The sequence below is a fragment of the Thalassospira sp. genome, assembly GCF_048059015.1.
Classification (GTDB): Bacteria; Pseudomonadota; Alphaproteobacteria; order Rhodospirillales; family Thalassospiraceae; genus Thalassospira.
Genome location: NZ_JBLLNT010000014.1, coordinates 1 through 57,671 on the forward strand (window position 1 = coordinate 1; position 57,671 = coordinate 57,671).

A 57,671-nucleotide genomic window follows, 5' to 3' on the forward strand; every position below is an offset into this window, starting at 1 on the left:
CCCACCAGGTGGTCATTTCATCGATGAAGGAAAGCTTGTGGGCAAACTTCTCGTTAATTGCCGGATCGGGTTCATCCCCGCCTGCCGGAATATAGAAGTTATGCAGTTCGACACCGTTTTCGAATTTCGCCATGCAGTGACGACGATCTTCTTTGCCGCAGAAATGCTTGATGTCGGTTTCGACAAACGGCAGGCGCGATACAATCGCCACACCGTTATAGCTTTTCATGCCGTGGTTATGGCGATGGACATATCCCGCCGCCTCAAAGGCATCATGCGGGAAATGCTCGTCCGGGCATTTCAGTTCCTGCAAGCACAATGCATCGGGCTGCTGATCTTCCAGGAACTTGACGACCTGCTCTATCCGGAGGCGAACGGAATTGATGTTCCAGCTTACAATCTTCAAAACGGGCTCCGTTTTCATTTCATTGGGGATGGGCTCCTGACCCGCAACCCCTTCGTTATTTCAACGTCACCGACAGTTCCGCGACATCAGCGATTTCAAGATCCATGCGATCACCACGCACCACCTGACCAACACCTTCGGGCGTTCCGGTAAACAGAAGATCACCGGCTTTAAGCTCAATCAGGGTGGATAGATGCACCAGCGCATCAATGACCGGCCAGATCATCTTGGCGGTCGTGTCATTTTGGCGTGCAGTACCATTGACCGACAGCTTCAGGTTGGTCGCATGCGGGTTGCCTGCATCGGCCTTGACCTTGATCGGAGAAATAACCGCACAACCGTCAAAGGACTTCGCCATATCCCATGGCAGACGGCGTTCTTTCAGGTCGGCCTGAACATCGCGGCGTGTCATATCAAGACCGGCGGCATAGCCAAAGATGGCGTCTTCAACCGCGGCACGATCCAGATCCTTGCCGCCCTTGGACAGGGCGACGACAAGCTCACCCTCGTAATGAAGGTCTTCAGTCGCGGACGGATACGGCAAATCGCCATTACCAACAATCAGGCAATCGGTTGGCTTCATGAATACGCATGGCGGCGTATCAGACGGATCAGAACCCATTTCGCGAACATGATCGGCATAGTTCTTGCCGATGCAGAAAATGCGGTTAACCGGGAAAACATCATCGGAATTTTGAACCGGAATGGTCGTCGGTTCGGGCGCGGCGAAGATCAAACTCATCATGACCCCTTGTTCGTCATTCATGCTGTGCAACAGTCATACCCAAGCATTGGGCGAATTGAAACGCCCAATGCTCGTTTACGCTGCTCTACTGTCAGGAATTGTCAGGAGGTCGTCGGGAGGTTAAAAGCCTGAAACAGCACACTAGGCTTAATACAGGATCATCCGCTTGAAGCTGGCTTTGGCACTTTCGACCTTGTCCGCGTCCAGAAACGCCGGGACCATTGCGGTCAGAATTTTTGCTTTACCAGATGACGTAACATGCAGGTGATACCGTTGGCCCTGTTCGATCGTGACATAGTCGTCGCGAAAATCGACGCGCTGCCCATCGACTTCAAAGATGTCGACGGTCCCGTTCCGGACAAAAACAAGCTCTTCGGCATGCAGGTTCTGAATGCCCGAGACAACGCACGGGCCACAAAGAACCATTTCGCGCACCTTCACCAATGATGCACTGTCACCATCGATGGACTTGTTGACAATATTTACCGCACGGGACGCGGATTTACGGGCAGTCATGGCTGGTTCTCTCCACACAAGCCAACATCACTTGTGCTGGAAAATGCCCGTAAGCCCGAACTCCCGCCATCCGCATATGGGGAGTATAAAATGGCGGGTAAAACAAAGGGCGACACATGATGTGCCGCCCTGTGATGCTTCTTCTCTCTAAAAGGCCCCGAAGACCTAGAGCAAACCTTCGATCACGCGATCTGGCGGGGTATGCCCGTCAACAAAGGTCTTGATATTGATCAGGACCTTTTCGCCCATATCAACGCGGCCTTCAATGGTTGCCGATCCCATATGCGGCAGCAAAACAGCGTTTTGCAGCTCCAACAGTTTCGGGTTCACGGCAGGTTCATGTTCAAACACGTCAAGACCCGCACCGGCGATCTCGCCATCGGCCAGCATGCGTGTCAGGGCCGGTTCATCAACAATCTCGCCACGTGCGGTGTTCACCAGAATGGCGTGCGGCTGCATCAGCTTCAGACGACGGGCCGACAGCAGATGATAGGTCGCAGGCGTATGCGGGCAGTTCACCGAAACCACATCCACATGGGCCAGCATCTGATCAAGGCTTTCCCAATAAGTGGCATCCAGTTCTTCTTCGATCTCGGGATGCACGCGGCGACGGTTATGGTAATGCACCGACAGGCCAAAGCCCTTTGCACGGCGCGCAAGCGCACGACCAATGCGGCCCATACCGACGATGCCAAGACGCTTGCCCCAGATGCGATGACCCAACATCAATGTTGGGCCCCAACCGGCCCAGTCACCTTTACGGATCAGGCGTTCACCTTCGGCCAGGCGGCGTGAAACTGACAGAATCAGCGCCATAGTCATATCGGCGGTGTCTTCGGTCAGGACATCGGGGGTGTTGGTGACCGTGATGCCACGCGACCGCGCGGTTTGCAGGTCCACATGGTCAACACCAGTGCCAAAGTTGGCAATCAGACGCAGGTTCGGACCGGCATGGGCCAATACAGCCGCGTCGATCTTGTCCGTCACGGTGGGCACAAGAACGTCGGCTTCCTTGACCGCATCAATCAGCTCCGACTTGCTCATGGCCGCATCGTCGATATTCAGACGTGCGTCGAACAGTTCCATCATGCGGGTTTCAATCGCTTCCGGCAATTTCCGGGTCACGACGACAAGCGGTTTTTTCTTGGTCATGTGCCGTTCCTATGCGGTCTTTTAACTCTTTTTCTGACAAAATATGGCGGCACAGGTTTTTGTGCCCTGCCGCAATGCAGTGATGCCACGCCGAAAGGTACAAAAGCAAGGATTTTGACGCAGTTTTTGTAATTTTATTTCGCATGCGCGAATTATTATAAAGGCAGCTCAGACGGAATAATCGAAGGAATACCAATAAGATGCCGCAGATTTTGCGCACATTTCTGTACCGCTTCGTGGCTTTGGCCATTCTTGGCAGCCTGACGACCCCGATTGTCGCCAGCGCACAAGAATCCGGCCTGCCAATTCCGCGCTTTGTCGCACTGCGGTCAGATAAGGTCTTTTTGCGCTCTGGCCCTGGCCTTCGATATCCCAAAGTCTGGATCTATCACCGCCGCAATATGCCGATGGAAGTCGTGTCAGAATTTGATACCTGGCGCAAAGTACGCGACTGGGAAGGCAGCGAAGGTTGGGTTCACCAGAGTTTTTTGGTCGGCTCACGCCATGTGATTGTCACGGACGACACCATCACGCTTTATTCCGCCGCCGATGAAAACGCGCGCAAGATCGCCATGGTATCGGCCAGTGTGATTGGCCGCATTGAAGATTGCCCGGTCAATATCAACTGGTGCCAATTGCAGTTTGGTGATTTCGAAGGCTGGGCGCCCCGACATGGTTTCTGGGGTGTCTATGAGGGCGAAAATATTGAGGGCTAAGCGCCTTCGCCTTAAACCCCGCCCACAATCACACAACCACCCTGCACAGCCCGTGCATCGCTATCCGTAAAACTAAAATCTACCTTCGGGAAATCAGGCGGCGGCCTTAGGCTTCCACGGAAACGCGGGTTGCCTGTCGGTCTGCCCCGCCGCCACCGTTACTGCCGCCAGACGTGCCGTTACCACCACTGTCATAGCCACCAAAGGACGGGGTGCTGAATGGCTGGCCACTACCGCCGGTGCCGCTGCCAATCGTCGTGCCAAAGAAGTCATCGCCATAGCTTGAACCGTATCCGTCATCTTCGTCCGCATTCGGATCAAAGACAGGCCTGTCATTCTGCTCAAGAAACGGATCAGGCCGCGGTTCAGGCAGGCTAAAGCCACCGACCGAAACAGTCTGACTGGCAAGTTGGGACGAAATATCGCCAAGATAAGCCTGCAGATTTTCGGTAATGCTGGCTTGTGTCGCCTCGCGGCTTGAGCTTTCCGACGCGGCCAGTTGCGCCTGCAGGATGTTTTCACCTGCAACCTGGGAAACGCGGTTCTGTTCACTTGCGGTGCTGAGGCTACCCTGATTGGCGGCAAGTGCGATTTCACGATCGCGGAGCGCACCTTGCGCCTCGTCAACCAATGCACGGGCATCTGCCACACCGGCGTCATCAGAAAGATCAATCGATGAAAGCCCGGTCGCAAGATCCTCGGACGAGGAAGCATAAAGATCGACATCAAGTCGGTTGGATGACGATGTTCCCGACCCGACTTGCAGCGTAATCGTTTGATCCTGATCGAGCAGGTTTTGGCCATCAAAGGTACTGTTGGCAGCGATATCGTCGATCTCGGTCAGGAAATCTTCAATCTGCGCATTTAGTTGCGCACGCTGCTGACGGGAGAGGTCGGTGGTGTTTTCCGCAGTTTCGACCAGCGCATCGATTTCATCAAGCGCATCACCGATGCGCGAAAGGTCACTGGACGCTTGGCTAAGAAGATCACTGGCACTGCCAAGCGAACCACGAAGCTGTTCGCTGGTGTAACTTGCCGCGCGAAGCGAGTTGGTACTGCGGTCATTTGCCTGTGCATCGGTGGAAAACTGGCTGGAATCAGACGCAATCAACCTGTTCTGCGGTGCGATTGCACGCGCAGTGTTGGTGTAGATTGTTAGCTGACTGGCCAGAGGCTCCATGTCTTTTCCGCACAAACAAGCCGGCTAACAGCTACATGCTGAACAGGCAAAGAGTTTGGAATCATTCAAAATCTTTGCCGACCTGACCATCCTGGTGTCCGGCGGAAATACCAGACAGTAGTATAGTTTACTGAATTAGAAATATTAAGCCCAAATACGCAATCAGGGCGCGATATCACGCAAATGTGCCCAATCTGGGCGCAAATTATGCTTTCATCATCTTCAAAAACGGTAAAACCCGTTTCGAATTCGGGATGTTACGATTTGGTGGTTCGCCGCAGTACCGCAAACAATTCCAGATGCGATGACCACAGGAATTGATCGACCGGGATGACCTTTTCGATCTCATAACCGCCGTTGCGCAAGACTTGCATATCACGGGTAAAGGTCGCCGGATTACATGACACAGCCAAAATCCATTCCGGACCATCCACCGCAAGGGCTTCGGACTGTGCCAGCGCGCCTGCGCGCGGCGGATCGAATACGACCAGATCAAAACCGGAAAGCTCAGATCCGCCAAGTGGCTGACGGAACAGGTCGCGCTTGATCACTTTGATCGGGCTGCCCGACTGACCAACTGCATATTGCAAAAGCTCAACCGCGCGCGGATCACTTTCCGCAGCAGTCACTGACCGGCGTTTACCCGACAGAGCCAAGGCAAAGGTGAAGCTTCCAACACCACAAAACAGATCAGCCACATGCTTTGGCGCGATTTCGGCCAGTGCATCCTTAACCGCATTGACCAGCGCCTGTTCGCCTTCATGCGTTGCCTGCAGGAACCCCCCCGGTGCGACCGGCACATCAATGCCCTCAAAGCTGACAAGCGGTGTATGGCGCGCCGCGACCGGTTCATCGGCGCGGTCCCCGGTTTTCCAGCTAAGCCGCGCGATGTTATTGGCATCGGCGAAAACTGCCAGATCCTGACGCATATCAAGATCGGGGTCCTGACTTGCATGGATCACGACATCAAGACCGTTATTGGCAAGGGTAACGAAGACTTCCTTGATATTGCGCGCATGATCTGCCGGACAGGCCGTCAGGAACACAACGAATGCCGCGCGGAACGTCATCAGTTCCGGGCGCAACACCGCACAATCGGGCACGTTCAAAACCGTATGGCTGAAACGGCCGTTGAAGCCAACAAACACGCCCGTTGCCCCGACATGCACTGAAAATCCAGCGCGACGGCGGCTTGCCGGTGGCGAGATTTCAACATCCCCCACCAGATGTTCGGCGTCTTCGGGATCAATCCCGGCACGCTGTACCGCGACCTTGGCCTTGTCACGTTTCCAGTTGCGGTAATCCTGATCATCCATGTGCTGAAGCGCGCAACCGCCACATTCCTTGAAATGTGAACAGCGCGGCGGGTTAAACGCACCGCTGCGTTCGATTTCTTCAATCACTTCTGCGCCATAGCCATCGCCGCGCTTTTGGCGAAGGGCAACGCGAACCGTATCACCGGGCAAAACGCAATCCACATAGATCAGCACGGATTTGCCATCGGGCGCATCCACATGTGCGATCCCATCGCCACGCGCACCAATCTGTTCGATGGTTACGTCTGCTTCAAAGCCAATCAGCGGGTCACGCCGGGATGGTTGACGCTTACGTCCCCCACGGGCGCGGGGATTGCGGTGATGGTGTTTCATGAACTCTCTCTTGGGGGTGATCTTGGTCACACGAGTCCCGGCTTTTTGTTCGCGGGTGCCGGATGTCAGCCTCAGATACACCAGTTCCCGGTTTCAGAACAGGGGCCAACAAAGATTTATATGGCAACGCGCGCGCCAAATTCCGTCATTGCAATGGCTTTGCAAACCTTGGGGATGAAAATTTATGCGTAAATGAACGCGACCAACCCCTTAAAGTCGTGTAAGAATAACACCATAAAAGACCATGGGGGGTCTTTTGCGGCTGCAGAGCGCATCTAGAATTCCAATATATCCATCGGCGCACATGTGACCGATTGACGCTCGTGACGCCGAACTTGCCGACGCAGACAGGACGGGGAGACCTGAATGCGGAGTGTTTTTTGGGGGAGACATGGAAGAAGAAAATAAACCGGCCGAAGAAAACACGACCACACAGACATCCCGTCTTAAGAAGCGGGCACTGGTGGCTGGTTTTCTGACAGCTATTTTCTTTGCTTCTGTCACTTATTTCTTCTGGCAGACGGTTGAAAATAACCGTAGATCCATGCTGCTTTCGGCAGGCCAAATCACCGCAAGCGCCGTTGCCCAGCAGGTCAAACAGATCGTTTCAAGCAATCTGGCCGTGCTTGAAAGCTTTGCCGATAATTGGCAGGACGGCGCCCCCGTGGATGAGCGCGACTATCTATCTGTCGCGACCCCGCTGCAAAGCCGCTTCCCAGCCCTTCAGGCGATCAACTGGATTTCGCCAAACTACATCATTCTTTATGTCGCCCCGATCAAGGGTAACGTGCCTGCCATGGGGGCGGACCTTAAACGCCATCCGGTTGCCGGTCCTGTTCTTGATATCGCGCTTGATCAACGCCGCACGCAGATCACACCGACGCTTGAGCTTCTTCAGGGCGGACGCGGATTTGCCGCCTATAGCCCGGTTCTGGGCCGTGACGGACAAATCATTGGCGTGATCAATGGGGCGTTTCGCATCCGCTCCATGCTGGCGGCCGTCATCAATACTGAACAGGTCGAAGACTACACCGTGCGTGTTCGCGAAGGTGACACCGTTCTGTTTGAAATCCGCGGCGAAGGCGATGACGAAGAACTTCAACGCACAGTCTCGGTCGAAATCGTTGGCCGCCAATGGCAGGTCGATGTTATCGCCGACCCGAAACTGGCAACCCAGGCCACGATTAATCCTGAGCTGATCTTGCTGTTTGGGGCAGTTGCCACCGTCTTCTTCACGGTATTGGTCTTTATGCTGGCGAACCGGCAAAAGCTGTCCGCGCGCCGATCGCTGCACCACATCAATGCTGGCGACGATATCAACGATCTGGCTTTGTCGATCACAAAACTTGATGGTCATTTGAAATCGATGTCGCCGGAAACCGCAGAATTCTTTGATCTGCGCGAAGAAGATTACGGCTTCATCCGGTTTTATAATCTTGCCCCGGAATTCCAGTCAGATGGCACCGCATCACGCAGATCACAGGAAAAGATGTTGCTGGCGATCAATCGCGGTGATGAAGAACTGCGTCGCGAATGGATTGTGCGTAGTGCCGAAGGCGTTCATGTGGTGTGCAATCTGTCGATGAAACCATCGACCACCAATCCTGAATGCGTTGACATTACCCTTCATCACAACCCGGCGGCAAACGCATCGGTTAATCGTCTGCGCTATCTTGCGACCCATGATCCGCTGACCGGGCTTCCGAACCATGCCCTGTTTGAGGATCGCCTTAATCAGGCCGTGGCACACGCCAAACGCTATGAAAAGCTTCTGTCGGTGCTTGTCGTCGATATCGATAACTTCCGGGCGATCAATGATCGCTTTGGCGCTGATATCGGCGATGAGACCCTTCGCACCATATCAGGTCGCCTGCGCGCCACCGTGCGCGAAAAGGACACCTGTGCGCGGTTCTCGGGCGATATGTTTGCCATCATCGCAACCGACCTGTCGGAGGCTGAGGGTGCTGCCCTTGTCGCCGAACGTGTGGTCGAAGCCATGTCCCAACCGATCCAGACAGCAACCGGCGAAGAAATCCGCCTGCATGTCAGTGTCGGTGTTGCCCTTTATCCAAACGATGCGCGCGCGCCATCCCAGCTTCTGGCAAACGCCGATGCGGCCATGTATCGCGCGCAAAAATCAGCTGAGTTGTCTTATTGCTTCTTCGTTGAGACGATGAACAACGTGATGCATGCGCGTCTTTCGATGGAAACGCAGCTGCGCCGTGCGGTCGATGAAAAACGCTTTGTTCTGGAATATCAGCCGCGCTATCGCACCTCTGATCGCACGCTTACCGGGTTTGAAGCGCTTCTGCGCTGGATCGATGACAGCGGCAAACGCCGCCTGCCGCCGGACTTCATCGCGGTTGCCGATCGTACCGGCCTTCTTTCCCCGCTTGGCCACTGGATCATTGAAACGGTCTGTAAGCAGGTCGCGGAATGGCGTCGTCAGGGATACGTTCCGGTTCCAATCGCACTCAACGTTTCAAGCCGCCAGTTCATTCAGGCCGATCTGATCAAGAACATCATCGATCTGACCGCCGAACATGAAATTGACGCGGCCATGATCGAAATCGAAGTGTCCGAGGAAATCGCCATGCGCGAACCTGAACGTGCACTTGGTCAATTCTATCGCTTCTCGGAAGCTGGCATTGGCTTGACGCTTGATCACTTTGCTGCGGGCAATACATCGCTTCGTTACCTGAAACGCTTCCCGGTTCAGCGCATCAAGATGTCGAAATCGCTGTTTAACGTCGCACTCGATGAACAGCCGGAAAACAGCATCCTGCAGCCCGCCATCCGGCTATGCAAAAGCTTGAACCGCAAAGTGGTTGCTGTGGGTGTTGAAACAGAAGAACAACTTGCCGCCCTTCAGGCCGCAGATTGCGATGAAATTCAGGGCTTCTTGCTGTCCCCACCGCGTGACGCGATGGATACCTACGAATTGCTGCTTCAGCAGTCCGGCAATGATCGCAAGAAGGTCACGAAAAGCAAATCGGAAGACCAGAAATCCGGTTAAGTTCCAAGCAACACCGATCAAAAACAAAGCCCCGACCATCTTATGGTTCGGGGCTTTTCATTTGGATGAATGGATCGCTAAAGCAAGAAGGCCGCGGCCAATCCAAGGAAGGCAAAGAAGCCAACAACATCCGTGATCGTGGTCAGGAAGACGGATGACGAGACAGCCGGGTCAATGCCCGCACGCTCAAGCCCAAGCGGGATCAGCGCGCCAAACAACCCGGCAAACAGCAAGTTAATGATCATGGCAATGCCTATGACGCTGCCCAGCATCAGATCATCAAACCAGAACCAGGTCACAGCCCCCGACAAAATGGCAAACGCCAACCCGTTAAGGCCACACACCGCAACTTCCTTGCGGATAACGCGCCAAGCATTGGCACTGGTCAGCTCACGCGTGGCAATCGCGCGCACGGCAACGGTCAGGGTCTGTGTGCCCGCATTCCCGCCCATGGAGGCAACAATTGGCATCAGGACTGCCAAGGCAACCAGCTTTTCAATTGTGCCTTCAAACAGTCCGATCACCATGGATGCCATGATCGCGGTGCCAAGATTGACCAGAAGCCACGTAAAGCGCGATCGCGTGGTATCAAGGATGGCACTTGAAAGGTCATCCTCCTCGCCAACACCGGCAAGGCGCATCATGTCTTCTTCATATTCCTCATCGATAACGTCAACGACGTCATCGACCGTGATCACACCAACCAGTCGGCCGCTATCATCAACAACCGGTGCGGAAATAAGGTCGCGCTGACGGAAAATATGCGCGACATTTTCCTGCTCCTCGGTCACGACGACCGTGCGCATTTCATCAGATTCCATCACGTCACGCACCAGAACCGGGCGGTTGGTGCGGATCACACGTGACAGTGGCACTATGCCGACCGGGCTATAGCGCGGATCAACGACAATGATGTCATAGAAATCATCCGGCAGGCTCTTGGCCGAACGCAGGAAATCAATTGTCTGACCAACCGACCAGTAATCCGGGATCGCCACCAGCTCGCGCTGCATGATACGACCGGCGGTATATTCCGGATAGGAAAGTGCTTCTTCAACACGCGCACGTTCAATATCGGAAAGTGCACCCAGAAGTTCGCGTTGTTCTTCCTCGTCAAAATCTTCAATGACTTCGACAACGTCATCCGAATCAAGTTCCGTGATCGCCTCGGCAACGACTTCGGTGCCCAGAAGGCCAATGACCTCTTCGCGAAGTTCGTCATCAAGTTCGGTCAGGAATTCCGGATCAAAGTCCGGACGGATCAGTTCGACAAGCTGTTCACGCTGATTGGAACTTGCCCAACCCAGCAAGTCGGCGATATCGGCAAAGTGCAGCTCGCCCAGCAATTCCGATGCGGTATTACTGTCGTCTTCGCCCAGCGCGTCAAAGATTTCGCGGGCATATTCAGGTGTCAGATCGACATATTCATCGCCGGAGGATGTTTCCGCCGGACGGTCGAGTTCTTCAACCTGACCTGTCATCTGCCGCTCCCTGAATTGTGTGCCGTATTTAATGCCCTGACTCGAAAACGCCGTGCCGGGAATTTCGTGATCCATCCCCGGCACGGCTGTTTCTGCGCTATCGCATTGCCCCGGTCAAGGGCGCGATAGAAAATTGGTCTACTGACCTTCCTGGCTACGCGTTACCGCATCGACAACGGCAATTGCCGTCATATTGACGATACCGCGCACGGTGATGGACGGGCTGACCACGTGGGCCGACTTCGCCGCACCAACCAGAATCGGACCAACCGGCAAACCATCACCCAACATCTTTACAAGGTTGTAGGAAATGTTGGCTGCATCAAGGGTCGGCATCACCAGAAGGTTGGCCGAACCATTGAGCATTGAATGCGGGAAAATACGATCACGGATCGGCTGCGAAATCGCTGCATCGGCATGCATTTCACCCTCGACCTCAAGATCAGGTGCCTGCGTTCTGATGAGCTGAAGCGCGTCACGCATTTTGCAGGCCGACTTGTTTTCGTGGCTGCCGAAGTTCGAATGCGAAATCAGCGCAGCCTTTGGCGTGATACCAAAACGCTTCACAACGTCGGCTGCCATGATCGCGGTTTCCGCAACATGTTCCGGGGTCGGGTCGACTGACACATAGGTATCGGTCAGGAAGAACGTTCCCTGCTTCATGATCATCATGTTGACCGTCGAGAAGTCGGTCACACCTTTGCGCAGGCCCACTAGGTTACGGACATAGCGCAGATGACGCAGGAAACCACCCTGGCAACCACACAGCATCGCATCGACTTCACCACGACGCAGCATCAGGGCCGCGATCACGGTCGGACGGGTACGCACGATGGAGCGGGCATATTCCGGGTTGATCCCGCGACGCCCCATGATGTTGTGGAAGTCCTGCCAATCCTGTTCGAAATGCGGATTGTCGTCCGGATCGTGAATTTCGATCTGCTCGTCGGGAATGATGCGCAGGCCAAGCTCGGCAATCCGTTCAAGGATAACTTCACGACGGCCAATCAGAACCGGCTGGCAAACACCATCATCGACAAGCACCTGACAGGCCTGCAGAACACGACGCGATTCGCCTTCGGGATAAACAACGCGTTTCTTGTGTGCGCGCGCCATATCAAAGACCGGCTTCATCACCATGCCAGAGCGGAAGACAAAGCCTTCAAGCTGCTGGCGGTAATCGGCAAAATCCTCAATCGGGCGTTTGGCAACACCACTATCCATCGCAGCCTTTGCCACGCGCGGCGGAATTTCAAGCATCAGGCGCGGATCAAACGGCTTCGGGATAAGGTATTCCGGACCGAATTTAAGTTCCTCCCCGCCATAGGCGGTCGCAACCACGTCCGATACTTCGGCCGTTGCCAGATCGGCAATTGCTTCGACCGCGGCGATCTTCATTTCCTCGTTGATCTCGGTCGCACCAACATCAAGTGCGCCACGGAACAGGAACGGGAAGCAAAGAACGTTGTTCACCTGGTTCGGGTAATCGGTACGACCGGTTGCCATAACCGCGTCCGGACGCACTTCTTTGACCAGTTCCGGGAAACTTCCGGCGTCGGGTTTGCCAGCGCCATAATGATCGGGCGTTCGCCCATCTTGCGCAGCTCATCCTCGCCCATCACGTTTGGCGCGGAAAGACCAAGGAAGATGTCAGCACCTTCGATAACATCACTTAGGGTACGGGCATTGGTTTCAATGGCATATTCCGCTTTCCACGGATCCATTTCCTCTGCACGGCCCTTATAGACCACGCCAAAGCGGTCCGTGACGGTGATGTTGTGCTTGGGCAAACCCATCGACACCAGAAGGTTCAAGCACGCCAGTGCTGCGGCACCAGCACCCGATGCGACAAGACGGACCTTCTCGATATCCTTGCCGGTTACGCGCAGGCCATTAAGGACGGCTGCGGCGACGCAAATCGCGGTTCCGTGCTGGTCATCATGGAAAATCGGAATATTGCAACGTTCGCGCAATGCCTTCTCGATGATGAAGCATTCCGGCGCCTTAATGTCTTCTAGGTTAACACCTCCGAAGGTCGGCTCAAGTGCGGCTACAATATCGATGAATTTCTGCGGGTCGGTTTCGGCAACTTCGAGGTCGAAGACATCGATATTGGCGAACTTCTTGAACAGAACCGCTTTACCTTCCATCACCGGCTTGGATGCCAGCGGGCCAATCGGGCCAAGACCAAGAACAGCAGTGCCGTTGGAAATAACCCCGACAAGGTTGCCGCGCGCGGTAAATTCTGCGGCCGTGTCAGGGTTTTTGACGATCTCTTCACAGGCGAACGCAACACCTGGCGAATAGGCCAGCGCAAGGTCACGCTGGTTTGCAAGGGTAGTGGTTGCCGTTACGGACAATTTCCCCGGGTGGGATACCGGTGGTAATCCAAAGCTGCTTCGCGCAGCTTGTCATTTCTATTTGCCATTATAATACCTTTTAATTTCAGGTATTTACATAAATTAACCGATTATCGGTTAAATCCTGATAATTCTTTCTTGTGGGAGATTTAAACTAAATCAGTTTTCCCCACGTTTGAAGCATTCAGTGCAACACTCTGCCAAAGGGCTGCATTGCATAATTTTCAACGCGGCACTGCACAATAAATCAATCGCTTGTACCGCAACCGCGTCCCATCCCATGCCAGCGCATCTATTGCCGCATGCAGACCATTGTAGGGGATATATGGGGAAGGTCCAGAAACGAAAAAACCCGCCATTTCTGGCGGGCTCTTTTCTTTCGGGAATCTCAGATTGCCTGACCTGCAATCGAAACCCCGGAAACAAAAAAGCCCCCTCTTGAAAAGAGGAGGCGTTTTTGGTGCGGTCGAGAAGACTCGAACTTCCACGGGGGTTAGCCCACAGCGACCTCAACGCTGCGCGTCTACCAATTCCGCCACGACCGCATATTGTCTGCAGCAAAGCCCGTGAGGTTTCGAAGTGGGCTTGCCTTGGCGCGGAAAGGGAGATAGCAAATTGATTACCCCTGATCAAGGGCTCATTTCACTTAATTTCATTTATTTGTCAGGAAAAATGCAAAGTCACGCCCCCACCGCGCAAATCCCCGAGTGGCGCACCACCTCCGAGTTGGTTTCTTACCCCGAAGCCCTTGCAGAAATGGAAGCCCGCGCAGAGGCCATTCACCTGGGCGAAGCCAATGAACTTGTTTGGTTTCTTGAACATCCGCCGCTCTACACAGCGGGCACAAGCGCGCATAAAGAAGATTTGGTCGATCCGGATCGATTTCCTGTCTATGACGCGGGACGTGGCGGCCAATATACCTATCACGGACCGGGTCAGCGCACGGTTTACCTGATGCTCGACCTAAAGAATTGCGGTCGCGACGTGCGTGCATACGTTCATAACCTCGAAGAATGGGTGATTCGCACGCTCGCCCTGCTGGGTATTACGGGCGAACGCCGCGATGGCCGTGTCGGCATCTGGGTCGTGCGTGAAGATGGCCGCGAAGACAAGATTTCCGCCATTGGCGTGCGTGTGCGCCGTTGGGTGACCTTCCATGGAATTGCGATTAATGTCGCACCCGACCTTGGCCATTTCGGTGGAATTGTTCCATGCGGAATTGCCGAGCACGGTGTAACCAGCCTGAAAGACCTTGGGGTCGATATTTCTATGGAAGAGCTCGATCGCCTGTTAAAACAGACGTTTAGTGAAATCTTTCCTGGATAAGGTGAATGAGCGACAAGTCGCACCCAGCATCAGACACGGCAACACCTGCCAAAAGCAACGCACAGAGCCACAAGATGCCTGAAAGCGTTGCTGAGGGTGGGATGGCTGATGCTGAGCGCGACATTCTGGCAGAGCTTGAAAAGGCACTTAGCGAGCATATCGCCCTTCTGCTGCGCTGGAACCGGCAGCTTATGCTGCCCGATTCTCCGATGCCGTCCGAAATGGATGAGGACGAGCATGAATGCGATTTCGGCGCTTGGTATGCCCTTAATCGGCACAATCGCCTGATTGATCAGCCTGCCATGCATGCGCTGGCGCAAACGCATAAACAATTACACGATTTGGCAAAGCGACTTTTAAGTGCGCGCGAAATTGACGGCGAAATCGATTCGGCCGAGTTCGACATGATGGCCCTTCGTGCCGAATCGTTCTTTGCCCAATTGCGTCGCCTTGAACGCGCATTTCGCACCGCACGGTCCGATGTCGATCCGCTGACGGGCACCTATAACCGTCAAACCATGATGGGGGATCTAAACTCGGAACGTGAACGTGCAATCCGTACGGAGGTTCCGACGGCTGTTGCGCTGGTTGACCTTGATCACTTTAAATCGGTTAACGACACTTATGGCCATCAAGCAGGCGACATTGTCCTGCAATCGGTTGCCGGCATCCTGCAATCGCATGTCCGCCCGTTTGATAAGGTCTATCGATATGGCGGGGAAGAATTCCTGATCTGTCTGCCCAATGCGGATATGAAACAATGCGCACGCGTTCTTGAACGTCTGCGCCGCGTGATCGAGGCATCCCCCGTTGCGATCAGTGACGACAAGATACTGCCCGTCACGGCATCCATCGGTGCCGCACCGATGACCAAAAGCCGCACGGTCGAACAGATCATTGAAAAAGCCGACCGTGCCCTTTACGCGGCAAAGGAAGGCGGTCGTAACCGCGTGCGCGTCTGGCGTGCGCCCGATACCAAACCCGCCTCCAAATCGAAAAAACAGGCGTCTGACGACTAATTCGGTTCGGAATTGGCATATGCCGTCAGGTTCACTGTTTCCAGCATCCTTAGACTAAAGAAATAGGCGTGATTTTTCGCAATTGCCGATCTGCGGTTAAGCGCCAAAATTTATACGTATGATCAGGGTGATAGCGGCAATTTGTGGCCCCGTTCACTTCAAAGATCAAAAAATTCTACTTAAGCGCAATCTTGTCTTCACAAGTTGGAAACATATCTGCAAACTATAATAATAAAAGGCAGCAGGGCCTGTGCCACTGGCAAGGCCGAGAGAGACAATAGCTGCCGACTTGGGAGGGAATTCGTTTCTATCTGAACGGAGGCCCAAAGATGTCCAGTTCAATGGATTTCGCGCCTGGCGAACCAGCCTTGATGCTGACCGTGCTTCGCAGTGCCGAAGCCAACCTCGACCGCAGCATGTTGCTGCGCCGCGTTCTATCCCTTTTCTGTACAGATGATGACGGCAATCAGGTTGCCATCGAAGACAGTCCTGATTTGCAGCGCCGGATCGACACCGCCATTGCAAACCTGCAGCTGGCTGGCCTGATCCGCATGACCGCTGGCGACGAACTTTCCATCACGTCCCTTGGAACGGCCATGATGATGGCTTACCCGCTGGGCATTGATGATGGTGTGCTTTGCTCGCTCCCTGCGTTCCGCAACAGCGTCTATGAAACCAATGCACCGGTGGTGCATGAACGTCATCTGCCCAATTCGGCATATGGTTCGGGTTTCTCGGCTGGTCTGGATGCCCATCGCCTGACAGAAAATCCCTACCCGTCTGATTTGCGCGATCATGAAGACTGGTTGATGGGATGGGATGAGGCCCTTGATCAAAGCAAGCGTGAGGCAGAAACGCTTCTGAACTGATCCTCGCACGGCCAGTCGCTTGTGAGCAAAGACTTGCGAACAGCACCGGTTCGATGACGCGTTCATGGTGCTGCGATTTGAATTCCCGGCCAAGATGCCGGCGTGCCGTGCACAACATGCTGCAACGGACTATTCTTGCCCGTGTGACCCACAGTGATGGCATCAAGCCCCTGTCACCTCAGGCCAGACGCGGGTGACGGCCTTCTATCCCCTGCTCCCTCGCGCCCAACTGTCAAACATCTCCAACGCGATCACGCACAGGGAAATGGTGCGCAGCGTCCCGCTTATTCCCGCCAGTTCGGTTTCCATGTAGAATGGTCAACATTCTCGCATGTCCAAACTGCGATGCATCAAGCTTTCTGGAACAATCGAGGTTGTTGTCTTGGTACGCCCCGCCCACCACAAAGCCAGACAGATTGCGTCCATGCTGGCGCTTATTGGGTCATTGACTGTGGCACTGACAACACCTGCATATCCGCAAGACCAGGGACTTCACAACAGTACAAAGACTTTTGCTGCGCCAGAAGATCTGTCATGGAAAGACTGGGATGACCCGACCGAGTTGGAACGCACATGGCAAGCTGCCATCGTCCGCATGCCAATCAATGATGGTCAATCAAAGCAAGTCACCGCCTCTGAACTCGCAACCCTGTCGGCAACTCAAATCGGCAAACTCCCGACCGTCATTTATCTACATGGATGTAGCGGCATCTGGCCGGGGACCCACACCCGCATCAAGTTTCTCGCCGACAATGGCTTTCTTGTTATCGCCCCTGCCAGCATGGCCCGCAAAACCTATCCCCGGTCCTGCAATGTCGAAACGCGCGAAGGCGGGTTGTTTCGAGGTACGCTGGTATTGCGCAAGAATGACGCAGGATACGCCATCGAAAAAGCGCGTACGATCCCGCTCGTTGACAGCAAAAACATGATCCTGATGGGATTTAGCGAAGGAGCGCTGGCAACAGTTACATTCGAAGCCCAAAACCCGCGCCAAACGGTTCGCGCCCGGATCGCAGAGGGTTGGACGTGCCACACACCATGGCCAGAAGATCGCGGTGTAAATGCCCCACCAAGTGAACCGGTCTTGACGCTACTTGGCGTCAATGATCCCTGGCATCAAAACCGCTGGACCGCAGGCAATTGTCAGGAATTTCTAAATCCCGACAATGGCAGCAAATCAATCATTTATCGCTCGGGCAAGATTGCTGATCAGCATGGTCTTCTGGAATTCAGCTCCGCCCAAAACGACATTCTGTCATTTCTGAAACAACATCTGGGCAATTAAAGCCAGTGCGATGATTGGGCTAGGTGTCAGTCGCGCGGCGTAACGTCGATCGAGAAAATCGGAACGACGTTATCATCCTGCTCTGTGGTGCTGGTGTCGTCAGGCACCTTGTCTTTGGGGGAGGCTACGGGGTTTGCGGCATCATCACGCTTATGCCCGTCATGCAGCTTCTCAGCGCTTTTGCGCTCCAGGTCCGTAACAACGCGTTCGTTACGTGTTCGACCATGCAGGATGCGGTTTTGATCCGCCTTTTTGGCCTTCTCATCACGCTCTTTACGTTTGCGTGCCTGTCGCAGATTGACGAGATCACCCATAGCATTCTTCTTTTTTTTGCCACACCCAGTCGATCCGCTTGGACCTTCTATCTTATCTGGTTTGACAGTGGACAAAAAACAAGCGGGCGCTTCGATATCCCGAAGCACCCGCCATAGCCGTTCTTAAAATATGCCTTGTCCAACCGGACTTAGCGCACGAAGACGTGCACCTCGTTGGCGGAAACTGACGCGCTGGTCGAATCAGATGCACGTACGCGCGAGCTCGGCATGCCCATATCGGTCAAAGAACGAAGGACAGCCTGTGCATTGCGCTTGGATTTGTTGGCATTCAACGCGACCTGTGCCGGGGTACCGCGATTTGGCGTTACCGCAACAACGTCAAAGCTTGCCTGCGGGCGACGTTCAAGAACGCGGTTGACTGCGTTATAAAGCGCCTGCTCGTATTTCACGCTGGCAGTGTCAAACCGGATAACCACAAGCGGGCGGTCGCTGGTTGCTGCCATGCGCGGGCTTGCCGAAGCAGGGGCTGCCTGCGACTGGAAAACGCGCTTGGAAAGTGAGTCACCGAAAATCTCGCCGTTTTTCACAGCCAATGCCAGCGCGTTAAGGTTCGCGCGCTCGGTGCTGACATAAGACGTCTGACGCGACAGGCTTTCACTGATTTCATTCAGAAGACGGTCAATCAGCACCGTGGTGCGGTTGGTTTCGTCTTCAAGCAGGGCCAGCTGACGGTGGTCTTCGTCAACAGCGCCTGAAACCTGATAGGCCGAACGGACCGACTTAAGCAGGAAGGTCGACAGCGTGCTGTCGGCAGCAACCTTGTTGGCCAGCGAGTTCAGCGCGGCAATATCGTCATTCACACGGTCGAGTTCGCCCTGTGCGGTATTCCACTGCTGCACCAGAACCGGGTTGCCCGGGGTCGTGCCAACCTGCAGACGTGCGCTGATCGCCGCAACAGTGCCGTGATAGGCCTGCGAGTGCGAAACAGTCTGTGCGCGAAGCTGTTGCAGTTCATTATTATGTTGGTTCAAAGCCGCCTTAAGACGGTTGAGCTCCTGCTGCATGTTCTCGACTTTGGAACCGACAAAGGTTCCGGTCTGAGACACTCCGGTCAGCGGCTGCGTGCTTGCAGCAACGTCGTAACGGGTGGTGGAATCAGCACCAACCGGTTCTGCCGCGACCATGTTTTGTTCGGTCGTTTCAGAGTCTCCGGCAAGTGTTGGCCACAGGGCCTCAGAAGAAAAAGAACATCCCCCCAGCATCAGGGCGGTGCCGATTACGGCAAGGTAGGTTTTACGAACGGCCATTTCGATCTATTACCTAAGTAGAAATATGCGAATCTCCCTGAGGCTTGCTTTTTTATGAGGTGAAACAAGCCCCTGCTCCCCCGGGATTGAAAGCATCTTAGTCTACGACCACTTGTGGAACAAGACGCATTTGCCCCTTTTTTGCCGAGTTTCTCCATAAGTCCGACAAACCGGACAAAGCCGGGCAAATCAGGTCGCTAGCAGTCAGCCAAACGAGTGCTCACGAAAAAATACCTTTTTTTGAAATTTACTACTTGCATTGGCCTGCTCGTTTGCATAAGTTCCGCTCCGCCGACGGGGAGCACACCCAAGCAAACCGCCGGATTACAAGGCAAAGCGCCCGTAGCTCAGCTGGATAGAGCATCTGACTACGAATCAGAAGGCCGGAGGTTCGAATCCTTCCGGGCGCGCCAGTGAAAGGCTCGACGTCACCGCGTCGAGCCTTTACCATTTACGTAAGCTTTAAGAAGCGCCCGTAGCTCAGCTGGATAGAGCATCTGACTACGAATCAGAAGGCCGGAGGTTCGAATCCTTCCGGGCGCGCCAGTCAAAGGCCCGACGTCACCGCGTCGGGCCTTTGTTGTTTCTGTCACATGCACACGGATCGGTTCCAGCGCAAGACACTCAGATCGACCGAAGCAAAGCACTCGAACGATCTAGCACCGACCAATAGGGACCGTTCTTTGTCAGCCCCCAGAGGCCGAATACCCAGCCCACAAGCGACAACAAAACGCGCGGAAAGCGAAAACGGCCCGCCACAACAGTGCAGCAGGCCGTCTTGGCTTTTGGATTTCGCAGGCTTTACATGCCCGGCATGATCACGCTGTCGATCACGTGGATCACGCCGTTATCGGTCTCGATATCAGCAGTCACGACTGATGCACCGTCAACCATCACGCCATTTGTGGCATTCACGTCAATGGTGTCACCCTGAACACTGGCAACCGTCATTTCCTTACCGGCTATGTCACCAGACATCACTTTGCCCGGCACAACATGATAGGTCAGGATTGACACCAGCTTGTCCTTATTTTCAGGTTTCAACAGGTCTTCAACCGTGCCCGCCGGCAGCTTGGCGAAGGCTTCGTCAGACGGTGCGAAAACGGTAAACGGACCGTCCCCCTTAAGGGTTTCGACCAGACCGGCGGCCTGAACAGCGGTGACAAGTGTGTTGAATGATCCAGCTGAAACAGCCGTATCGACAATATCGGCGGCCTTGGCAGAAATGCTACCAAAGGTCAGACCAGCACACGCGGCAACAGCAAGAAGGGATTTTTTGAATGCAGTCATATTTCAATCTCCTGAGAACGTGATCCCGGAATTTTTCATTCCGAATTTCGCTGTCAGAAGCGCTTACGGCGGCGATCCACCGGACGGTTCAATCATATAAATGTGATCCCGGCCCGGTCATCGCCCCGTCAATTTCGGGCGTATCAAACTAATTTTTCTTTCGCCGGACAATCGACAAAAAGCAGTGCGAAACGCATATATCCATTGATAGGATGGCAATTCAAAACAAAGCCTTAGGGAACTTCCACAAGACGGAGCGCAACTGATGAACGCCAACGCACGCATTTTGGTTTCTTGTGATGACCGTGTCGGTCTGATTTCCGACATCACCGGACGCCTGTTTGACATTGGCGCCAATCTGGGCGCGACATCGTTCAACATGACGGGCGCACGTGCCGTGTTTAAAACAAGTTGTGAGCTGCCCGAAAGCTGTTCTGTCGACGAATGTCGATCCGCGATCAGCGAACTGACCATGGACAATGCCGAAATCACGGTAGAGCCGATTGCTGCTGCCCCGGCCCTCACCACGGCACCGGGTGCCACGCATATGATCGAATGTTCGGGGATTGATCAGCCGGGTCTGATCGCGCGCCTGTCAGAGATTTTCATCGAATATAACGCCAATATCGTGCGTCTTGCGGCATCCGCCACCGATGAGAAAGATGCGCGGATTTATACCACGCGCTTTGCTGTTGCCATCCCGCCGGAACGCGCCGCAAATTGCCTAGCGACCCTTGCCAATACGGCGGGCTCCATGCGTCTTGTTTTCAAGTTCAACGAACTTTAAGGCCGGGAAATCTTATGGCGAATGCGGCACTGTCTGCATTCGCCATTCTTATGTCTGCCCTTAGGCCACCACGCGGTTTCGACCGGCCTGCTTGGCTTCGTAAAGCTTCTGATCAGCGCGTTTCAAAACACCCCACGGATCAGTCGTGTCGTCGTCACGTTCTGACACACCGACCGAAATCGTCACCGACACTGCCTTGTTCTTTTCGGGCGGGGTGATTTTGTTATCGGCAATCCGTTTGCGCAGGGCTTCTAACGGTTCTTGCGCCTTTTCGGCCGTGCGTCCGGCAAAGACCACGGTGAACTCTTCGCCGCCATAGCGGAACGCTTTGCCGCCACCGCCAACCCGGGCCAATTCACGCGCGACCTTTTTAAGGACGATATCGCCAACGTCATGGCCGTAGGTGTCGTTGAACTTTTTGAAGTGATCGACATCAAGCATGGCAATCGCATATTGGTTGCCAAGTTCGGCCATCGCGTGGCCAAGCGCACGCCGCCCCGGAAGCCCGGTCAGATCATCAACAAACGCCATCCGCCAGGCTTCTTGCGCCAATCCGGCCAGAACCACACCGGTTGCCGCCAGATAACCATATTGAATGATGCCCAACCCCATCACGGTCGCGACATTGATCGCAATGATCGCTGCGGCAAAACTGGTTTCAAGCGGCTTGTGGCGAACCAAAAGCAGAATCACGGCAAGCAGCGAAATGATCATGGCGGGATGGGGCACAACCGCCAGAATGCCCGTCGCGGCAAAGAAGCGGGTATCAAGCGCCTGATATAATGCCGATCCGACATCTGGCTGACCGGCCAGCATCAAGACGACAAATATCTGCAAACCCAAAATCAGCATCCGGGCGATGCCACGCGGGTTTAAAACCCCGCGTTCCGCCGTAAAGCCAAGGATGAGAAGATTAACCGGGATGAGATAAAGCGTCGCGATGCGCAGGAACGCCAAACCGTCTGGCGAAAAGCCACCGCCATTGCCGACCAGCAACCAATAGCAAATCAGCAAGAGCAGCATAACAAACACCGCGCGCCCGCGGTTAAACCACCAGCCAATCGCCCCGCCGAGCATCGCCAACAGGAACGGGCCATACCGCACAAGCCCGGAAAGTTCCGCTGGCACAAGGGTCGGTGACATCGCCAACACCAGACAGGCCCCCATTATCAGAACGGGCGCCAGACCGGCAGAAACAACGATGGAATAAGCGCGACGCATGGGTCGTTTGATACTACCTGCTGATGGGACTTCCGGGATCAGGGATACAGACCCCGTGCGAAATATCGGCGGTAATCTAACGGCAGTCCGGTTAAGGGGCTATTGCTTTATCGGCCTTATTCCGGATTTTTCTTATAAACACCCTGACTTCATCGCGTGTGCGTCGAAAGCACAATGGATTGATCTGTTTTTAAGCTTGCCAGCATTCGCATCTGCACCATAAATTGGTGGCAGGCTTACTGCGACGCACAATGATCGCAGACCACATAACTGTCACGGCGGCCACGGTACGATCCCGAAAACGGGACTCAATAACACGCCAGGGACTTCACGCGATCCTGATCGCAAGCAATCCCTATTGATATGACAGGTTCTGGAGAGACGTTATCATGAGCTTCACCACCCCGACCCCGGCACCGGCACGCCTGAACCGATCAGAACTCGCCGTTCCCGGCAGCCGGATTGAGCTGTTTGAAAAGGCTGCCAAATCCAAGGCAGATGCCATTTTCCTTGATCTGGAAGACGCCGTTGCGCCCAGCGACAAGGAACAGGCACGTAAAAACATTATCGAAGCCATCAACGATATTGACTGGGGCGACAAGGTCTTGTCTGTCCGTATCAACGGTCTTGATACCCATTACATGTATCGCGACGTTGTCGATGTGCTTGAACAGGCCGGTGATCGACTTGATCTGATCATGATCCCGAAGGTCGGAACCGCTTCTGATGTGTATGCCCTTGATATGATGGCGACCCAGATTGAGGCGGCCAAGTGCCGTAAAAAGCGCATCGGGTTCGAACTGATCATTGAAACCGCCCTTGGCATGCAAAACATCCACGAAGTTGCTGCCGCATCCCCGCGCAACGAAAGCCTGCATTTCGGTGTGGCTGATTACGCCGCCTCGACTAAGGCAATGACGACCGGCATTGGTGGCCCGAACCCGCATTATGGTGTTTTGACCGACAAGGATGGCGACAATCCGCGTGATTATCACTGGGGTGATATGTGGCATTACGCCATTGCCCGCATGGTGGTCGCGGCACGCGCCAACGGCCTGCGGCCAATTGATGGCCCATTTGGTGATTTCTCTGATCCCGATGGCTATCGCGCACAAGCGGCACGCGCCATGGTTTTGGGCTGCGAAGGCAAATGGGCAATCCATCCAAGCCAGATCGGCCTTGCCAATGACGTCTATTCACCGTCCGACGCCGAAGTCACCAAGGCAAAACGCATCCTTGAAGCCATGGCAAAGGCGCAGGCCGAAGGGGCCGGTGCTGTTGCCCTTGATGGCCGTCTGATTGATATTGCATCGATCAAACAGGCTGAAGTCATGGTCCGTCAGGCCGAAGCAATTGCCGCGCGCGACGCGGGCTAAGTACCCCTTAAAACAGATCACGTCAAAAAGGGCCGGAGATGAAACTCCGGCCCTTTTTGTTTTATCCATGATGCCCGTTAACTAGGATGCCAGGCGGCGTGATTGCCTGACCTGTCCATGCAGGATTTCTTCGGGATCACCTTCACGCACCAGATGCATATTGATGCCGTCCAATCCGCCCCCCAGTTCCGGTTTCAGGCGCTGTTTACCATCATAATGCCCACCATTCTGAGCGCGATAGGGGATCGGATCATCGATAAACAGACGCGAAAGCCGCGCCTTGAACGCAGCTTCGACCTCGCCCCACCGGTTCTCATCCATGCGATCGGTGCTATAGACGGGAAATGGCGGCATCACGTCCATGCCGGGATAGAAAAGCGCACCATGCTGGATCGGCCACAAGACATCATCGATACTGCCATTCACACCACGATCACTGTAATGCGGCAAATGTCCACCAATCGGCACAACCAGCATCCCACGGCGTCCGGCAAGCGTTCCCTCGCCATAGCGATCGCCCCAGTGTTTCTCGCTATGTTCGCCAACACCATAGGCAAAGCCATAGGCAAACACCCGATCAAACCAGCCTTTCAGGATCGCGGGCATTCCGAACCACCACAGTGGAAAACTGAACAACACCGCATCCGCCCATAAAAGCTTGTCCTGCTCGGCGGTGATATCACTGGTTTGGGTGCCACCGGCATAGGCCTTTTTGGATTCTGCGATGTAAATCAGCCGATCAGGATTTTGGGGCTCGGTAAAGTCCTTCGCGTCGGCAAGCGGCTTCCAGTTCATTGCGTACAGATCAGATACCTGTACCTGATGTCCGTCCGCACGCAGCTTCTCAACGGCGATATCCTTAAGCGCGCTGGTAAGCGATGCGGGTTCGGGATGAGCATGAACAATCAAGACATTCGACATTGGGCCGTCCTTTTCAAAGAAGATCACGTTCGATGCGTGATCATGGCCCGATCTTTTGCTATCTTTGAAATTCAATGATTTTTGATCTGGTATAAACTCAATGGATATCAGCAAGCTTGATCTGAACCTGCTGGTCACACTTGATACACTTCTGGCCGAACGAAATGTCACCCGCGCGGCACGGCGGCTTAACCTCAGCCAGCCTGCAATTTCAACGCGCCTGACGCGTTTGCGTGATCTGTTGGATGATCCCTTATTACTGCCTGCGCAACGCGGCATGATCCCGACCGAACGCGCGTTGGAGTTACAAGAACCTTTACATCGCGCGCTTGAGGCGGTGCGCAAGGTGGTCGCAGAAAGCAGTCCGCTTGATCCATCCACGGTCACGGCAACAGTTGCCATCGCCGCAAGTGATTATGTGCAATACGCGATCCTGATGCCGTTGCTTGAACTGCTTCGTCGCGAAGCACCGGGCATTCGCATTGCCTGGCGCACAATTGATGTGTCTGTGCTTGAAGCACAAATGATCCGCGGTGACGTCAGCCTTGCGCTGACAACGCCGGAAACAGCACCTGAAACGCTGCGCATGCGCAAAATATACCGCGAGGAATATATCGCGATTGCCCGAACGGGGCATCCGATGATCAAGGGCGCACTTGATATCGAAACTTTCTGCAAACTTGATCACGTCATGGTCTCGCCCGAGGGTGGCGGGTTCCATGGGCCTGCCGATGATGCGCTTATGGCCCATGGACAAACAAGAAACGTTGCTTTGTCTGCTCCGGGTTTTCTGGTGGTGCCCGAAATCATTGCACGCAGCGACATGATCGCCCTTGTCCCCAGTCGGGTGGCAAAGGGCCGCAAGGATCAGATCCAGATCTTTGATCCCCCCTTGCCTGTGACTGGCTTTGACATGGCACTGATCTGGCATGACCGTACGACCACGCATCCTTTGTATCGCTGGCTGCGCGATCAGATAATGTCGTTGATCGGCGATCAATCCGCCAACTGATCAGAACCAGCAAAGCAAAAGGCCGACCCGCATCTTGTGCGCGGATCGGCCCTTAAATGGTCAGGCATATTTGCCGTTGATCAATGATCAGTCGGAAATACCGTCAAAGGTGATCTTGCCAATCGCCTTACCGCTTTCAAGCAATGCATGTGCTTTCTGCAAGCTTTCCGGGGACAGCGGGCCAAAGCTTTCATTGGCGGTATTGGTGAGCGTTCCGGCATCGACCAGTTTGGCGACTTCTGCCAAAAGCTTGTGCTGTTCGATCATATCTGCGGTTTTAAACATCGAACGAGTGAACATGAACTCGTACGAGAAGCTGGCAGACTTGGCTTTCAGAAGGTCCACATTGTGGTTTTCCTTGGCTTCGGTAATCGTCACGATCCGGCCTTGCGGCGCGATCAGGATCGCCATCACATCGAAATACTGATCGGTTTCAGACGTGCAGAAGATGTAATCAACATTGGCGATCTCAAGGGCGGCCAATTCCTGATCCAGCGGATTGCGATGGTTGATCACTTGATCCGCACCAAGCTTTTTCACCCACGCAACAGTTTCCGGGCGCGATGCGGTCGTGATCACCTTAAGGCCCGCAAGCTTTGCCAACTGAATGGCGATTGATCCCACACCACCGGCACCACCAATAATCAGGATGGTTTTCGATGCATTGGTCTCAACCGCCGCGCGGTCGATCAGAAGACGGTCAAACATTGCTTCCCACGCCGTAATGGTCGTGAGCGGAAGTGCGGCAGCCGCTGCGAAATCAAGTGACTTGGGCTTTGGCGCAACGATACGTTCGTCCACCAGCTGAAGCTGCGCGTTTGATCCCGAACGGGTTACATCACCCGCATACCAGACTTCATCGCCCGGGCGGAACAGGGTGACATTTTCACCAACGGCCTCGACAATACCGGCCGCATCCCAGCCAAGCACCTTGAAGGCGCCGTCATCCTGTTTGCCCTTACGGACCTTGAAATCGACCGGGTTCACGGCAACGCCCTTTACCCGAACAAGGATGTCATGACCCTCGGCAATCGGGGCGTCGGTTTCGATCTGGGTGAAAAGACCGTCGGTTTCGACCGGGGCTGATTTGTAAACACCAATGGCTTTCATCTTGGGCATTCCCTTACATCAAAGGTTTGATTTGTGAATGGCCAAGTTTTAACGCATAATCATCCAAGTGATAAGTACGCACAATTTTTGCATATAGTGTCAGTTTGTATACTATTGTGAATTTCTGCGCCTTACAGGCGACACCGACAATGCCACCAGCAGCCGGAAGGAGATTTCAGATGGATATTTGCCCACCGAACAGAAGCCCCGGCTGCCCGGTCGAAGGTGCACTTGATGTGATCGGCGGCAAATGGAAAGGCGTTGTCATGTTCCATCTGCTCGATGGCACCAAACGCTTTAACGAGCTGCGCCGCATGATGCCCGGTGTGACCCAGCGCATGCTGACCCGCCAATTGCGCGAGCTTGAGGCGGACGGCCTTGTCCATCGCGAAGTCTACGCCGAAGTACCACCGCGTGTGGAATACAGCCTGACGCCTAAGGGTGAAACGCTGCGCGCGATTATCTTGGCGCTTAAGGATTGGGGTGAAACCCACGTTCCTTATTACGCCCTGTCAAAACAAGCCCGACCAAAAAGTGAATTGGCGTAATCAGGACGCCGTAAGATCACGCGCCATTTTCCAGAACGTGGTTCGATCATAGCCGTCATGGACACCTTCACCGGCGATTTCAAACCCGCGTGATGTAAAGAACGCGATATTATCTGTCAGCTCGACGCGGACATGAAGGCGCATGCTTTCCTTGCCGCGATCTTTGGCAAAGGCACAGGTGGCTTCAACCAGCGCCTTGCCAATCCCGCCGCCCTTGATCACCGGATCGACTGACAGTTTATAAAGATAGGCATCCTTGCCGATATCCTCGATCCAGATCTGACCAACAACATGTCCATCGCGATTGTATGCAAGGAACAAGGTATCGCGCGCAAAACGCCATTGTAGCTCGGATACCGAAACCGATTTGGCCGAGCTTGGCGGATCAACAATCCCGTCCTGAAAGGCAAATGCGGCCAACAGAATTTCAACAAGACGTTCAAACGGAACATCAACCGGGTTTTCTGCGCGGGAAATCTGGATACTGGACGTCATCGAATTCAATGTGCAAACTGTCACTACATAAAGTGTGAACTATACGCCATAATTCTTACGTAAACGGAAAATATGGATCGCTTATCGGTCAACCCTTGACGTAGCGGGTTGATCAACTATGTTCCGCCCCATTGTTTCCCAGTCGGATATGATGCCCTGATGCATAACTTCCTCGATTTTGAAAAACCGATCGCCGAACTTGAAGGCAAGATCGAAGAGCTCCGTCACCTGACGGGCAATGACGAAGTCAACATCGCTGACGAGGTCGCGCGCCTCCAGGAAAAACTGACCAAGTTGCTGCAAGGCACCTATGGCAAGCTGAGCCCCTGGCAGAAGACGCAGGTCGCCCGCCATCCGGATCGTCCGCACTTCACCGACTATATCGCCAACCTGTTTGACGATTTCACCCCGCTTGCCGGTGACCGCCAGTTTGGCGAAGACGCAGCCATCATCGGTGGTTTTGGTCGTCTGCAGGGTCGCACCGTCATGGTCATTGGCCATGAAAAAGGTCGCGATACCGAAACCCGCGTGAAGCACAATTTCGGTTCAGCCCGCCCGGAAGGTTACCGCAAGGCAATCCGCCTGATGCGTATGGCTGAACGTTTCAACATTCCTGTTGTGACCCTTGTTGATACGGCTGGCGCCTTCCCGGGTGCTGATGCAGAAGCACGTGGTCAGTCCGAAGCCATCGCACGTTCGATCGAAGCCTGCCTTGATATCAAGGTTCCTCTGGTATCGGTCATCATCGGCGAAGGCGGTTCGGGTGGAGCGATTGCACTTGCCGTTGCCAACAGCGTTCTGATGCTTGAAAACTCGATCTATTCGGTGATCTCACCGGAAGGTTGCGCATCGATCCTCTGGCGTTCGGGCGACGAAGCCAAAACCGCAGCCGAAGCGCTCCGCCTTACCGCGCAGGACCTGCTGGCACTTGGCGTGATTGACGAAATCGTGCCTGAACCGCTTGGCGGCGCACAGCGTGACGCAAAAGAAGCCTGCAAGCGTGTCGGCAATGCGATTATCAAACAGCTTGAAAGCATGGACGATGTCGAAGGTGGTGTGCTTAAAGCCCGCCGTCGCGACAAGTTCCTTGAAATGGGCCGCAAAGGTCTGAACTGATTTTCCATTCAGGGCGCAGCGTATTGACGACGATACCGCTGCGCCCTGTTGTTTTTATCCGGCGCAATGTGTCCGTCGGTGACATCCGGCAAGCCGATGCGCCCTTTTCCGACCCGGTCGGGAGGCATCATGGACTTTCTTCGCCGGCTTATTGAATCCAGCCGCTTTAAAAATTTCATCACCACTGTCATTGCCCTGAACGCAGTGATCCTTGGCTTTGAAACATCGGAAACGGTGATGGAAAAGGCCGGGACATTCCTGCATGTGCTTGATCAGATTGCCGTTGCGATTTTTGTCGTCGAGTTGCTGCTGAAACTGGTGGTCTACCGGCTGTCCTTCTTCAAAAGCGCCTGGAACATCTTTGATTTCACGATTGTCACCATCACGCTTCTGCCTGCCGGTCAGGGGATCTCGGTTCTGCGTGCGCTGCGAATCCTGCGTGCCTTCCGCCTGATTTCAGCTGTGCCATCCATGCGCAAGGTGGTCGAAGCCCTGATGCGGGCCATCCCCGGCATGATTTCGGTCCTCACACTTCTGTCTCTGGTTTTCTATGTCTCGGCCGTCATGGCGACCAAGCTGTTTGGCGAAGGTTTCCCGGACTGGTTTGGCAATATTGGCGCGTCACTTTATTCCCTGTTCCAGATCATGACGCTGGAAAGCTGGTCGATGGGAATTGTCCGTCCGGTGATGGAGTTCTACCCGCTGGCATGGATGTTCTTTGTTCCGTTTATCCTGATCACTACCTTTGCGGTGTTGAACCTGTTCATTGCCATTGTGGTTGATGCGATGTCGACCCATGTAGATGTTGAGGAGAAGCAAACCCGTGACGAGATCGAATTTGATCATCAGGAAATCATGCTGGAACTCCGCGCTTTGCGCCAAGAAATGAGCAAAATCGCTGCCGCCCAGACCAAGGATGATACACGGGTCGATTTAAACCAAAACTGAGCATCCCGCCCCTAACAGACGGCGGGTCAGAGATGGCATATGAGTAAAAATTCAAACATTACTCATAAAAGGGGGTGGTTAAACGCCCCGAACCTCGTCTAATCTTTCGACAAAATATCGGGAGAACGGGGAATGAAGCTTACGTTTGCGGGGACGGGCTCAGCCTTTTGCATGGCGGCCGACAATTTCCAGAGCAACATGGTTCTGGAAACCACCCCCTCAGATAGCGAGCAACCACATCGCATGTTGATTGACTGTGGTTCAGATGCGCGCCACTCGCTGCGCAATCTTGGCCATATGCCAAATGACTTTGATGGGGTCTATATCAGTCATCTGCATTCTGACCATATCGGTGGTCTGGAATGGCTTGCTCTTGCCAACTATTTTGTCTTTGACGGTCATCGCACTGAACTGTTCGCGGTCGAGGAACTTCTCGATCCGCTGTGGGAACATTCACTGCGTGGCGGGCTTGAAACCAGCGACCATGGCAACAGCCAGCTGTCATCCTATTTCGACGTGGTCCCCTTGAGCGCAAAGAAGGGCTTTGACTGGTACGGCACGCATTTTGATGTGGTCCCGGTTCCCCATATCGTGACCAATGAAACCACGATGTATTCCTATGCGCTGTTTGGTCATGGAAAAGATAAATCTTTTTTCCTGACAACAGATGCGATTTTCAATCCACAAGACCATATGCCCTTGTATCGCAAGGCAGATATCATTTTTCAGGATTGTGAATTGGGCCCGCGCCATTCCGGCGTACATGCTCATTACGACCAACTGGTGACCCTGCCCGACGATGTGAAGGCAAAGATGTGGCTGTACCACTATCAGGCATATGACAAGCCCGATGCAAAGGCAGATGGTTTTTGCGGATTTATCGAACCGGGACAAAGTTTCGATCTTGGCTGATCACCCGTCCGGCGCGTAATCTGCACATACCCAAATAAAAACGAGCGAGCGGGACCAAAAGGTTCCGGACCAACAAGACGGGACGTGCGAATGCCCAAATCGGTTTTTGCCTATATCTGGCGGCATAGCCGCCTGCAGCAAATCATCCTTCTGGTGGTGACGCTGGCCTCATTTCCGTTCTTGTATTACTCGCTTGATTTGCCGAAGCAGATCGTCAACGAAGCCATCGGTGGTGCTGGTGCGCCCTATGACATTCTTGGCGTCTCGCTTGATCAGGTGGAATATCTGTTTGCCCTGTCGGGCATTTTTCTTGCCCTGGTTTTCATCAATGGCGGCTTCAAATATTTCATCAACGTCTATCGCGGTGTGATGGCCGAACGGCTGTTGCGTCGTTTGCGCTACATCCTGTTTGACCGGGTTCTGCGCTTCCCGTTGCCGCATTTCCGCAAAACGAGTCAGGGTGAAATCGTTTCCATGATCACCGCCGAAGCCGAACCGCTTGGCGGTTTCTTTGGCGAGGCAATTTCACTGCCGCTTTATCAGGGCGGTATCCTGATTACGATTTCGGCCTTTATCTTTATTCAGGACCCATTGATGGGGCTGGCCGCCATCGCGTTTTATCCGCTTCAGGGCTATATGATCCCGAAGCTGCAAAAACGGGTAAACCTTCTGGGCAAGCAGCGCGTTCAAAACGTGCGCCGGATGTCTGAACATATTGGCGAGACCGTTGGTGGTGCGACCGATATCCGCGCGAACGAAACCCACGGCTTTGAGCTGACCCACTTCACCCAGCGTCTGGGCCGGATTTTTGAAATCCGCAAGGAAATCTATTACCGCAAGTTCTTCATCAAGTTCCTGAACAACTTCATCGCCCAGATCACGCCGTTCTTCTTCTATTCCATCGGCGGCTATTTGGTGATCACGGGTGATCTAAGCTTTGGTGCACTTGTCGCAGCCCTTGCCGCTTATAAGGACATGTCAGCACCCTGGAAGGAACTTCTGGCCTATTACCAGCGCCTTGCGGACGCCCGGATCAAGTATGAACAGCTCCACGAGCAGTTCGAACTCCCCGACCTTAGCCCGGAACATCAGATTGGCGCTGCTGCCTCCCCTGCCCTTGGCGGACCACTTGACGTCGCAGCCCTGTCATGGACCGATGATGACGGCACACGGGTCGTTGAAAACGTATCCTTTAACATGCCCCTTCCCGGCAATGCGCTTTTGACCGGTGCATCCGATAGCGGGAAGTCACAGCTTGCCCGACTGCTTGCCCGTATTCTTGATCCGACGGGTGGTCGCATTCAGTTCAATGATCTGGATGCAACGCAATTGCCTGCGGCAGTTGTCGGTCAACGCTTGGCCTATGTCGGGGCGGATGCCTATCTGTTTAACGGCACCATTGCCGATAACCTGTTCTATGGCCTGAAACACCGCCCGGTCATCATCAATCAGGATGGCAAAAAAGCTGGCCCGACTGGTGATAACGACAATAGCGTTTCTGACACAGCCAAGGACAGCACAGCACTAACCAAAATCGGCAATGACGCGGCCTATCCCGATCCGAAATTCGTTGATGTCGTTGAACTGTCTGACCCGGCAGAGCTCCCCTGGAAGCTCACCCGCGAGATGTATGACGAAATAAAAATGTCGGGCAACATCCCGTACGATCCATCAGCCGAATGGATTGACTATGTCGGGCCGGGCTTCGCATCGCGTGAGGAGCTGCAAGAAGAACTGATGCGCCTGCTTGAAGTCGTTGGCCTTGATCGCGACATTTATCGCATCGGTCTGCAACGCCGCATCAGCGCCGAAGAACGCCCGGAACTTGTGGAATTGGTCCTGGCCGTTCGCCCGCGTCTTAAGGAGATTCTTGCTGAACGTCAGTTGTCAGACCTTGTCGAACCCTATGACATTGAACGCTACAACGACAACGCACCGGTTGGTGTGAACCTTCTGTTTGGTACGCCGTCCCGTACCGAAGAATTCAAACGGTTCGATTTCCTGTCTCATCCCTATATGCAGAATAGTCTGCGTGACGTCGGGCTTTACGAAAAGATGGTGCTGATGGGGCGTGAAACGCTGGATCTGATGATCGAGCTGTTTACGGGCCTGCCGCCCGGACATGAATTCTTTGACCGTTATAGCTTCGTCTCGGCCGATGAAATCCCCGAGGTCAAAAACATCCTCAAACGCACCGATGGTGTCGATGTTGACGACATGCGCAAGGAAGATCAGTTGCATCTTCTTGATGTCGCCATGCAATTGACCCCGGCCCGTCACCGCCTGCGTGTGATTGATGATAGTTTCCGTAAACTGGTTCTGCAGGCGCGCCCGAAAGTCCGCGAAGGCCTGCCCGAAGAACTGGCTGTCTATATCGACTTCTTCGAAGCTGATGATTACGCCCCGGCCGCCCCGATCCTTGATAACTTGCTGTTTGGTCGCTTTGCCTATGGCCGTGCAAATTCCGAAGAACGCGTGGGCGAAGTCCTGTTTGAAATCGCCCATGAAGGTGGTCTGTATGAAGGCCTTGTTGCCCTTGGCCTTGAAAGTCAGGTTGGTGTAGGCGGCAGTCGCATGTCGCAAACCCTACGTCAGAAGATTGCCTTGGTCCGTGCCTTGATCAAGAACCCGGACCTTCTGGTGGTTGATGAAGGCCTGTCTGCCCTTGATCGCGAAACGCGTGAAAGTGTCATCAACTTCCTGACTGGACAAAATGACAATACCAGTGTCGTCTGGGTCGATGGTGATGAACAGGATGTCGAGAAGTTCGATACCTTCTTGCATATGTCAAACGGCAAGCTCGTCAAACGCCGCAGTGCCAATGATGACAATGGAACCGACGGCGATGAAACCGATGAAGCCGCCGCTGCGATTGCCGATGGTGACATTGATCAGGAAGTAAGACTTCTGCGCACCATACCGCTTTTCGCCGGCCTTGATCCGAGTGTCGTCAAGCTGCTGGCCTTCACCAGTCCGCGCCTGACCTTCAAACATGGCGAAGTTCTGGTGAAGCAGGGTGATCCGGGCGATGCCGCCTTTATCGTCATTTCCGGCCGTGGTGAAATCTGGCTGACCACAGAAGAACAACAGACCCTGAAACTTCGTGATGTCCAGCCCAAGGAAATCATCGGCGAAATCGCCCTTCTGGTCGACGCCCCGCGCTCTGCAACCATTCGTGCTGTCGAAGACATGACCGTCCTGAAACTCGATAAAAACGAGTTCCTCGGCCTCGTCCGACAGGACCAAGCGGTCGCCGTCCAACTGATCCGCGTCCTTGCCGACCGATTGGATCAAACCACTAAGCAGCTGAGTAGCCGCAACAACGACTAACCCAGATGGAGCAGCCCTAAAAAGCTGCTCCGTTTGCTTTTGGGCTGTTTCCTGCGCTAAACCTGCAGCCAGTATCAAATCAAAGACCCGCACCTTATGAACAAAATCGCCTCCATCCTGCTTGCCGGTTTGCTTGCCATTGTCATGCTGGGCGGGTTCATTGCGCTTTTGGGTGGTAGCATTGTTGGTGCACTTTTGTTTTTGGTTGGCGTTCCCGTTGCCTTTCCCATGACAACCAGTGTCGTTGTTCTGTTTTTTGCCGCCATCATCATCCGGACCGTGTTGGAGAAACGCCGTCAGAAACGTGAAATGCAGAAATATCTGAACGGCGCAGACGGCTGATTTCCTTGCCCCTGAGGCCACACGCAGAAAAAACCATCTCATTTCACCCCTGTTCGCCAAAAAAACCGCATCAAATGGCATGGAGTTCGGAAACCTCCTCTGAGCGACTGCTGGTAGCTTCCTTGTAGTTCAACAAACAGGCTGACCAAGCGTGTCAGCTGGTTTTCAAGGAGGTCCCCATGACGGCACAATCAAAAGAACAGCGTTGCGTGTCGTTGAGCCAGCTTTCCGATCTGCGGTTGCTGCGCGAACACGCCTATATCGATGGCCGCTGGTGTTCTGCCGATAATCTGCAGATCATTGAAGTCACTAACCCGTTTGATGGCAGCTTCATCGGAACGGTGCCGAATATGGGTGTGTTTGAAACGCGCAAGGCAATCATTGCAGCCAAGCGCGCCTTTCCGGCATGGGCTGCATTGCTGCCGCAACAGCGCGCCCATGTTCTGCGCCGGTGGCATGATCTTCTGATCGAAAACAAAGAAGACCTGGCCCTTCTGATGACGCTTGAACAAGGCAAGCCGATCACCGAAGCCCGTGGCGAGATTGATTACGCAGCAAGCTTTGTCGAGTTCTATGCCGAAGAAGCCAAACGGGTGAATGTCGAAAACATCACATCCCACCTGCCCAACCGCAACATGTCGGTCAAACGCGAACCGGTTGGCGTGACTGCGGCCGTAACGCCCTGGAACTTCCCATGCGCGATGATCACGCGTAAGGCTGCGGCGGCATTGGCTGCGGGCTGCACCATGATTGTCCGCCCGGCGACCGAAACGCCGTTTTCGGCAACCGCGTTGGCCGAACTGGCAGAACGTGCAGGCATTCCGGCAGGCGTATTTAACATCGTCACCGGCGATCCGAACCCGGTGGTCGGTGAGCTTTGCGGCAATACCGATGTCCGTGCGCTTTCCTTCACCGGCTCAACCGAGGTTGGTCGCCTTCTGTTGTCGCAGGGTGCCCAAACCGTCAAAAAGATGTCGATGGAACTGGGTGGTCATGCGCCATTCATCGTCTTTGATGATGTCGATCTCGATGAGGCCGTGGCGCACGCCGTCAATGCCAAGTTCGCCACCAGCGGACAGGACTGCCTCGCCGCCAACCGCATCTTTGTTCAGCGCGGCATTTATGACGACTTCCTGGATAAATATGCCAAGGCAATCGCCAAGTTGCGCGTTGGCAATGGCATTGACGAGGATGTTGAAATTGGTCCGCTGATGCATGACCGCGCCGTTGCCAAATGCGACGAGCATGTCAGTGACGCGCGCGCCAAAGGTGCGAGGGTTTTGACCGGCGGCAAGAAAATGGGCGGGCTGTTTTATGCCCCGACACTGCTTGCAGACATCACCGCAGACATGCAAATCTATCGCGAGGAAACATTTGGTCCGGTCGCCCCGGTCATGGCGTTTGAGACCGAAGATGACGTCATCAGCCAGGCCAATGACAGCGAATATGGCCTTGCGGCCTATTTGTTCACCAAGGACCATGATCGTGCCGCACGCGTCTCGAACGCGCTTGAATATGGCATGGTCGCCTTGAACTGCGTGAAGATCACCGGCGCACCGATCCCGTTTGGCGGTGTCAAGCAATCCGGCCTTGGCCGCGAAGGATCGCGTCACGGTCTCGAAGAATTCACCGAGCTTAAATATGTCTGCGCAGCCTATGCCAGCTAAGGCGCGCAATCGCCACCACCGCATTCACATGGGAGAAGCAAAATGAATGTCATCAAAAACACCACTGCCGACCTGCAGGAAATGGATCGGGCGCATTTCATGCATCCATCCACCCACATGCGTCAGCACGCCGATGGTGAAACGCCAAACCGCATCATCAATGGCGGCAAGGGCATCTATATCCACGACACCGAAGGCAAGGAAAGCCTCGATGCATTTGCCGGTCTGTATTGTGTGAATGTCGGCTATGGCCGTACTGAAATAGCTGATGCGATTTATGCCCAGGCAAAGGAACTGGCCTATTACCACACCTATGTCGGGCACGGGAACGAGCCGATCATTCGTCTGTCAGATCGTATCGTCAAAAGCGCACCCGAAGGCATGAAGCGCGTCTATTATGGCATGTCCGGATCGGACGCGAACGAAACTAACATCAAGCTGATCTGGTACTACAACAACATCCGCGGCCTGCCGCAGAAAAAGAAAATCATCTCGCGTTGGCGTGGTTATCACGGCTCGGGCATCATGACCGGCAGCCTGACCGGCTTGGCCGCCTTCCACAACGCATTTGATCTGCCGCGCGCACCTGTTTTGCACACCACCTGCCCGCACCATTACTGGAATGCCGAGGCCGGCGAAACCGAGGCCGAATTTGCCAAGCGCTGTGCAGACGATCTGGAAAAAATGATCCTGCGCGAAGGCCCGGAAACCGTTGCAGCCTTTATTGGCGAGCCGGTCATGGGCACGGGCGGCATCATCACCCCGCCAGAAGGTTATTGGGAAGCCATCCAGGCCGTTCTGAACAAATATGATGTTCTTCTGGTTGCCGATGAAGTCGTCACCTCCTTTGGCAGTACCGGATCCTATTTCGGATCCCAGCATTACGGCATCAAACCCGACCTGATCACGATCGCCAAGGGTGTCTCATCGGGTTACCTGCCACTGTCAGGTGTGATCATTGGTGAGCGCGTCTGGAAAGTTCTGGAACAGGGTTCTGATCAGATGGGTCCGATCGGCCATGGCTGGACCTATTCTGCTCATCCGGTTTGCGCGGCGGCGGCCAATGCCAACCTTGATATCGTTGATGGTGAAAACCTGACGGGTAATGCCGCAGACACGGGTGGATATTTCCAGCACCGCATGCATGAAACGTTCGATAACCACCCCCTCGTTGGTGAAGCGCGCGGCGTTGGTCTGATGGCGGCACTCGAATTTGTTGCCGACAAAACCAAGAAGGAACGTTTCGATCCGAATGCGAAAATCGGTCCGCGCGTATCAGCCGCCTGCCTCGAACGTGGCATGATTGCGCGCGCCATGCCGCACGGCGACATCCTTGGCTTTGCACCGCCGCTTTGCATCACCAAAGCCGAAGTCGACAAGGTTGTCGATATCGCCAAACAGGCGGTTGATGCCATTGCCGACGAGGTTGCAGCGGGCAAATAAGCCAGCATCTGAAATCCCCGCCGCGTCTTTTACCTTCTTCCCGACGCGGTGCACCAACAGGGGCCGGGCCCATGACCGGCCCCTGTTTCTTTGCATGGTTGGTGATGCTTAACACGTCGTCTGATAGGCCGTTCCAACCTTGGTCGAACTGACCAAACAGTTTCCCTGAACGCTGCCATTGCGACGGATTTCCACCGTCAACTCATCGCCATTTGATGAATCCGACCAGAATGACAGAACGGTCAGGGTAAAGCCGCCAACACCCTTCACGCCATTCTTGATCATCGCATTAGCAGAGTTGGTCAGCGCGTCCCGCACTGTCACCGCATTTGCATCGCCAGATTTTTCATTCCATTCAGCCGGGCTCAGCTCCACCCCGTTGGGCGAATAGACCTGTGCGCTGGCCGGGTTCAATGCCGCGCCCAGAAGGACAGCGGCCATCATCAGAACGGGAAATAGAAAATCCCGCGCCGCATGGAAAAGATTTAAGATATTCACAGCCAATTCCTTTCATGTGCAGTTGTACCTGTCCCATGACAAAGAACGCGCTTTGCCAAGATAGAGACAGGCACCTGAAGACGAAAAGAAGCCCTGTGATGTGAGGATAATCTTGGGACGCAGATCAGTGATCCTGCACACCAAGTGTTGCGACAGCATTGCGCACACGCGCAGCCATATCATCGCCGCTCAAAACACCTTCGCCCAGACAGAAATAGGAAAGCTGTCGGCTGCCGGTCAGCATATTAAGAAAGAACTCGGCAACTTGGCGGGCCGGAACCGTTTGCAAATGATCGGGCAATTCCAGCTGGCTGATCAGTTTGGCCGCCGCCTCATAAGTGCGCTTTGGGCCAGCATCCCAAAAGATTTCACCAAGTTCGGGATGGGTAGAGGCACGCGCAACCACGTAACGGTGCAAATCCATGACATTGGTTGTGAGCACCCCATTGGCAAACGCATCACCAATGGCAATCATGGTATTGCGAGATTGCGCTGGGTCGGCAACGATATCCTCAAGTGGATCGCGTGCCCGTTCGCACAGCCACGCCACCATGGCGCGCTCCAACCCGACCTTGTCACCAAAGTATCGATAGATGGTCGCTTTAGACGTGCCCGAGCGTTGCGCAATACGATCGACTGCCGTGCTGTCATCGCGCATATCAAGAAGTTCCTCGGCAGCTGCCGCAAGAATGCGATTGAAACGTTCCTGTTGCTTCGGAGTTGTCGGGACGCGCAAGATTTCCGGCCTTCTTTAATTCCAAACCATGTCCCCCCACATGGAGAAACTTGGCAATGGATGCCCCGATCCGGGACAAAAAACACGAAACCGGACGGTTTCGATTTCCAATTGATCCTTTTTAGGACCTCGTTCGGGTTTACCACAAGAATTCATTTGCCAAAAATGAAACTAAACGGTACCGTTTCATAATTAGAGAGCAAAACCAACAAATTTTGGGGACAAACATGAACAATCTGCCACGCATTTGCTGGACATCATCCGCCGTGATCGGTCTGGCCGGGATGTTATGGGGTCTGCAAATGGCGATCACCGGGGATCACAGCCACCTTGCCGCCCATGCGCATTTGAACCTTTTGGGTTGGGTCAGCCTTGCGCTTTATGGGACCTATTATCATCTGGCCGGAATTACCCGCCTGACACTGGCCCGCCTGCAGATGCTGTTTGCCATTCCCGGATCGGTCATCATGGGGATTGGCATTGCCGTTGCCCATCAAACCGGGGCCGAGGAAATGGCAAAGATCGGATCGCTTCTGGTGATTATTTCCGGTGCGCTTTTTGTCGCCATCACCTTTACGCGTCCACTTCGCATCAATAATGGTGGCTGACACACTTGCTGTCGCCCGCACGACAAAACCCCCGCAAGGACGCCTTGCGGGGGTTTGCATTCTGGTCGGTCGATAAAGGGGAACCCCTTACATCGTGGTACCGAACTCCTGACGAAGCGATTTCAGCACTTCTTCGGTGTCACCGCCAACTTCGTCAACAAGGCTTGCGCCAATGCCTTTGGATGCTTCCTTGAAGGCCATGCGCTGCTCATCGCTCAGACGGATCACTTCGATATCCGGCTTTGCTTCCTTGATGCGATCAAGGGCTGCGTCATTGGCCTCTTTCTGAGCTTCATAGATGAACTCATCAAGTTCAGCCTTCACGTCTGCCAGCATTGCTTTGCGCTCATCAGACAGACCGGCATAGAAGTCAGCGTTGGAAACTACGGTGGTGGTGTATTGCTGCTGACCGGCATAGATCAGATAATCGGTCACTTCATAGAATTTCGCACTTTCGATGAAGAAGATCGGGTTGACCTGTGCATCAATCACGCTGGTCTGAAGACCGGAATAAACTTCGCCCCACGGCAATGCCACCGGATCGGAACCAAAGGATTTATAGGTTTCGATCAGGATCGGCGAGGTCATCACGCGGAACTTCACACCATCAAAGTCATCAGGCTGTTTGACTTCTTTTTTGGTGGTCCAGACCATCTCGCCTTCCGGGTACATGGTATAAAGCTTAAGTCCCTTGGACTCGAAATCCTTTGACAGACCGTCATAAATGGTCGGGCTCGACGACAGAACTTTCTTGTTCACGTCGTTGTCCTGCGACAGCAAATACGGAACGCCAAAGACCTGAATTTCCGGAACAAACGTGCCCAGATGGCCCGGGGACGCGTTGGAGAACTGAACAGCACCGGCTGCGGTCAGCTCGGTAATGTCGTTCTCGGTGCCCAGCTGGCCATAGGTGTAGATGGTAACCGTAACGTCACCGTCGGTCTTTTCCTCGACCAGGCGTTTGAATTCCTGTGCATACAGGTCCTGAACATCGCCCGGGCTTTCTTCATGGGCGAATTTCCATTCTTCGGCGTGTGCGGCGGTTCCGGCTACTGCGAACAGAGCTGCAGCAGACAGGGTCGCCTTGAGGAGTTTGTTCAAACTCATATCGAAGTCTCCCTTGTTATTACGCGCAGCGTCCGGGTTTGGGACCCGGAATCGGTGGCGCTTGATTGGCACATCAATGTCATGAACGCGCAAAGTGTTGAAATGTTCCTGTATCAGGTCAATGATCGTTTTGTTTCATGACAAAATAACAATCACATCTACACATTAACCCTCAGGTCATGTTAGGGTCGCCAAAACATCAGGGGTGGAAAACGTATCATGTGGTTGCCCGAGATCGACCTCAGCGGCGAAACAGGTCCGAAATACAAAACACTTGTCGAAGCGATTATCACCGACATCGAGTTCGGGCGACTGCGCCACGATGTGCGCATGCCAACGCATCGCGAACTGGCCTATCGCCTGCAAGTCAGCGTTCAGACAGTCAGTGCGGCCTATAAGGAAGTCGAACGTCAGGGATATCTTCGATCCGAACGCAGACGCGGCACGTTCGTGCAGGCCCGCCTGACGGACCGGGCATCAACCTACATCCTTGATAACCGGCAACCAGACCTGATTGATCTGTCGATTGTCCGCCCGGCTTTTACCGATTTTCACAATGATTTGTCGCGTCAGATTCACACCAAACTGGCCGAAGATCCCCATCACAGCTGGATGGAAAGCTGTCGCCCGGTGGCGGGTTTTGAATATCACCGCGAGATCGGCAAGACCTGGCTGGCCGGTATGGGGGTTGATGTTGAAGTCCCCAACCTTCTGATCACCAATGGCGCGGCACAGGGCGTATTTACCGCCCTTTCGACCATCATTCAGCCTGATGACGTGGTTCTGACCGAAAGCCTGACCGATCATGGCGTTATCGGTAGTGCCAGCATTTTACGGTTTAAACTTGGCGCCCTGCCAACTGATGACGAAGGTATCCTGCCCGAGGCATTTGAGCGCGAATGCAAACACCGGCAGGTCCGCGCCCTTGTGGTTACCCCGATTTTCACCAATCCGACCAACTGCCTGATGGGGCTGGAGCGGCGCAAACGCATTGCCGAAATCGCCGAACATTACGGCGTCTACGTGATCGAGGATGACGTTTACCGCCCGCTTCTTGAACAAAGCCTGCCACCGATCACAAGCTTCCTGCCCAAGCTTGGCTTCCATGTTTCGAGCCTGACCAAGATCGTCATGCCGGGCCTTCGCACCGGCTTTTTGACGGTCCCGCAGCACTTGTCGATTCGCGCCAGCAGCGTTTTGCGCGTGACCGGCTGGATGGGGACTCCATTGATGGCAGAGATCGGCGCACGCTGGATTGTTGATGGAACCGTTGATCAGGCCGTGACAGTCCAACGCGCCCTGATGCGTGAAAGACAGGCCCTTGTCGGTGAAGTTCTGGGCGATGCGGTTGTCCGTCATCACCCGACATCGCTGTCGGCCTGGGTCCGCATTCCGGAACATTGGCAGGAAGAATGGTTTGCCTCTGAACTGCGTAAAAACGGCGTCGCGGTTACGATTTCCGACCCGTTCATGACCGTAAAGGTTCCCCGCCCCAATGCGGTTCGACTGTGTCTGGGCGGCGCACCCGACACACCAAGCACCCTTCAGGCCCTGATCCAGATCCGCCATACAATGGATCAAATGCCCGGCGTGCATGCCTTCGACGTTATGTATTGATTTTTGTGTCATGACAAAAATCTGATTGAACCGTCACAAAGCGTTTTTATTCTGACAGGACCGGCGCGAAGCGAACGACAAACCGTGTGGGAGGGAACCATTCACCACACACATCGTTTTGCAACAATGTCTCGCACGCGCACCAAGGAGGTCGTATGTCAGGTTCAAACGGGGAGACCCCCGCCCCCAGTGGTGGGGTGTTGGGTATTCTGAAGCGCCTTGATGATGGCTTGTCCGTGATCGAGCGGCAGCTGTTGGGGTGGAGCATTGTGATCATGGCGGTCAATACGGTCGCCAACGTGATCATGCGTCTGGTCTTTAGTTCGAGCATCTTCTTCTCAGAAGAGCTCAACCAGTTTCTGATTATTCTTGTGACTTTTGTCGGCATCAGCGAGGCCGCCCGCATGGGGCGCCACATTCGCATGTCCGCCTTTACCGATATGCTTGGCCCCAAGGCCAGCAAAATCATGATGATCATTATTACCACCGGCACGGCCTGCCTTCTGTTTCTTCTGGCATGGTATTCGGTCGGTTATGTGTCTTCGCTGATTGCGTCCAATCGCCTGACGCCAGCATTACGCATCCCCTATTACTTCACCGTCCTCTGGGTGCCGTTCGGTCTGACCGTAACGGGTATTCAGTTCCTGTTCGCTGCTGCGACGAACATCTTCAAACCCGGCACGCATTTGTCCTACCGGGTCGAAGACACGTTCGAAGCCGAAGATCATCACCTGTAGGAGGACGGAAACATGGATTTGGGAACCACAATCCTTCTGGTGATGCTGGTACTTCTTGTACTTGGCTTCCCGATGATGGTCCCGCTGGCAACTGCCAGTGTGGTCGCATTCGCGTTCTATATGCCAATCCCTGAACGCATTCTGATCCAGCAAATGGTGACGGGCATTTCCCCGGTCGCCCTGATTGCTGTACCGATGTTTATCTTTGCTGCTGATATCGTGACAAAGGGGCATACGGCCAACCGGCTGATTGACCTTGCCATGACCTTTGTTGGTCATGTGCGCGGCGGTCTTGCGGTAACAACCGCCCTTGGTTGCACCATGTTTGGCGCGGTATCGGGCTCCACACAGGCAACCGTGGTTGCCATGGGCGGTCCACTGCGTCCCAAGATGCTCAAAGCCGGGTATGAAGACAAATTCGCCATGGCATTGATCATTAATGCCAGTGACATCGCGTTTCTGATCCCACCATCGATTGGCATGATTGTCTTTGGCGTGGTTGGCAAGGTCTCGATTGGCGAACTGTTCCTGGCCGGTATTGGCCCGGGCATTCTGATCCTGATCATGTTCTCGCTCTACTGCATGTATTACGCCAAAAAGAACAACATCCCGACCATCCCGCGGATGTCTTGGGCGGAACGTGGCAAGGCCGTGATCAATGCCGGTCCGGCGATCATGTTCCCGGTTCTGATTGTCGGCGGGATTTATCTTGGCTGGGTCAGCCCGACCGAGGTCGCAGCCGTTGCCGTTGTCTATGCCATCATTCTTGAAGTCCTGATCTTCAAGTCGGTCAAATGGTCGGAGCTGTTGTCGATTGCGCGCTCTACCGGCCTGATCACGGCTGTTGTGTTTATTCTGGTTGGCGCGGGCACGACATTCTCGTTTGTCATCTCCTTTGCCCAGATCCCGCAACATGTGATTGGTGCGCTGGGTCTTGAAGGTGCGAACCCCTACATCATTTTGGCCGCGATCTGCATCGCCTTCTTTATCGGCTGCATGTTTGTCGACCCGATTGTCGTGATCCTGGTTCTGACCCCGATCTTCATGCCGCTTGTGCGCGATGCCGGTCTTGATCCGGTTCTGGTTGGGACGCTGGTAACACTTCAGGTCGCGATTGGATCGGCCACGCCACCCTTTGGCTGTGACATTTTCACAGCGATAGCAATTTTCCGAAGACCCTATGCCGAGGTCATTCGCGGTACGCCACCCTTCATCATCATGTTGCTGCTTGCAGCGGTGATCCTGATCTTCGTCCCGCAGATTGCCCTCTTCCTGCCGGAGCTTGCCTTCCACTAGGAGGCCAGCCCTGCAGCACCGGGTTCGCCCGGAACACACTCGATAAAACTGAAACCGGGGACGGTCACCCACATAGCTTGTGACCGTCCCAATTCTTGGAGTTCAGGATGATGTCCGTATCCCCAACGGTCACGCCAGAGCCGGTAGACCTGCCGTATTCTCCTGATCCTGTCGGACCGGCAGGACGGATCGGCTTGATCACACTGGCGACTGACTTCAATAGCGAGGATGACCTGCGCGGCATCCTGCCCGAAGACGTACGTCTGTTTACCACCCGTATTGAAAACGCCAATCCGGTAACGGTCGAAAACCTCCGTGCCATGGCGGGCGACTTGCCGCGCGCGGCCAAAACGCTGCTGCCGGGTTATGGCGTTGATGTTGCCATTTATGGCTGCACTTCGGGCACGGCTGTTGTCGGCTCCGACAAGATTGCTGAGTTGATCAATCAAGGAATGCCTGGTGTAGCTGTCACAAATCCGCTTCTGGCAGGCGAAATGGCGCTGCGTGCGGTTGGCGCGCAAAAAATCGCCATCGTCACCCCCTATCTTGCCGATGTGACCCAATCGGTCGCCGAAGGATTTGTTGCACAGGGTTTTGCGACAACACGTGTGATGGGTTTTGGTCTGGATAACGATTTTGACATGACCGCCCTTCCGCCCGAGGCCATCCTTGAGGCCGCCCTGAATGCCAACAGTGATGATGCCGACGCGGTGTTTATTTCCTGCACCGCCATCCGGTCGGCTGAAATCGCAGCCGAGGCCGAGAAGAAACTGGGCAAGCCCGTGATCACCAGCAATCAGGCCCTGATCTGGCATGCCCTAAATCTGTTGAACTATGAAAAGTCGGTCAAAGGGTTCGGAACCCTGTTTGACCATGCCCCACAACCCAAAGATTAAGTCGAGGTCGCCATGAAAGACCCCATCACATTTGCTGATGTTCTTTCTGCCCGTAAAACCATCGCGGGTCATGTGATCCACACGCCACTGCGCCCGTCCACCGCCCTGACCGATCGCGTGGGCAGCCCGGTTTGGCTAAAATGTGAACAACAACAATATACCGGAAGCTTCAAACTGCGCGGGGCGGCCAATGCTGTTTTGCGTCTAAGTGATGCGCAAAAGGCCAAAGGTGTCGTCGGTGTTTCGACCGGCAACTATGGTCGGGCATTGGCCTATGCCGCGCGCAATGCCGGGGTCAAATCGATCATTTGCATGTCCGAACTGGTCCCGCAAAACAAGGTCGATGGCATCAGAGCCCAAGGGGCCGAAGTCCGCATCATCGGCCAATCCCAAGATGAAGCTCAACAGGAAGTCGATCGTCTGGTCAAAAGCGACGGCATGACCATGCTGCCGCCATTCGATCACGCAGACATCATTGCCGGTCAGGGCACCCTTGGCCTTGAAGTCATCGAAGCCCTGCCAGATGTCGATACACTTCTGGTGCCATTATCAGGCGGCGGACTTTTGGCTGGTGTTGCCTTGGTTGCCAAATCGATCAATCCGATGATCCGGGTGGTTGGTATTTCCATGGAACGTGGTTGTGCAATGATCACAAGCCTTCAGGAAGGCAAACCGACAGCGGTCAAGGAATTGCCGACCCTTGCCGATAGTCTCGGCGGTGGAATTGGGGAAAACAACCAATACACCTTTGATATGTGTGGCGATTTGACCGATGATTTCGTTCTGGTCAATGAAGCCCAGATCGCTGATGGCATCCGGGCGGCCTATCTTGATGATCAGCAGGTCGTTGAGGGATCAGGTGCTGTTGGCATCGCAGCCCTTCGCGCAGGCCTTGTCGATAATCCCGGTCGGACAGTGGTTCTGACCACGGGATGCAATATCGATATGGATTTGCATAAACGCATTGTCGGCGGTGAAGACGTCGACCTGATGGCGGAGTAACAACGATGCCCAATATCAGAATTCTGACCGAAACCGACCTGCGCAAGGTGATCGACCTTGATCTGGACGCCATTGCCTGCGTTGAAAATGCGTTTCATGCCTTGGCGACCAAGGATGTGCGTATGCCGCCGATCCTACGCCTTGATATCGATGAATATAACGGTGAAGTCGATGTCAAAACCGCCTATGTGCCGGGTCTGGACAGCTTTGCGATCAAAATCAGTCCGGGTTTCTTTGATAATCCCAAGCTCGGCCTGCCATCGGTCAACGGTTTGATGAACCTGTTTTCATCCAAGACCGGCATCCTTGAAGCAGTCCTTCTTGATAACGGTTACCTGACGGATGTCAGAACCGCGGCCGCTGGTGGTGTTGCTGCAAACCACCTTGCGCGCAAGGATGCCAAACATGCCGCAATCTTTGGGGCGGGTGTGCAGGCACGCCTGCAGCTTAAGGCGCTGACACTGGTGCGCGACATCGCATCGGCCACCATCTGGGCGCGCGATATCGCCAAGGCAGAAGCATGTGCGAAAAAGGTATCGCTTGAACTGGGTATCCCGATTTCCGCCACCGATGATGGCAAGGACGCCGCATCAAACGCCGACATCATCGTCACCACCACCCCGTCGCGCGAACCGGTTCTTTTGGCTGATTGGGTCAAACCCGGAACCCACGTGACGGCGATGGGGTCAGATGCCGAACATAAAAACGAAATTGATCCGGCCCTGATTGGCAGGGCGGATCTTTATGTCTGCGACAGTCAGGCGCAAACCAGCATCCTTGGCGAACTTCATCACGCCATTGATGCCGGGATCGTTGCCCCGGATGTCGCATTCCCCGAACTCGGTCAAATCATCGCGAAACTCAATACCGGCAGAATATCTGCTGATCAGATTACGCTGTGTGATTTGACAGGAACAGGTGTGCAAGACACCGCAATCGCCACCCTCGCCCGTGCGCGCTGCGACGCAGCCAATGCAGGGGTCGAGATTTCGTCTTAACAACACAAGGACAATGGGTCAGGAAAAACTGAAACCCGCCTTTTTTGGAGGCCTGCGATGAGCCAGGTTGAATTGAATTTCACGCGTGAGGAATACGCCGAACGCTTGGAGAAAACCAAAAACGCCATGGTGGAAAAAGGCATCGATCTTCTGATCGTGACCGATCCGTCAAACATGGCCTGGCTGACCGGCTATGACGGCTGGTCCTTTTATGTCCATCAATGTGTGCTTGTCCCGATTGAAGACGATCCGATCTGGTTCGGTCGTTCTCAGGATGCAAACGGGGCCAAGCGCACGGTCTATATGACCCATGATCGCATCATTCCCTATGCCGATTACTATGTGCAATCAACAACCCATCACCCGATGGATTACCTGGCTGAGGTGATCGAACATCGCGGATGGGGTGCACGCAGAATTGGCGTGGAAATGGATAACTACTATTTCTCGGCCAAGGCCTTCCTGCAGTTGCAGACCCATCTGCCCAATGCCAAGTTTTCCGACGCCACGGCGCTTGTGAACTGGAAACGTGCGGTTAAATCCGAAACCGAAATTTTCTATATGCGCCAAGCCGCCCGTATCGTTGAAAACATGCATGAACGCATTTTTGAAATCGTCGAACCGGGCATGCGCAAGAACGAACTGGTTGCCGAAATCTTCCGTACCGGCATTGCCGGGATCGACGGGATTGGCGGCGATTATCCGGCCATCGTGCCCCTTTTGCCATCGGGGCAGGATGCCAGTGCGCCGCATCTGACATGGGATGAAAAGCCCATTCCGGGCGATGCCGGGACGTTCTTTGAGATCGCGGGATGTTACAAACGCTATCACGCACCGCTATCGCGCACGATCTTTCTGGGCGAGCCGGATCAGCGGTTCCTTGATGCGGAAAGTGCTTTGATCGAAGGTCTTCAGGCCGGGCTTGAGGCAGCCAAACCGGGCAATGTCTGCGAAGATATCGCACTTGCCTTCTTTGGCGTCTTGCAGAAATACGGCATCGAAAAAGACAGCCGCTGTGGCTATCCGATCGGGCTTTCCTATCCGCCGGATTGGGGCGAACGCACCATGAGTTTGCGTCCGGGTGATCGCACGGTTCTTGAACCGGGCATGACATTCCACTTCATGCCGGGCCTTTGGTTTGATGACTGGGGGATCGAGATCACCGAAAGCATGATGATCACGGAAACCGGCAGCAAGACACTGACCAGCTATCCACGACAGCTGTTTGTCAAAAACTGACGCCACGCACAAAGCCGCACCGGACCAGCACCCAAACATGCTGGCTCCGGTGCCAGACGCCACAGCCCGGTGACGGCGGTCGCGTGACCGGGATATTGAAGGATACGACCATGACAAAACCATCACCCATCAGCCCGACGATCCCGCTTGATCAGGATGGCGTTCATCACGGCTTTTTAAAGCTGCCCTATTCGCGCGATGATTCCGCCTGGGGTGCCGTGATGATCCCGATCACCGTGATCCGCAATGGCAATGGCCCCACCGCCCTTTTGACCGGCGGCAATCACGGCGATGAGTATGAAGGGCTGGTGTCCCTGTTCAAGCTGGCCGGATCGCTGTCCGCTGCCGAGATCACCGGGCGCGTGATCATTCTGCCTGCCATGAATTATCCGGCATTTCGCAATGCGTCGCGGACATCGCCGATTGATGCGGGCAACATGAACCGGTCTTATCCCGGCAAAGCCGATGGCACCGTCACCCAAAAGATTGCCGACTATATTCTGCGCTATCTCGTGCCTGAGGCCGACATCGTTCTTGATATCCATTCGGGCGGCAAGACGCTGGACTTCATTCCGTTTGCCGCGGCCCACGTTTTGCCAGACAAGGATCAGGAAGCACGTTGCGTCGCCGCCATGCAGGCCTTTGGCGCGCCATACTCGATGATGATGCTCGAACTTGATGCGGTTGGCATGTTTGACACCGTGGTCGAAGAAGCTGGCAAAACCTTTGTCACCACCGAACTTGGTGGCGGCGGATCAACCACGGCAGAACGCGTCGCGATTGCCGATCGTGGTGTGCGCAATGTTTTGATCCATGCGGGCATTCTGGCAGGCGACATTGAACCAGCGCCTGAAGGCACCACCATGCTTGATATGCCAGACAACACTTGCTTTATCGCGTCCGAAGCAACCGGACTGTTTGAGCCCTGTGTTGATCTGGGCGACATGGTCAAAAAGGGTGATCTGATCGCGCGCATCTATGATGTGGAACGCACCGGAACGGCTCCGCGCGAATATTACGCATCGCGCGATGGTATCCTTTCGTGCCGTCATTTCCCCGGATTGATCAAGACAGGTGACTGTCTGGCCGTGATTGCCGAGGTGCTCTGACCATGATCAGGCTTGATGAGCTGGATCTGAAAATCCTCAAGACCCTGCAACGCGAAGGGCGCATCACCAAGGTCAAACTGGCCGAGGCGGTGAACCTTTCGCCAAGCCCGTGTTGGGAACGCCTCAAACGGCTTGAGGATCTTGGTGTCATTTCGGGCTATCACGCCCATATCAATCTGGAAAAGCTGGTCAAACCGACCTTGGTCATGACCGAAGTAACGCTTCGCCATCATCAGCACGGTGATTTCCAAACCTTCGAGCAAGCGGTTCAGGACATCCCGGAAATCGTCGAATGCTATGCACTTGGCGGCGGGGTCGATTACATGCTCAAAGTGCTGTGTCATGACGTTGATGCCTATCAACGTCTAATCGACCGGCTTTTGGTGTCCGATATCGGGATTGACCGGTATTTCACCTATATCGTCACCAAAAAGGTCAAGACCACTGCGATCACCCCGATTGAGAACCTGGTGGCCATGCCGGAACGCAAATAGCTGCGAGTGCGGGAACTGCGTGGGGCAGGATCACATTCCTGTCCCATACGCCCCTCCGAAAGCGTCACCAGACCGATAGAAACGGTCATATTACCAATTAACGTTTAAGGCGAATTCGCGGCTTATTCCCGGCACAAAAGCCGCAATCCCCTTAAAATCCGCCGTAAATTCGCCCGCAGGCCAGCGTAACCTTTCTGTCAAATGACACGGAGGTTATGCGTGCCTGTTTCCAATCAAGATGATGAAATCACTGGCAATTCTGTCGGTGATCGCCTGTTTCTTTCGGCTTCTGTTTTCGGGATTGCTGCGATCAGCTTTGGCTTGGGCGCATTTGTCATCTTGGCCGAAGTCCCACCCTATCAGTCGCTGAAAAATGCCTGGCGTGCTGGCACCGCCCTTTGGGAACAACGCACCAAATATAGCGATGTTGAACGCCTTGATTTCTGGTCACAGGCGCGGACCGAAAAAGCCGGTGTCACCATCCATGATCCGGATAAGGCGCAAGATGGTCTGACGTTATATTCATCGGGCGATGGTCCGCATGCGGTCCTGATCGATATGGATGGCAATATTGTTCATGAATGGCGCATGCCCTTTAGCACCATTCACGATGAAACATCGCCGATCCCAAATCCGCAAAAAGACGATTTCATGCATTGGCATACGGCCAAGATGGCGCCTGATGGCAATCTGATTGTCCAATATACTGCGGCCGGTGACACACCATATGGCTATGGCATGGCCAAGATCGACCGCAATTCAAAGCCGATCTGGAAATATCTGGGCACCGCCCATCATGATTTTTCGATTGCCGAAGATGGCCGCGTTTACGCCCTGACACAGGAATTCCGGTTTAACACCTATCCCTATCGCAAACAGTTGCGCCCGCCGCGTCTGGATGATTTCGCCGTAATCCTGTCGCCCGAGGGCAAGGAAATCAAACGTGTATCGATCCTGGATGCGCTGATCAATTCGAACTACGCAAACATGGTCGATTTCGCGCCGTATTTTGCCAATGAAGACATCCTTCATACCAATACGATCCAGCTGATTGATGACGAAACAGCCGCCAACTTTGCCTATGGCAAGGCGGGCGATGTTGTCGTCTCCTTCCGCGATCTTGGCATTATTGCCGTTTTGGATATGGACGCGGAAAAGATCACATGGGCCACCCGTGGTCCGTGGCTGGGTCAGCATGATCCCGATGTTTTGCCCAATGGTGATATCCTGCTATTTGATAATCAGGGGCAGTTTGCCGATCCCGATGCCGGTTTCTCGCGCATTTTGCAGATCGATCCGCAAACCAACGCGATCACCTGGCAATATAAAGGCACGGCTGATCAAAAGTTTGACAGCAACATCCGTGCAGATCAGCAACGCCTGCCCAATGGCAATACATTGATCACGGAATCAAGTGGCGGCCGCCTGTTTGAAGTCACAAGCGACGGCGAAATCGTTTGGGAATTCCACAATCCGATCCGCCGCGATGATCCTGACAATCCCGGTAAAAAACTTGTCCCCGTCGTGTCGCAGTCCGAACGCATCAGTGATGCGCGCGTTGCACTGTTTCGCGATAACCCACCGGCCCAAAACGCTGGAGAACCCCAATGAAATCCGCAAACACCATCATGACCACCACCAATTCCATTGACGCCAAACAGACCATCAAGATGGCCTCGATTGGCACTGCAATACTTACCTGCGCGATGCTGCTTACCGCCCTTCCAGCGCATGCCTATGTCGGACCGGGTGCGGGTCTTAGTTTGCTGTCTGCCCTTTGGGCTGTCTTGGCCGCCATTGTAGTCGCGGTTGGTTTTGTTCTGATGTGGCCACTTCGCAAAATGATGCGTAAACGCAAGGCCAACCGGATGGCAAAACCGGCAAACGCCAATGCATCCGAACAGCAGAACTCCTGATCGGGCCAATGCCCTGAAACCATATTGGACCAAGGCCCATGGGACTATTTGATTTGCCAGCCCCGGCATTTACCACCCTTGATCAACTGATGGCATCTGCTATCGGGCCATTTGGCCGTGTTCTGATTTGGGCATTGATTTGCGCGGGCATTTCGATGGTGCTTTACCGCCTGATATCGCCGCAAAGCCGCATCAAACAGGTCAAAGCCGAAGTCAAAGCCGCCCAACGTGCCATGGCCGATGATGATGGCGAGGATTTCGGACAGGGCATGCAACTGGCAAAGGCCCAGCTGGATAAATCCTTCAAACTGGTTGGCTTTGTCATTGGCCCGGCCGTCTTAGCATCCCTTCCGGCCCTTACCATGATTGTGTGGATGGACGGGCAATATGGCTATAGCTGCCCACCGCCGGGACAAACGGTTCAAATCGATGTCGAACCTGCTGATGTCGCGTTCGAGCAGATCGGCATCAATCCCGATGCGACCGATGGCACAACAACTGGTGCCTGCCCGGTCGTTCAACTGCCCGGCACGCTTGATGGTCAAAGCCACATCGTCGAGGCAGCAGCGCCAATCCCCGTCATGCATCACAAAGTCTGGTGGAACAGCCTGATTGGCAATCCGGCGGGCTATCTGCCCGATGACACGCCGGTCACCCAGCTTCGCTTTGCCCTGCCAAGTCAGGAAATCATTTCTGCTGGCCCGGACTGGGCGCGTGGGTGGGAGCTGACATTCTTTGGCTTCCTGCTGCTGGGATCGCTTGCGATCAAGAAAGGATTTCGGATCGAATGACCAATGCGTCGGCAAAACCGGCATCAAACGGCAATGCGTTTCATGTATCTGGCTGGGATCATTGGCTCAGCGGGTTGGTATCACGCCATCCCGAACAATGGATCCGCTTGGGCAATTTCGAAACCAAACTGGCCTCTGACGCCATCGAAGATATCGAAATTGAAAAACCGATCTTTATCGCAGGGCTCGCCCGCTCGGGCAGCACCATCCTGCTTGAAACGCTGGCCGGGCACGACGATGCCGCGACCCATCGATATCGCGATTATCCGCCGGTCTTCACACCCTGGCTTTGGAACCGCTTTGTTGATCTGGCACCGGGCAAGCAAAACATTGCGGTCGAACGCACCCATGCCGATGGCATCAATGTCACGCCTGAAAGCCCCGAAGCATTCGAAGAAATGATCTGGATGGCGTTTTTCCGAAATCTGCATGAAGTCGGCAAAAGCAATGTTCTGGATGGCCATATCAGCAACCCGGCCTTTGAGCAGTTCTATCGCGATCACATTCGTAAACTGATCCATGTGCGCGGTGGTCGTCGCTATGTGTCCAAGGCCAATTATCTGGTTACGCGCATGGAATATCTGCTGTCGATGTTCCCCGATGCCCGCTTTGTCCTGCCGGTGCGTGATCCGGTCTGGCACATCGCATCATTGATCAAACAGCACAACCTGTTCTGTGCGGGCGAACGCGACAATCCGCGCGCGGTCGCTCATATGCAACGCGTGGGTCATTACGAATTTGGACTGGATCGTCGCCCGATCAATACGGGCGATTTGCATGACACGTTTGACATCATCAAGCTTTGGAACAGCGGCAAGGAAGTCGAGGGTTGGGCGCGCTATTGGTCGAACCTGCATCATTACCTGGCCGACCGCCTGATCGTGAATAAGGACCTCGAACGCGCAACCCTTGTTGTCCGCTATGAGGATCTGGTTGCTGGTCCAGCCAAGCAACTCAGAACCCTGTTTGATCATGTCGAACTGGATGATGCCCAGGCACTGATTGATCAGGTTGCGCCAACCATTCACGCGCCTGATTACTATCGCCCGAAATTCAATGACGAAGAAACTGCACTGATCCGCGACATAACCCAGATTTCCGCCAAACGGTTTGGCTATGACAAAACGCCAAACTGACGGGCTTTGAGATCAAAAACAAATAGGGGCAGGATTAATTTCCTGCCCCTTAAGTTTGCTTGCATCTTCAGGAAAATGCTCCTGAAAGATCAGTGTTTGTCTTCTTTGTGACCCATGGCAACATGCCACATGTCCCAACCCGCAAGGATCAAGGTAAAGCCAACCATGATCGCAAGATCCCAGCGCGGGACATAGAACACAAGCGTGCAAATCGATACCGCAAGGACGATAAAGGCCAGCAAGGCCATCGCACGATTTAAAAAGACGTTTTCCATCACGCGTCCCCCTGATTTCCAAGAAACGTTTTGAGCCAGTTGGCCGTGCGCATCAAACGCGCATCATCACCAACCCGGCCAACAAGCTGAACACCCATCGGCATGCCGTTTTGCGACCAAAGAAGTGGAATGGTCACGGCAGGCGTGCCACAGAAAGTCCAAAGACCGTTAAAGATCGGATTGCCCGTGGTCTGAAGATTGGCCGGTGCCGGACCGGTCGCAGCCGGGGTGATAATCGCATCACAGCGTTTAAACACTTCATCCAAACCGGCATTCAGAACCTTGCGCCAATCAAGGGCGGCCAGATAATCCCGTGCCTTGACGTCATTGCCCTTATCAATGGCCTCAAGGATTTCCGGGGACAACTGATCACGACCGCGCTTTTCATAAGCGTAGTAATCCTTTGCCATCTCCGCAAAATTGATCCGCGCCCGAAGGGCTGCTGCATCCTCGAACGCATTGGGCAAGGGTGCTTCAAAGCATTGCTCGCCCAGCATGCTGGTGATCTCCGAAAACGCCTGAACAGTTTCCTCGTCGGCCATCGCTTCAAATTGCGGCGGACGGACAAAGGCCAAAGTCGGCGTCACCAGCGGATCGGTTTGCGCGATATCAAGCAATCTCGGCGTCGGGCCCGGGCTGGTGGCAGGATCACCCGCGTCATAGCCAAACAGGCATTCGGCCACCATCGCCGCCCCATTGATCGAATTGGCAAACACTCCGATTGTATCAAGGGTCGGGCTTTGGCTAAGCACGCCCGTTCTTGCAATCGCGCCAAAGCTTGGCTTGAAACCAACAACACCACAGAACGATGCCGGACGGATCACCGATCCACCGGTTTGTGTTCCAACCGCAAGCGGGATCATGGCTGCGGCAACGGCCGCGGCCGATCCGGCAGATGACCCACCCGGTGTATGTTCCGGGTTGTGCGGGTTACGTGTCTTGGACGGATGCATAAAGGCAAGCTCGGTCGAAACCGTCTTGCCCATAATGATTGCACCGGCCGCTTTCAGACGCGATACAAGTACCGCGTCCTCGCTCGGCACACGGCCTTCATCCAGAACCGTGCCATTGGCAGTCGGGATTTTGGCCGTATCAATGACGTCCTTAAGCCCCACCGGCAAACCATGGAGCGGTCCAATCGGCGCACCAGCCTGACGCCGGGCATCAAGCGCACGGGCCTGGGCAATGGCATGATCGCTATCAAGCCACGCCCATGCCTGAACCTCTGGCTCGACCTCGGCAATTCGTTCCAGACAGGCTTCGACATATTCGACTGCGCGGACCGCCCCGCTTGCAAGGCGGTCACGCAATTCGATTACATCAAGTGTCAGTAACGGGTTGATGTTACGCATAAGGCACTCCTCTTAGCGTGCGCCGTAGAACAGATCCGGCAGATGGAACACGATCTGAGGGAAAGCGTACATCAAAACCATGCTGACAATCACCATGAACAGGAACGGCATGATCCCCTTGAAGATATCGGTGAGCAATATCCCACTGGGTGCCACCCCTTTGAGGTAATAGGCCGACATGGCCATTGGTGGTGTCAGGAACGAGGTCTGCAGGTTCAGCGCAACCAGAATGCCAAAGAACAGCGGATCAATGTCAAACAGCGGCAGAAGCGGCAGGAAGATCGGAACGAAGATGATGATGATCTCCGACCATTCCAGCGGCCAACCGAGCAAGAAGATGATCAGCTGTGCCAGCAACAGGAACTGAAGCGGCGTAAGGTCCAGACCACCAACAAACTCGGCAATCACATGCTCCCCCCCAAGATAGGAGAACACAGACGAGAAGGTGTAAGAACCCACAAACAGCCAGCACACCATCGCCGACGTACGAACCGTCAGATAAACCAACTCACGCAGGCGATCAAAGGTCAGCGCACGGTATGCTGCTGCCAGAACCATCCCGCCCAGCGCACCGATTGATGCTGCTTCGGTCGGGGTTGCCAGACCAAACAGGATCGAGCCAAGCACTGCGAGGATCAGGAACGCCAGCGGGAAGAACGAGGTTGCCAGCATCCAAAGAACCTTTGGCAGCGGCACTTCGGGGATTTCATCACTGTTCGGGCGCGGTGCGGCCTTTGGCTGCAACATCGCACGACCCATGACATAAAGCAGATACAAACCAACCAGGGTCAGACCCGGCAGAAGCGCACCGGCATAAAGACGCACGATCGAAACACCCGATGCGGCGGCATAAACGATCAGCATGATCGATGGCGGGATCAGAATGCCAAGCGTACCACCCGCACAGATGATGCCGGTCGCAAAGCTTTTGTCGTAGCGCGCCTTAAGCATTGCCGGCAGTGCCAACATCCCCATCAGGGTCACAACCGCACCAACAATACCGGTCGCCGTTGCAAACAGCGCACAGGTGATCAGGGCCGCAACACCAAGCGACCCCGGAATGTTACGTGCCGCAATGTTAAGGGTGGAAAACAGACGGTTCACGATGTTGGCACGTTCAACGATATAGCCCATGAACAGGAACAGCGGGACTGCCGTCAGGACTTCGTTCGACATCACCGTGTATGTCTGGTTGATAAACAGATCGAATATTCGGTTGTTAACAGCCCCTTCAACCCACGTGATCGCGGATGTAAGGGTGTCGCTGTCTTCGGCAAGCCGGTTAAAGGCGCGCCACATACGGCCTGCATCGAAATAGGCGTAATAGCCAAATCCGATACCAAGCGCCATCAAGGTAAAGGCAACCGGGAAGCCCAGAAATACCAGTATAATAAAGATGCCCAGCATCATTAGGGCGACATGTGCGTCAATCACTTTGGCAGCTCCGTTCGGGGGCGTGTATCGCGTATGGACCCAAGACTGTCATTGCTCAGTCTTCTTTGACCACGCGCTGTTTCATCAGCAGCTCTTCGGTTTCTTCAACGTCATCATCTGCATTGCGCCAGTACCCTTCACGGATACACAGAATGCAGCGCATCACCTGCGCGATGCCCTGGATGAACAAAAGAATACCGGCCGCGACAATCACCGCCTTGAATTGAAAGATCGGAACACCCGCCGGGCTGTTCACACTTACTTCGCCGTATCCGAACGACCGGGCGGCATATTTCCAACCCGCCAGGATCAGTGCGGTCACACCGGGGAAGAAGAAGAAGATGTATAAAACCAGGTCAACCTTGGCCTGGGTCGTTGGCTTCCACAGGCGATAAAGGAAATCGCCGCGTACATGCCCGCCACGTGACAGGGTATAAGCCCCACCCATCATGAACAGCGTGCCATACATGATAAAGGACACGTCAAGTGACCAGGTGGTTGGTGCATTAAATAAGTATCGCGAGATCACCTCATAGCTCATACCAAGCGTCATAAGGATGATCAGCCAGCCGAAGGCCTTGCCAAACCAGGCTGACAGTTTGTCCGCGAA

At 54.4% G+C, this 57,671-nt stretch carries 52 protein-coding genes, 3 tRNA genes and 1 pseudogene (1 of these 56 running past the window's edge); 33 read left to right on the forward strand and 23 right to left on the reverse strand.

From position 1 onward, the window contains the following. The 4 genes from ACMZ66_RS17730 to ACMZ66_RS17745 all read right to left on the reverse strand — a co-directional run. On the reverse strand, window positions 1-406 hold a 406-nt coding region (locus ACMZ66_RS17730), incomplete at its 3' end, for an endonuclease/exonuclease/phosphatase family protein (RefSeq protein WP_416939198.1). A 55-nt stretch (window positions 407-461) separates the two neighbouring features. After that, entirely contained in the window at window positions 462-1,148 is a 687-nt protein-coding gene (locus tag ACMZ66_RS17735) for a fumarylacetoacetate hydrolase family protein (protein WP_416939200.1), read from the reverse strand. Window positions 1,149-1,298: 150 nt separating this feature from the next. Beyond that, window positions 1,299-1,667, reverse strand: a complete 369-nt coding sequence (locus tag ACMZ66_RS17740) for a hypothetical protein (protein ID WP_416939202.1) — start codon at window positions 1,665-1,667, stop codon at window positions 1,299-1,301. Between the two features lie 165 nt (window positions 1,668-1,832). Next, window positions 1,833-2,819, reverse strand: coding sequence for a 2-hydroxyacid dehydrogenase (locus tag ACMZ66_RS17745; protein WP_416939204.1), 987 nt, complete (start codon window positions 2,817-2,819; stop codon window positions 1,833-1,835). 200 nt (window positions 2,820-3,019) lie between these two features. Between ACMZ66_RS17745 and ACMZ66_RS17750 the strand changes: the two genes are divergently transcribed. Next, a complete protein-coding gene (locus ACMZ66_RS17750; protein WP_416939206.1) occupies window positions 3,020-3,535 on the forward strand; it encodes an SH3 domain-containing protein in 516 nt (171 codons plus the stop codon). A 106-nt stretch (window positions 3,536-3,641) separates the two neighbouring features. Here the strand turns inward: ACMZ66_RS17750 and ACMZ66_RS17755 are convergent, their stop codons facing one another. Both ACMZ66_RS17755 and ACMZ66_RS17760 read right to left on the reverse strand, forming a co-directional pair. Then, complete coding sequence (locus ACMZ66_RS17755; RefSeq protein WP_416939208.1) at window positions 3,642-4,715, reverse strand: hypothetical protein; 1,074 nt, start codon at window positions 4,713-4,715, stop codon at window positions 3,642-3,644. Between the two features lie 257 nt (window positions 4,716-4,972). Beyond that, complete coding sequence (locus tag ACMZ66_RS17760; protein WP_416939210.1) at window positions 4,973-6,364, reverse strand: class I SAM-dependent RNA methyltransferase; 1,392 nt, start codon at window positions 6,362-6,364, stop codon at window positions 4,973-4,975. Between the two features lie 391 nt (window positions 6,365-6,755). Between ACMZ66_RS17760 and ACMZ66_RS17765 the strand changes: the two genes are divergently transcribed. Then, window positions 6,756-9,380, forward strand: a complete 2,625-nt coding sequence (locus tag ACMZ66_RS17765; RefSeq protein ID WP_416939212.1) for an EAL domain-containing protein — start codon at window positions 6,756-6,758, stop codon at window positions 9,378-9,380. 77 nt (window positions 9,381-9,457) lie between these two features. Here ACMZ66_RS17765 and mgtE read toward each other — a convergent pair whose 3' ends face one another. From mgtE to ACMZ66_RS17780, 3 genes and pseudogenes are all read right to left on the reverse strand, one after another. Then, the gene (gene mgtE / locus ACMZ66_RS17770; protein ID WP_416939214.1) at window positions 9,458-10,861 is read right to left on the reverse strand and encodes a magnesium transporter; all 1,404 of its coding nucleotides are present in this window, start codon (window positions 10,859-10,861) and stop codon (window positions 9,458-9,460) included. A 138-nt stretch (window positions 10,862-10,999) separates the two neighbouring features. Further along, a pseudogene (locus ACMZ66_RS17775) lies at window positions 11,000-13,289 on the reverse strand (NADP-dependent malic enzyme). A gap of 390 nt (window positions 13,290-13,679) precedes the next feature. Further along, window positions 13,680-13,766: transfer RNA gene (locus ACMZ66_RS17780), tRNA-Leu, on the reverse strand. Between the two features lie 127 nt (window positions 13,767-13,893). Between ACMZ66_RS17780 and lipB the strand changes: the two genes are divergently transcribed. The 4 genes from lipB to ACMZ66_RS17800 all read left to right on the forward strand — a co-directional run bounded on the left by lipB (window position 13,894) and on the right by ACMZ66_RS17800 (window position 17,720). Continuing rightward, window positions 13,894-14,547 (forward strand): lipoyl(octanoyl) transferase LipB, encoded by a 654-nt coding sequence (lipB, locus tag ACMZ66_RS17785; protein WP_416939336.1) that lies wholly within the window; start codon window positions 13,894-13,896, stop codon window positions 14,545-14,547. 5 nt (window positions 14,548-14,552) lie between these two features. Then, entirely contained in the window at window positions 14,553-15,566 is a 1,014-nt protein-coding gene (locus tag ACMZ66_RS17790) for a diguanylate cyclase (RefSeq protein WP_416939216.1), read from the forward strand. Window positions 15,567-15,895: 329 nt separating this feature from the next. Further along, entirely contained in the window at window positions 15,896-16,435 is a 540-nt protein-coding gene (locus tag ACMZ66_RS17795) for a hypothetical protein (RefSeq protein ID WP_416939218.1), read from the forward strand. Between the two features lie 424 nt (window positions 16,436-16,859). Beyond that, a complete protein-coding gene (locus tag ACMZ66_RS17800) occupies window positions 16,860-17,720 on the forward strand; it encodes a dienelactone hydrolase family protein (protein WP_416939220.1) in 861 nt (286 codons plus the stop codon). Between the two features lie 26 nt (window positions 17,721-17,746). Here ACMZ66_RS17800 and ACMZ66_RS17805 read toward each other — a convergent pair whose 3' ends face one another. Beyond that, complete coding sequence (locus tag ACMZ66_RS17805; protein WP_416939222.1) at window positions 17,747-18,034, reverse strand: DUF4169 family protein; 288 nt, start codon at window positions 18,032-18,034, stop codon at window positions 17,747-17,749. 149 nt (window positions 18,035-18,183) lie between these two features. After that, entirely contained in the window at window positions 18,184-19,302 is a 1,119-nt protein-coding gene (locus tag ACMZ66_RS17810) for a hypothetical protein (protein WP_416939223.1), read from the reverse strand. Window positions 19,303-19,638: 336 nt separating this feature from the next. Here ACMZ66_RS17810 and ACMZ66_RS17815 point away from each other — a divergent pair. Further along, window positions 19,639-19,715, forward strand: a tRNA-Arg gene (locus ACMZ66_RS17815). A gap of 56 nt (window positions 19,716-19,771) precedes the next feature. Next, window positions 19,772-19,848: transfer RNA gene (locus tag ACMZ66_RS17820), tRNA-Arg, on the forward strand. Between the two features lie 255 nt (window positions 19,849-20,103). On the opposite strand, the gene ACMZ66_RS17825 is transcribed toward ACMZ66_RS17820, so the two are convergent. Then, the gene (locus ACMZ66_RS17825; protein WP_416939225.1) at window positions 20,104-20,592 is read right to left on the reverse strand and encodes a fasciclin domain-containing protein; all 489 of its coding nucleotides are present in this window, start codon (window positions 20,590-20,592) and stop codon (window positions 20,104-20,106) included. Between the two features lie 265 nt (window positions 20,593-20,857). On the opposite strand from ACMZ66_RS17825, the gene ACMZ66_RS17830 reads away from it, so the two are divergent. After that, complete coding sequence (locus tag ACMZ66_RS17830; protein WP_416939226.1) at window positions 20,858-21,379, forward strand: glycine cleavage system protein R; 522 nt, start codon at window positions 20,858-20,860, stop codon at window positions 21,377-21,379. A 60-nt stretch (window positions 21,380-21,439) separates the two neighbouring features. Here the strand turns inward: ACMZ66_RS17830 and ACMZ66_RS17835 are convergent, their stop codons facing one another. Beyond that, window positions 21,440-22,600 (reverse strand): diguanylate cyclase, encoded by a 1,161-nt coding sequence (locus ACMZ66_RS17835; protein ID WP_416939228.1) that lies wholly within the window; start codon window positions 22,598-22,600, stop codon window positions 21,440-21,442. A 389-nt stretch (window positions 22,601-22,989) separates the two neighbouring features. On the opposite strand from ACMZ66_RS17835, the gene ACMZ66_RS17840 reads away from it, so the two are divergent. Next, entirely contained in the window at window positions 22,990-23,976 is a 987-nt protein-coding gene (locus tag ACMZ66_RS17840) for an HpcH/HpaI aldolase/citrate lyase family protein (protein WP_416939230.1), read from the forward strand. Window positions 23,977-24,057: 81 nt separating this feature from the next. Here ACMZ66_RS17840 and ACMZ66_RS17845 read toward each other — a convergent pair whose 3' ends face one another. Then, on the reverse strand, window positions 24,058-24,897 hold the full coding sequence (locus tag ACMZ66_RS17845) for an NAD(P)H-dependent oxidoreductase (RefSeq protein ID WP_416939232.1): 840 nt from the start codon (window positions 24,895-24,897) through the stop codon (window positions 24,058-24,060). A gap of 100 nt (window positions 24,898-24,997) precedes the next feature. On the opposite strand from ACMZ66_RS17845, the gene ACMZ66_RS17850 reads away from it, so the two are divergent. Beyond that, window positions 24,998-25,909 carry a LysR family transcriptional regulator gene (locus tag ACMZ66_RS17850; protein WP_416939234.1) on the forward strand — a complete coding sequence of 304 codons (912 nt, stop codon included), beginning with the start codon at window positions 24,998-25,000 and terminating at the stop codon, window positions 25,907-25,909. Between the two features lie 87 nt (window positions 25,910-25,996). On the opposite strand, the gene ACMZ66_RS17855 is transcribed toward ACMZ66_RS17850, so the two are convergent. After that, complete coding sequence (locus tag ACMZ66_RS17855) at window positions 25,997-27,019, reverse strand: zinc-binding alcohol dehydrogenase family protein (protein ID WP_416939235.1); 1,023 nt, start codon at window positions 27,017-27,019, stop codon at window positions 25,997-25,999. A gap of 179 nt (window positions 27,020-27,198) precedes the next feature. Here ACMZ66_RS17855 and ACMZ66_RS17860 point away from each other — a divergent pair, with 179 nt between their 5' ends. Further along, complete coding sequence (locus ACMZ66_RS17860) at window positions 27,199-27,567, forward strand: winged helix-turn-helix transcriptional regulator (protein ID WP_416939237.1); 369 nt, start codon at window positions 27,199-27,201, stop codon at window positions 27,565-27,567. On the opposite strand, the gene ACMZ66_RS17865 is transcribed toward ACMZ66_RS17860, so the two are convergent. Next, window positions 27,568-28,062, reverse strand: a complete 495-nt coding sequence (locus ACMZ66_RS17865) for a GNAT family N-acetyltransferase (RefSeq protein ID WP_416939239.1) — start codon at window positions 28,060-28,062, stop codon at window positions 27,568-27,570. It abuts the gene before it with no gap. A gap of 159 nt (window positions 28,063-28,221) precedes the next feature. Between ACMZ66_RS17865 and ACMZ66_RS17870 the strand changes: the two genes are divergently transcribed. The 7 genes from ACMZ66_RS17870 (at window position 28,222) to ACMZ66_RS17900 (ending at window position 37,820) form a co-directional block, all read left to right on the forward strand. Continuing rightward, window positions 28,222-29,178: an acetyl-CoA carboxylase carboxyltransferase subunit alpha gene (locus ACMZ66_RS17870; protein ID WP_416939241.1), complete on the forward strand. Its 957-nt coding sequence runs from the start codon at window positions 28,222-28,224 to the stop codon at window positions 29,176-29,178. Between the two features lie 129 nt (window positions 29,179-29,307). Then, window positions 29,308-30,126: an ion transporter gene (locus tag ACMZ66_RS17875; protein WP_416939242.1), complete on the forward strand. Its 819-nt coding sequence runs from the start codon at window positions 29,308-29,310 to the stop codon at window positions 30,124-30,126. Window positions 30,127-30,258: 132 nt separating this feature from the next. Next, window positions 30,259-31,038: an MBL fold metallo-hydrolase gene (locus ACMZ66_RS17880; RefSeq protein WP_416939244.1), complete on the forward strand. Its 780-nt coding sequence runs from the start codon at window positions 30,259-30,261 to the stop codon at window positions 31,036-31,038. Between the two features lie 90 nt (window positions 31,039-31,128). Next, complete coding sequence (locus ACMZ66_RS17885) at window positions 31,129-34,368, forward strand: ABC transporter transmembrane domain-containing protein (RefSeq protein WP_416939246.1); 3,240 nt, start codon at window positions 31,129-31,131, stop codon at window positions 34,366-34,368. A gap of 96 nt (window positions 34,369-34,464) precedes the next feature. Further along, the gene (locus tag ACMZ66_RS17890; protein WP_416939248.1) at window positions 34,465-34,710 is read left to right on the forward strand and encodes a hypothetical protein; all 246 of its coding nucleotides are present in this window, start codon (window positions 34,465-34,467) and stop codon (window positions 34,708-34,710) included. Between the two features lie 179 nt (window positions 34,711-34,889). Beyond that, complete coding sequence (locus ACMZ66_RS17895) at window positions 34,890-36,377, forward strand: NAD-dependent succinate-semialdehyde dehydrogenase (protein ID WP_416939250.1); 1,488 nt, start codon at window positions 34,890-34,892, stop codon at window positions 36,375-36,377. Window positions 36,378-36,419: 42 nt separating this feature from the next. Further along, the gene (locus ACMZ66_RS17900; RefSeq protein ID WP_416939252.1) at window positions 36,420-37,820 is read left to right on the forward strand and encodes an aspartate aminotransferase family protein; all 1,401 of its coding nucleotides are present in this window, start codon (window positions 36,420-36,422) and stop codon (window positions 37,818-37,820) included. A gap of 108 nt (window positions 37,821-37,928) precedes the next feature. On the opposite strand, the gene ACMZ66_RS17905 is transcribed toward ACMZ66_RS17900, so the two are convergent. After that, on the reverse strand, window positions 37,929-38,318 hold the full coding sequence (locus ACMZ66_RS17905) for a hypothetical protein (RefSeq protein ID WP_416939253.1): 390 nt from the start codon (window positions 38,316-38,318) through the stop codon (window positions 37,929-37,931). Between the two features lie 124 nt (window positions 38,319-38,442). Next, complete coding sequence (locus ACMZ66_RS17910) at window positions 38,443-39,054, reverse strand: TetR/AcrR family transcriptional regulator (protein ID WP_416939255.1); 612 nt, start codon at window positions 39,052-39,054, stop codon at window positions 38,443-38,445. A 227-nt stretch (window positions 39,055-39,281) separates the two neighbouring features. Here ACMZ66_RS17910 and ACMZ66_RS17915 point away from each other — a divergent pair, with 227 nt between their 5' ends. After that, window positions 39,282-39,662, forward strand: coding sequence for a hypothetical protein (locus ACMZ66_RS17915; RefSeq protein WP_416939257.1), 381 nt, complete (start codon window positions 39,282-39,284; stop codon window positions 39,660-39,662). An 87-nt stretch (window positions 39,663-39,749) separates the two neighbouring features. On the opposite strand, the gene dctP is transcribed toward ACMZ66_RS17915, so the two are convergent. Next, window positions 39,750-40,769 (reverse strand): TRAP transporter substrate-binding protein DctP, encoded by a 1,020-nt coding sequence (dctP, locus tag ACMZ66_RS17920; RefSeq protein ID WP_416939258.1) that lies wholly within the window; start codon window positions 40,767-40,769, stop codon window positions 39,750-39,752. A gap of 219 nt (window positions 40,770-40,988) precedes the next feature. On the opposite strand from dctP, the gene ACMZ66_RS17925 reads away from it, so the two are divergent. The 13 genes from ACMZ66_RS17925 (at window position 40,989) to ACMZ66_RS17985 (ending at window position 54,000) form a co-directional block, all read left to right on the forward strand. After that, window positions 40,989-42,386 carry a PLP-dependent aminotransferase family protein gene (locus ACMZ66_RS17925; RefSeq protein WP_416939259.1) on the forward strand — a complete coding sequence of 466 codons (1,398 nt, stop codon included), beginning with the start codon at window positions 40,989-40,991 and terminating at the stop codon, window positions 42,384-42,386. Between the two features lie 155 nt (window positions 42,387-42,541). Further along, on the forward strand, window positions 42,542-43,123 hold the full coding sequence (locus ACMZ66_RS17930) for a TRAP transporter small permease (RefSeq protein ID WP_416939261.1): 582 nt from the start codon (window positions 42,542-42,544) through the stop codon (window positions 43,121-43,123). Between the two features lie 12 nt (window positions 43,124-43,135). Next, window positions 43,136-44,419, forward strand: coding sequence for a TRAP transporter large permease (locus ACMZ66_RS17935; RefSeq protein WP_416939262.1), 1,284 nt, complete (start codon window positions 43,136-43,138; stop codon window positions 44,417-44,419). Window positions 44,420-44,526: 107 nt separating this feature from the next. Then, window positions 44,527-45,315, forward strand: a complete 789-nt coding sequence (locus tag ACMZ66_RS17940) for an Asp/Glu racemase (protein ID WP_416939264.1) — start codon at window positions 44,527-44,529, stop codon at window positions 45,313-45,315. 12 nt (window positions 45,316-45,327) lie between these two features. After that, complete coding sequence (gene eutB, locus ACMZ66_RS17945; protein WP_416939266.1) at window positions 45,328-46,317, forward strand: hydroxyectoine utilization dehydratase EutB; 990 nt, start codon at window positions 45,328-45,330, stop codon at window positions 46,315-46,317. Window positions 46,318-46,322: 5 nt separating this feature from the next. Further along, window positions 46,323-47,315 (forward strand): ectoine utilization protein EutC, encoded by a 993-nt coding sequence (gene eutC, locus ACMZ66_RS17950; protein ID WP_416939268.1) that lies wholly within the window; start codon window positions 46,323-46,325, stop codon window positions 47,313-47,315. A gap of 57 nt (window positions 47,316-47,372) precedes the next feature. After that, on the forward strand, window positions 47,373-48,554 hold the full coding sequence (gene doeA / locus ACMZ66_RS17955; RefSeq protein WP_416939270.1) for an ectoine hydrolase DoeA: 1,182 nt from the start codon (window positions 47,373-47,375) through the stop codon (window positions 48,552-48,554). Window positions 48,555-48,664: 110 nt separating this feature from the next. Beyond that, window positions 48,665-49,663, forward strand: coding sequence for a N(2)-acetyl-L-2,4-diaminobutanoate deacetylase DoeB (gene doeB, locus ACMZ66_RS17960; RefSeq protein WP_416939272.1), 999 nt, complete (start codon window positions 48,665-48,667; stop codon window positions 49,661-49,663). A gap of 2 nt (window positions 49,664-49,665) precedes the next feature. Further along, on the forward strand, window positions 49,666-50,157 hold the full coding sequence (locus tag ACMZ66_RS17965; RefSeq protein WP_416939274.1) for an Lrp/AsnC family transcriptional regulator: 492 nt from the start codon (window positions 49,666-49,668) through the stop codon (window positions 50,155-50,157). Window positions 50,158-50,376: 219 nt separating this feature from the next. After that, window positions 50,377-51,768 carry an arylsulfotransferase family protein gene (locus tag ACMZ66_RS17970; RefSeq protein WP_416939276.1) on the forward strand — a complete coding sequence of 464 codons (1,392 nt, stop codon included), beginning with the start codon at window positions 50,377-50,379 and terminating at the stop codon, window positions 51,766-51,768. After that, window positions 51,765-52,073, forward strand: coding sequence for a hypothetical protein (locus ACMZ66_RS17975; RefSeq protein WP_416939278.1), 309 nt, complete (start codon window positions 51,765-51,767; stop codon window positions 52,071-52,073). Before ACMZ66_RS17970 ends, ACMZ66_RS17975 begins: the two co-directional genes overlap by 4 nt. 38 nt (window positions 52,074-52,111) lie before the next feature. Continuing rightward, window positions 52,112-52,864 (forward strand): hypothetical protein, encoded by a 753-nt coding sequence (locus ACMZ66_RS17980; RefSeq protein ID WP_416939280.1) that lies wholly within the window; start codon window positions 52,112-52,114, stop codon window positions 52,862-52,864. Beyond that, window positions 52,861-54,000: a sulfotransferase family protein gene (locus ACMZ66_RS17985; protein WP_416939282.1), complete on the forward strand. Its 1,140-nt coding sequence runs from the start codon at window positions 52,861-52,863 to the stop codon at window positions 53,998-54,000. The genes ACMZ66_RS17980 and ACMZ66_RS17985 overlap by 4 nt, the downstream gene beginning before the upstream one ends. A gap of 89 nt (window positions 54,001-54,089) precedes the next feature. Here the strand turns inward: ACMZ66_RS17985 and ACMZ66_RS17990 are convergent, their stop codons facing one another. The 4 genes in view from ACMZ66_RS17990 to ACMZ66_RS18005 are tightly spaced (at most 55 nt apart) and all read right to left on the reverse strand, a layout consistent with a single transcriptional unit that may run on beyond the window. Continuing rightward, the gene (locus tag ACMZ66_RS17990; RefSeq protein WP_416939284.1) at window positions 54,090-54,275 is read right to left on the reverse strand and encodes a hypothetical protein; all 186 of its coding nucleotides are present in this window, start codon (window positions 54,273-54,275) and stop codon (window positions 54,090-54,092) included. Next, window positions 54,275-55,627 (reverse strand): amidase, encoded by a 1,353-nt coding sequence (locus ACMZ66_RS17995; RefSeq protein WP_416939286.1) that lies wholly within the window; start codon window positions 55,625-55,627, stop codon window positions 54,275-54,277. Before ACMZ66_RS17995 ends, ACMZ66_RS17990 begins: the two co-directional genes overlap by 1 nt. 12 nt (window positions 55,628-55,639) lie before the next feature. Further along, the gene (locus ACMZ66_RS18000) at window positions 55,640-57,061 is read right to left on the reverse strand and encodes a TRAP transporter large permease (RefSeq protein WP_416939287.1); all 1,422 of its coding nucleotides are present in this window, start codon (window positions 57,059-57,061) and stop codon (window positions 55,640-55,642) included. Window positions 57,062-57,116: 55 nt separating this feature from the next. Beyond that, window positions 57,117-57,671 carry the 3' portion of a TRAP transporter small permease subunit gene (locus ACMZ66_RS18005; protein WP_416939288.1) on the reverse strand. The gene runs 18 nt beyond the window's last position, so the window shows 555 of its 573 coding nt (coding positions 19-573); its start codon lies off the right edge, out of view — the gene reads right to left on this strand; it ends in the stop codon at window positions 57,117-57,119.

Bases quoted from the DNA above. Each gene is read 5' to 3' on its own strand.
- ACMZ66_RS17735 (WP_416939200.1), bottom strand. From the start codon at position 1,148: ATGAGTTTGATCTTCGCCGCGCCCGAACCGACGACCATTCCGGTTCAA.
- ACMZ66_RS17740 (WP_416939202.1), bottom strand. From the start codon at position 1,667: ATGACTGCCCGTAAATCCGCGTCCCGTGCGGTAAATATTGTCAACAAG.
- ACMZ66_RS17745 (WP_416939204.1), bottom strand. From the start codon at position 2,819: ATGACCAAGAAAAAACCGCTTGTCGTCGTGACCCGGAAATTGCCGGAA.
- ACMZ66_RS17750 (WP_416939206.1), top strand. From the start codon at position 3,020: ATGCCGCAGATTTTGCGCACATTTCTGTACCGCTTCGTGGCTTTGGCC.
- ACMZ66_RS17755 (WP_416939208.1), bottom strand. From the start codon at position 4,715: ATGGAGCCTCTGGCCAGTCAGCTAACAATCTACACCAACACTGCGCGT.
- ACMZ66_RS17760 (WP_416939210.1), bottom strand. From the start codon at position 6,364: ATGAAACACCATCACCGCAATCCCCGCGCCCGTGGGGGACGTAAGCGT.
- ACMZ66_RS17765 (WP_416939212.1), top strand. From the start codon at position 6,756: ATGGAAGAAGAAAATAAACCGGCCGAAGAAAACACGACCACACAGACA.
- mgtE (WP_416939214.1), bottom strand. From the start codon at position 10,861: ATGACAGGTCAGGTTGAAGAACTCGACCGTCCGGCGGAAACATCCTCC.
- lipB (WP_416939336.1), top strand. From the start codon at position 13,894: ATGCAAAGTCACGCCCCCACCGCGCAAATCCCCGAGTGGCGCACCACC.
- ACMZ66_RS17790 (WP_416939216.1), top strand. From the start codon at position 14,553: ATGAGCGACAAGTCGCACCCAGCATCAGACACGGCAACACCTGCCAAA.
- ACMZ66_RS17795 (WP_416939218.1), top strand. From the start codon at position 15,896: ATGTCCAGTTCAATGGATTTCGCGCCTGGCGAACCAGCCTTGATGCTG.
- ACMZ66_RS17800 (WP_416939220.1), top strand. From the start codon at position 16,860: ATGCTGGCGCTTATTGGGTCATTGACTGTGGCACTGACAACACCTGCA.
- ACMZ66_RS17805 (WP_416939222.1), bottom strand. From the start codon at position 18,034: ATGGGTGATCTCGTCAATCTGCGACAGGCACGCAAACGTAAAGAGCGT.
- ACMZ66_RS17810 (WP_416939223.1), bottom strand. From the start codon at position 19,302: ATGGCCGTTCGTAAAACCTACCTTGCCGTAATCGGCACCGCCCTGATG.
- ACMZ66_RS17825 (WP_416939225.1), bottom strand. From the start codon at position 20,592: ATGACTGCATTCAAAAAATCCCTTCTTGCTGTTGCCGCGTGTGCTGGT.
- ACMZ66_RS17830 (WP_416939226.1), top strand. From the start codon at position 20,858: ATGAACGCCAACGCACGCATTTTGGTTTCTTGTGATGACCGTGTCGGT.
- ACMZ66_RS17835 (WP_416939228.1), bottom strand. From the start codon at position 22,600: ATGCGTCGCGCTTATTCCATCGTTGTTTCTGCCGGTCTGGCGCCCGTT.
- ACMZ66_RS17840 (WP_416939230.1), top strand. From the start codon at position 22,990: ATGAGCTTCACCACCCCGACCCCGGCACCGGCACGCCTGAACCGATCA.
- ACMZ66_RS17845 (WP_416939232.1), bottom strand. From the start codon at position 24,897: ATGTCGAATGTCTTGATTGTTCATGCTCATCCCGAACCCGCATCGCTT.
- ACMZ66_RS17850 (WP_416939234.1), top strand. From the start codon at position 24,998: ATGGATATCAGCAAGCTTGATCTGAACCTGCTGGTCACACTTGATACA.
- ACMZ66_RS17855 (WP_416939235.1), bottom strand. From the start codon at position 27,019: ATGAAAGCCATTGGTGTTTACAAATCAGCCCCGGTCGAAACCGACGGT.
- ACMZ66_RS17860 (WP_416939237.1), top strand. From the start codon at position 27,199: ATGGATATTTGCCCACCGAACAGAAGCCCCGGCTGCCCGGTCGAAGGT.
- ACMZ66_RS17865 (WP_416939239.1), bottom strand. From the start codon at position 28,062: ATGACGTCCAGTATCCAGATTTCCCGCGCAGAAAACCCGGTTGATGTT.
- ACMZ66_RS17870 (WP_416939241.1), top strand. From the start codon at position 28,222: ATGCATAACTTCCTCGATTTTGAAAAACCGATCGCCGAACTTGAAGGC.
- ACMZ66_RS17875 (WP_416939242.1), top strand. From the start codon at position 29,308: ATGGACTTTCTTCGCCGGCTTATTGAATCCAGCCGCTTTAAAAATTTC.
- ACMZ66_RS17880 (WP_416939244.1), top strand. From the start codon at position 30,259: ATGAAGCTTACGTTTGCGGGGACGGGCTCAGCCTTTTGCATGGCGGCC.
- ACMZ66_RS17885 (WP_416939246.1), top strand. From the start codon at position 31,129: ATGCCCAAATCGGTTTTTGCCTATATCTGGCGGCATAGCCGCCTGCAG.
- ACMZ66_RS17890 (WP_416939248.1), top strand. From the start codon at position 34,465: ATGAACAAAATCGCCTCCATCCTGCTTGCCGGTTTGCTTGCCATTGTC.
- ACMZ66_RS17895 (WP_416939250.1), top strand. From the start codon at position 34,890: ATGACGGCACAATCAAAAGAACAGCGTTGCGTGTCGTTGAGCCAGCTT.
- ACMZ66_RS17900 (WP_416939252.1), top strand. From the start codon at position 36,420: ATGAATGTCATCAAAAACACCACTGCCGACCTGCAGGAAATGGATCGG.
- ACMZ66_RS17915 (WP_416939257.1), top strand. From the start codon at position 39,282: ATGAACAATCTGCCACGCATTTGCTGGACATCATCCGCCGTGATCGGT.
- dctP (WP_416939258.1), bottom strand. From the start codon at position 40,769: ATGAGTTTGAACAAACTCCTCAAGGCGACCCTGTCTGCTGCAGCTCTG.
- ACMZ66_RS17925 (WP_416939259.1), top strand. From the start codon at position 40,989: ATGTGGTTGCCCGAGATCGACCTCAGCGGCGAAACAGGTCCGAAATAC.
- ACMZ66_RS17930 (WP_416939261.1), top strand. From the start codon at position 42,542: ATGTCAGGTTCAAACGGGGAGACCCCCGCCCCCAGTGGTGGGGTGTTG.
- ACMZ66_RS17935 (WP_416939262.1), top strand. From the start codon at position 43,136: ATGGATTTGGGAACCACAATCCTTCTGGTGATGCTGGTACTTCTTGTA.
- ACMZ66_RS17940 (WP_416939264.1), top strand. From the start codon at position 44,527: ATGATGTCCGTATCCCCAACGGTCACGCCAGAGCCGGTAGACCTGCCG.
- eutB (WP_416939266.1), top strand. From the start codon at position 45,328: ATGAAAGACCCCATCACATTTGCTGATGTTCTTTCTGCCCGTAAAACC.
- eutC (WP_416939268.1), top strand. From the start codon at position 46,323: ATGCCCAATATCAGAATTCTGACCGAAACCGACCTGCGCAAGGTGATC.
- doeA (WP_416939270.1), top strand. From the start codon at position 47,373: ATGAGCCAGGTTGAATTGAATTTCACGCGTGAGGAATACGCCGAACGC.
- doeB (WP_416939272.1), top strand. From the start codon at position 48,665: ATGACAAAACCATCACCCATCAGCCCGACGATCCCGCTTGATCAGGAT.
- ACMZ66_RS17965 (WP_416939274.1), top strand. From the start codon at position 49,666: ATGATCAGGCTTGATGAGCTGGATCTGAAAATCCTCAAGACCCTGCAA.
- ACMZ66_RS17975 (WP_416939278.1), top strand. From the start codon at position 51,765: ATGAAATCCGCAAACACCATCATGACCACCACCAATTCCATTGACGCC.
- ACMZ66_RS17980 (WP_416939280.1), top strand. From the start codon at position 52,112: ATGGGACTATTTGATTTGCCAGCCCCGGCATTTACCACCCTTGATCAA.
- ACMZ66_RS17985 (WP_416939282.1), top strand. From the start codon at position 52,861: ATGACCAATGCGTCGGCAAAACCGGCATCAAACGGCAATGCGTTTCAT.
- ACMZ66_RS17990 (WP_416939284.1), bottom strand. From the start codon at position 54,275: ATGGAAAACGTCTTTTTAAATCGTGCGATGGCCTTGCTGGCCTTTATC.
- ACMZ66_RS17995 (WP_416939286.1), bottom strand. From the start codon at position 55,627: ATGCGTAACATCAACCCGTTACTGACACTTGATGTAATCGAATTGCGT.